At 39.1% G+C, this 57671-nt stretch carries 54 protein-coding genes (1 of these 54 running past the window's edge); 7 read left to right on the top strand and 47 right to left on the bottom strand.

Annotated features, from left to right (window positions below; all coding sequences use genetic code 11):
- Positions 1-206: 206 nt before the first annotated feature.
- The 5 genes from glyA to LI951_RS07185 all read right to left on the bottom strand — a co-directional run bounded on the left by glyA (position 207) and on the right by LI951_RS07185 (position 5150).
- Complete coding sequence (gene glyA / locus LI951_RS07165) at positions 207-1445, bottom strand: serine hydroxymethyltransferase (RefSeq protein ID WP_229441721.1); 1239 nt, start codon at positions 1443-1445, stop codon at positions 207-209.
- Between the two features lie 72 nt (positions 1446-1517).
- Positions 1518-2540 (bottom strand): L-threonylcarbamoyladenylate synthase, encoded by a 1023-nt coding sequence (locus tag LI951_RS07170; protein WP_229441722.1) that lies wholly within the window; start codon positions 2538-2540, stop codon positions 1518-1520.
- A gap of 17 nt (positions 2541-2557) precedes the next feature.
- The gene (prmC, locus tag LI951_RS07175) at positions 2558-3391 is read right to left on the bottom strand and encodes a peptide chain release factor N(5)-glutamine methyltransferase (protein ID WP_229441723.1); all 834 of its coding nucleotides are present in this window, start codon (positions 3389-3391) and stop codon (positions 2558-2560) included.
- Positions 3384-4457 (bottom strand): peptide chain release factor 1, encoded by a 1074-nt coding sequence (prfA, locus tag LI951_RS07180; RefSeq protein ID WP_202064613.1) that lies wholly within the window; start codon positions 4455-4457, stop codon positions 3384-3386. The genes prmC and prfA overlap by 8 nt, the downstream gene beginning before the upstream one ends.
- A gap of 111 nt (positions 4458-4568) precedes the next feature.
- Positions 4569-5150, bottom strand: a complete 582-nt coding sequence (locus tag LI951_RS07185; protein ID WP_202064614.1) for a thymidine kinase — start codon at positions 5148-5150, stop codon at positions 4569-4571.
- A 320-nt stretch (positions 5151-5470) separates the two neighbouring features.
- Here LI951_RS07185 and LI951_RS07190 point away from each other — a divergent pair, with 320 nt between their 5' ends.
- From LI951_RS07190 to LI951_RS07200, 3 genes are all read left to right on the top strand, one after another.
- Positions 5471-6871: a TrkH family potassium uptake protein gene (locus tag LI951_RS07190; protein ID WP_229441724.1), complete on the top strand. Its 1401-nt coding sequence runs from the start codon at positions 5471-5473 to the stop codon at positions 6869-6871.
- 258 nt (positions 6872-7129) lie between these two features.
- A complete protein-coding gene (locus tag LI951_RS07195; RefSeq protein WP_229441725.1) occupies positions 7130-8482 on the top strand; it encodes a Mur ligase family protein in 1353 nt (450 codons plus the stop codon).
- Complete coding sequence (locus tag LI951_RS07200; RefSeq protein ID WP_202064646.1) at positions 8475-9140, top strand: type 1 glutamine amidotransferase; 666 nt, start codon at positions 8475-8477, stop codon at positions 9138-9140. The genes LI951_RS07195 and LI951_RS07200 overlap by 8 nt, the downstream gene beginning before the upstream one ends.
- A gap of 276 nt (positions 9141-9416) precedes the next feature.
- Here the strand turns inward: LI951_RS07200 and LI951_RS07205 are convergent, their stop codons facing one another.
- The 8 genes from LI951_RS07205 to gnd form a co-directional block, all read right to left on the bottom strand.
- On the bottom strand, positions 9417-9710 hold the full coding sequence (locus tag LI951_RS07205; RefSeq protein ID WP_229441726.1) for a hypothetical protein: 294 nt from the start codon (positions 9708-9710) through the stop codon (positions 9417-9419).
- Positions 9711-9946: 236 nt separating this feature from the next.
- Entirely contained in the window at positions 9947-10915 is a 969-nt protein-coding gene (gene manA / locus LI951_RS07210) for a mannose-6-phosphate isomerase, class I (protein ID WP_229441727.1), read from the bottom strand.
- 62 nt (positions 10916-10977) lie between these two features.
- Positions 10978-11991: a serine hydrolase domain-containing protein gene (locus LI951_RS07215; protein WP_229441728.1), complete on the bottom strand. Its 1014-nt coding sequence runs from the start codon at positions 11989-11991 to the stop codon at positions 10978-10980.
- Between the two features lie 24 nt (positions 11992-12015).
- Positions 12016-12825 carry a VOC family protein gene (locus LI951_RS07220; protein ID WP_202064655.1) on the bottom strand — a complete coding sequence of 270 codons (810 nt, stop codon included), beginning with the start codon at positions 12823-12825 and terminating at the stop codon, positions 12016-12018.
- Between the two features lie 1289 nt (positions 12826-14114).
- On the bottom strand, positions 14115-14708 hold the full coding sequence (locus LI951_RS07225) for a guanylate kinase (RefSeq protein ID WP_229441729.1): 594 nt from the start codon (positions 14706-14708) through the stop codon (positions 14115-14117).
- 286 nt (positions 14709-14994) lie between these two features.
- Positions 14995-15225 (bottom strand): hypothetical protein, encoded by a 231-nt coding sequence (locus tag LI951_RS07230; protein ID WP_229441730.1) that lies wholly within the window; start codon positions 15223-15225, stop codon positions 14995-14997.
- Between the two features lie 28 nt (positions 15226-15253).
- Positions 15254-15628 (bottom strand): hypothetical protein, encoded by a 375-nt coding sequence (locus tag LI951_RS07235; protein WP_229441731.1) that lies wholly within the window; start codon positions 15626-15628, stop codon positions 15254-15256.
- Positions 15629-16120: 492 nt separating this feature from the next.
- Entirely contained in the window at positions 16121-17020 is a 900-nt protein-coding gene (gnd, locus tag LI951_RS07240) for a phosphogluconate dehydrogenase (NAD(+)-dependent, decarboxylating) (protein ID WP_229441732.1), read from the bottom strand.
- Between the two features lie 189 nt (positions 17021-17209).
- Here gnd and LI951_RS07245 point away from each other — a divergent pair, with 189 nt between their 5' ends.
- Both LI951_RS07245 and LI951_RS07250 read left to right on the top strand, forming a co-directional pair.
- The gene (locus tag LI951_RS07245) at positions 17210-18019 is read left to right on the top strand and encodes a MurR/RpiR family transcriptional regulator (protein WP_229441806.1); all 810 of its coding nucleotides are present in this window, start codon (positions 17210-17212) and stop codon (positions 18017-18019) included.
- A 234-nt stretch (positions 18020-18253) separates the two neighbouring features.
- On the top strand, positions 18254-18874 hold the full coding sequence (locus LI951_RS07250) for an FMN-dependent NADH-azoreductase (protein ID WP_229441733.1): 621 nt from the start codon (positions 18254-18256) through the stop codon (positions 18872-18874).
- A 507-nt stretch (positions 18875-19381) separates the two neighbouring features.
- Here LI951_RS07250 and relB read toward each other — a convergent pair.
- The 23 genes from relB to LI951_RS07365 all read right to left on the bottom strand — a co-directional run bounded on the left by relB (position 19382) and on the right by LI951_RS07365 (position 41148).
- The gene (relB, locus tag LI951_RS07255) at positions 19382-19594 is read right to left on the bottom strand and encodes a type II toxin-antitoxin system RelB family antitoxin (RefSeq protein WP_324254781.1); all 213 of its coding nucleotides are present in this window, start codon (positions 19592-19594) and stop codon (positions 19382-19384) included.
- A 345-nt stretch (positions 19595-19939) separates the two neighbouring features.
- Positions 19940-21121 (bottom strand): AI-2E family transporter, encoded by a 1182-nt coding sequence (locus LI951_RS07260; RefSeq protein WP_229441735.1) that lies wholly within the window; start codon positions 21119-21121, stop codon positions 19940-19942.
- Between the two features lie 13 nt (positions 21122-21134).
- Entirely contained in the window at positions 21135-21488 is a 354-nt protein-coding gene (locus LI951_RS07265; RefSeq protein ID WP_202064676.1) for a PTS glucitol/sorbitol transporter subunit IIA, read from the bottom strand.
- Positions 21489-22048: 560 nt separating this feature from the next.
- Positions 22049-22225 (bottom strand): DNA-directed RNA polymerase subunit beta, encoded by a 177-nt coding sequence (locus LI951_RS07270; RefSeq protein ID WP_229441736.1) that lies wholly within the window; start codon positions 22223-22225, stop codon positions 22049-22051.
- A gap of 17 nt (positions 22226-22242) precedes the next feature.
- Positions 22243-23541 (bottom strand): UDP-N-acetylglucosamine 1-carboxyvinyltransferase, encoded by a 1299-nt coding sequence (gene murA, locus LI951_RS07275; RefSeq protein WP_202064682.1) that lies wholly within the window; start codon positions 23539-23541, stop codon positions 22243-22245.
- A gap of 102 nt (positions 23542-23643) precedes the next feature.
- On the bottom strand, positions 23644-23880 hold the full coding sequence (locus LI951_RS07280) for a DUF1146 family protein (protein ID WP_202064683.1): 237 nt from the start codon (positions 23878-23880) through the stop codon (positions 23644-23646).
- Between the two features lie 214 nt (positions 23881-24094).
- The gene (locus tag LI951_RS07285) at positions 24095-24517 is read right to left on the bottom strand and encodes a F0F1 ATP synthase subunit epsilon (RefSeq protein ID WP_229441737.1); all 423 of its coding nucleotides are present in this window, start codon (positions 24515-24517) and stop codon (positions 24095-24097) included.
- A gap of 12 nt (positions 24518-24529) precedes the next feature.
- Complete coding sequence (gene atpD, locus LI951_RS07290) at positions 24530-25936, bottom strand: F0F1 ATP synthase subunit beta (protein ID WP_202064686.1); 1407 nt, start codon at positions 25934-25936, stop codon at positions 24530-24532.
- Between the two features lie 45 nt (positions 25937-25981).
- Complete coding sequence (locus LI951_RS07295; RefSeq protein WP_202064687.1) at positions 25982-26896, bottom strand: F0F1 ATP synthase subunit gamma; 915 nt, start codon at positions 26894-26896, stop codon at positions 25982-25984.
- Between the two features lie 14 nt (positions 26897-26910).
- Positions 26911-28470: a F0F1 ATP synthase subunit alpha gene (gene atpA / locus LI951_RS07300; protein WP_229441738.1), complete on the bottom strand. Its 1560-nt coding sequence runs from the start codon at positions 28468-28470 to the stop codon at positions 26911-26913.
- A gap of 31 nt (positions 28471-28501) precedes the next feature.
- A complete protein-coding gene (gene atpH / locus LI951_RS07305) occupies positions 28502-29044 on the bottom strand; it encodes an ATP synthase F1 subunit delta (protein ID WP_229441739.1) in 543 nt (180 codons plus the stop codon).
- A complete protein-coding gene (gene atpF / locus LI951_RS07310) occupies positions 29031-29558 on the bottom strand; it encodes a F0F1 ATP synthase subunit B (RefSeq protein WP_202064690.1) in 528 nt (175 codons plus the stop codon). Before atpF ends, atpH begins: the two co-directional genes overlap by 14 nt.
- Before the next feature lie 535 nt (positions 29559-30093).
- Positions 30094-30315, bottom strand: a complete 222-nt coding sequence (atpE, locus tag LI951_RS07315; RefSeq protein ID WP_202064692.1) for a F0F1 ATP synthase subunit C — start codon at positions 30313-30315, stop codon at positions 30094-30096.
- A gap of 53 nt (positions 30316-30368) precedes the next feature.
- Positions 30369-31088 (bottom strand): F0F1 ATP synthase subunit A, encoded by a 720-nt coding sequence (gene atpB / locus LI951_RS07320; protein WP_229441740.1) that lies wholly within the window; start codon positions 31086-31088, stop codon positions 30369-30371.
- A 442-nt stretch (positions 31089-31530) separates the two neighbouring features.
- Positions 31531-31995, bottom strand: a complete 465-nt coding sequence (gene smpB, locus LI951_RS07325; RefSeq protein WP_202064699.1) for an SsrA-binding protein SmpB — start codon at positions 31993-31995, stop codon at positions 31531-31533.
- Between the two features lie 17 nt (positions 31996-32012).
- On the bottom strand, positions 32013-34397 hold the full coding sequence (rnr, locus tag LI951_RS07330; protein WP_229441741.1) for a ribonuclease R: 2385 nt from the start codon (positions 34395-34397) through the stop codon (positions 32013-32015).
- Positions 34394-35143, bottom strand: a complete 750-nt coding sequence (locus LI951_RS07335) for an alpha/beta hydrolase (RefSeq protein ID WP_202065044.1) — start codon at positions 35141-35143, stop codon at positions 34394-34396. Before LI951_RS07335 ends, rnr begins: the two co-directional genes overlap by 4 nt.
- 366 nt (positions 35144-35509) lie before the next feature.
- On the bottom strand, positions 35510-35746 hold the full coding sequence (gene secG / locus LI951_RS07340) for a preprotein translocase subunit SecG (protein ID WP_202064718.1): 237 nt from the start codon (positions 35744-35746) through the stop codon (positions 35510-35512).
- An 848-nt stretch (positions 35747-36594) separates the two neighbouring features.
- A complete protein-coding gene (locus LI951_RS07345) occupies positions 36595-36870 on the bottom strand; it encodes a GNAT family N-acetyltransferase (RefSeq protein ID WP_202064720.1) in 276 nt (91 codons plus the stop codon).
- A gap of 2 nt (positions 36871-36872) precedes the next feature.
- The gene (locus LI951_RS07350) at positions 36873-37145 is read right to left on the bottom strand and encodes a (4Fe-4S)-binding protein (RefSeq protein ID WP_202064722.1); all 273 of its coding nucleotides are present in this window, start codon (positions 37143-37145) and stop codon (positions 36873-36875) included.
- A 355-nt stretch (positions 37146-37500) separates the two neighbouring features.
- Positions 37501-38328, bottom strand: a complete 828-nt coding sequence (nadE, locus tag LI951_RS07355) for an ammonia-dependent NAD(+) synthetase (RefSeq protein ID WP_202064731.1) — start codon at positions 38326-38328, stop codon at positions 37501-37503.
- A 608-nt stretch (positions 38329-38936) separates the two neighbouring features.
- Positions 38937-40409: a nicotinate phosphoribosyltransferase gene (locus LI951_RS07360; protein ID WP_229441742.1), complete on the bottom strand. Its 1473-nt coding sequence runs from the start codon at positions 40407-40409 to the stop codon at positions 38937-38939.
- Positions 40410-40737: 328 nt separating this feature from the next.
- Positions 40738-41148, bottom strand: coding sequence for a GtrA family protein (locus LI951_RS07365; RefSeq protein WP_202064735.1), 411 nt, complete (start codon positions 41146-41148; stop codon positions 40738-40740).
- Between the two features lie 210 nt (positions 41149-41358).
- Here LI951_RS07365 and LI951_RS07370 point away from each other — a divergent pair, with 210 nt between their 5' ends.
- Positions 41359-42117, top strand: coding sequence for a MerR family transcriptional regulator (locus LI951_RS07370; RefSeq protein ID WP_229441743.1), 759 nt, complete (start codon positions 41359-41361; stop codon positions 42115-42117).
- Positions 42118-42343: 226 nt separating this feature from the next.
- Here the strand turns inward: LI951_RS07370 and LI951_RS07375 are convergent, their stop codons facing one another.
- Positions 42344-43201, bottom strand: coding sequence for a Cof-type HAD-IIB family hydrolase (locus LI951_RS07375; protein WP_229441744.1), 858 nt, complete (start codon positions 43199-43201; stop codon positions 42344-42346).
- Between the two features lie 517 nt (positions 43202-43718).
- Here LI951_RS07375 and LI951_RS07380 point away from each other — a divergent pair.
- Positions 43719-44477 (top strand): TraX family protein, encoded by a 759-nt coding sequence (locus tag LI951_RS07380; RefSeq protein WP_229441745.1) that lies wholly within the window; start codon positions 43719-43721, stop codon positions 44475-44477.
- Positions 44478-44580: 103 nt separating this feature from the next.
- On the opposite strand, the gene LI951_RS07385 is transcribed toward LI951_RS07380, so the two are convergent.
- The 10 genes from LI951_RS07385 to LI951_RS07430 form a co-directional block, all read right to left on the bottom strand.
- The gene (locus LI951_RS07385; protein ID WP_229441746.1) at positions 44581-45546 is read right to left on the bottom strand and encodes a D-2-hydroxyacid dehydrogenase; all 966 of its coding nucleotides are present in this window, start codon (positions 45544-45546) and stop codon (positions 44581-44583) included.
- Between the two features lie 5 nt (positions 45547-45551).
- Positions 45552-46865: an APC family permease gene (locus LI951_RS07390; protein ID WP_229441747.1), complete on the bottom strand. Its 1314-nt coding sequence runs from the start codon at positions 46863-46865 to the stop codon at positions 45552-45554.
- Between the two features lie 909 nt (positions 46866-47774).
- The gene (locus tag LI951_RS07395; protein WP_229441807.1) at positions 47775-49259 is read right to left on the bottom strand and encodes a response regulator transcription factor; all 1485 of its coding nucleotides are present in this window, start codon (positions 49257-49259) and stop codon (positions 47775-47777) included.
- Entirely contained in the window at positions 49259-50995 is a 1737-nt protein-coding gene (locus LI951_RS07400; RefSeq protein ID WP_229441748.1) for a sensor histidine kinase, read from the bottom strand. Before LI951_RS07400 ends, LI951_RS07395 begins: the two co-directional genes overlap by 1 nt.
- A complete protein-coding gene (locus LI951_RS07405) occupies positions 50985-51599 on the bottom strand; it encodes a YesL family protein (protein WP_229441749.1) in 615 nt (204 codons plus the stop codon). Before LI951_RS07405 ends, LI951_RS07400 begins: the two co-directional genes overlap by 11 nt.
- 152 nt (positions 51600-51751) lie before the next feature.
- The gene (locus LI951_RS07410; protein ID WP_229441750.1) at positions 51752-53212 is read right to left on the bottom strand and encodes an ABC transporter substrate-binding protein; all 1461 of its coding nucleotides are present in this window, start codon (positions 53210-53212) and stop codon (positions 51752-51754) included.
- Positions 53213-53233: 21 nt separating this feature from the next.
- On the bottom strand, positions 53234-54157 hold the full coding sequence (locus LI951_RS07415) for a carbohydrate ABC transporter permease (RefSeq protein WP_202064753.1): 924 nt from the start codon (positions 54155-54157) through the stop codon (positions 53234-53236).
- Between the two features lie 13 nt (positions 54158-54170).
- Positions 54171-55130, bottom strand: a complete 960-nt coding sequence (locus LI951_RS07420) for an ABC transporter permease (RefSeq protein WP_229441751.1) — start codon at positions 55128-55130, stop codon at positions 54171-54173.
- Between the two features lie 533 nt (positions 55131-55663).
- Positions 55664-56521, bottom strand: coding sequence for an ROK family protein (locus LI951_RS07425; protein ID WP_229441752.1), 858 nt, complete (start codon positions 56519-56521; stop codon positions 55664-55666).
- Positions 56521-57671: the final stretch of an alpha-mannosidase gene (locus LI951_RS07430; protein ID WP_229441753.1), read on the bottom strand. Its footprint extends 1531 nt past the window's final position; the window shows 1151 of its 2682 coding nt (coding positions 1532-2682); its start codon lies beyond the right edge, outside the window — the gene reads right to left on this strand; it ends in the stop codon at positions 56521-56523. The genes LI951_RS07425 and LI951_RS07430 overlap by 1 nt, the downstream gene beginning before the upstream one ends.

Below are 57671 nucleotides of genomic sequence, written 5' to 3' on the forward strand. Positions count from 1 at the left end.
ATAAGTGATCGACCTACAAGCCCTTCTGTCCTCTTTAGTATGACAGGAAATAGCGTGTAGGTCGATCATTTTTTCTTTTCATTCTGTTTGGTGTGGGCGATAGCCCTCATGAGTGTTTGTCCCGACCTCTATCAAAACCTATCTGAAAACTATTGAAGAAACGAGTTTTCAAGAATTTTGGCAGAGATCCAGGAAAAATCCACAGCTTATTTGTACAACGGATGTTTTTTTGTCAATTCTTTTACAGCTTCTTTAACTTCTGTCATCATTTCTTCGTTTTCACGATTTTTCAGTGCCTTAACAATCAGTTTTGCCACTTCAACTGAATCTTCTTCTCTGAAGCCGCGGGTTGTAATTGCCGGGGTTCCAACACGAATACCGCTTGTTTTAAATGGACTCAGCTGTTCAAATGGAATGGCATTTTTATTCACTGTAATATTCACGCTATCTAAGATTGTTTCAGCTTCTTTTCCATTGATACCAAAACCAGTAACATCTATCAGCAGAAGATGGTTGTCTGTTGCTCCACTTACCAAGCGTGCTTCCGGAGCCTGATTAAAGACCTTTGTCATTGCTTTGGCGTTTTCTATCACTTGTTCGCTGTAATCTTTAAAATCAAGATCCAATGCTTCTTTAAACGCTACTGCCTTGCCCGCAATAACATGTTCCAATGGACCACCCTGAATTCCGGGGAAAATATTGCTATTAATTTTTTTAGCCAGCTCTTCGTCATTCGTTAAAATCAACCCGCCACGTGGACCGCGTAAGGTTTTATGTGTTGTTGATGTCGTAATATCTGCATAAGGAACTGGGTTTGGATGTAAACCAGCCGCAACCAGTCCGGCAATATGAGCCATATCAACCATTAATTTTGCGCCCACTTCATCGGCAATTTCACGGAATTTTTCAAAGTCCAGTGTTCGCGAATATGCACTTGCACCGGCTACAATCAGCTTAGGCTGATGCTCGCGTGCCAGAATACGAACGACATTGTAATCAATTACTTCCGTTACAGGGTCGACACCATAACTAACAAAATTGTATGTCTTACCGCTGAAATTCACTGGTGATCCATGTGTTAAGTGTCCACCCGCAGACAAATCCATTCCCATCACTGTATCACCAGGCTCAATTAATGAAAGATACGCTGCTGTATTTGCCTGCGAACCAGAATGAGGCTGAACATTGGCGAATCCTGCACCGAATAATTCCTTGGCACGTTCAATAGCCAGACTCTCGATCACATCAACAAATTCACACCCGCCATAGTAGCGTTTCCCAGGATAGCCCTCCGCATATTTGTTTGTCAGAATACTTCCCTGGGCAGCCATGACCCCTTCTGAGACTACATTTTCCGATGCAATCAATTCCAGATTGTTTTCTTGGCGCTCTTTTTCTTTTCCAATCGCTTCCCAAACTTCAGGATCAAATGTTTCATAACTCATTTAGACAACACCTCATTATAATTTCTTGTTTCGATTGTATCATACTTAAATCCAGTCTACTCAAAAAAGCGATCAGATTTTCAAAAAATTTTGCCCCGCAGCTTTTTTTAGCCGGTTCATATAGGCTTCACCTAAACCATTTTCTGGAAATGACGGTGCAAAAATGATATCCACCTGTGTAACATCCAGCTTACGCAACCCTGAAAACAGCTGCTTCGTTGCTTGTTCCACTGTATTCTCACCAAAAGAGAAGATTTTTGTTACCTGATTCCCTAGTCGCTCAGCCGTCTTCCGATCTGTAAATATTCCGGCTTTTTTATTCTGAGCGTTCGCCCACTCCACTGCTTTCAGCCAGTCTGTCTCTGTATTTTCAACAATCCAGACTGGGGTATCCGGAGAATAATGTTTGTATTTCATTCCCGGTGCCTTAGGTGCTTCTTTCTCCGCCAGTAAATGTCCATCCACTCTTACCGTCCCAATCACTTGCTCCAGCTCCTCTTTTGTCACCGCTCCCGGACGTAAAATCATTGGACCATTAATTGAATCCGACAAATCAAGGACTGTTGACTCCACACCAATTTGAGTAGGACCGCCATCGACAACACCCTCGATTTTTCCTCGAAGATCATGAAACACATGATCCGCTGTTGTCGGACTGGGTTTTCCAGAGGTATTGGCACTTGGACCGACTAATGGAATTCCTGCTTCTTCAATCAGCTGCAGTGTCAATGGATGGTCCGGCATTCTAAATGCAACAGTGGTCAGCCCGCCAGTTACAACAGAAGAGAAGCTTCCTTCCTTCATTGGTAAAATCAGTGTCAACGGTCCAGGCCAAAAATGATCAATCAATGTTTCTGCCATCCCCGGCAAATTTTCAACATATTGTTCCATCATTTTTTTTCCGTTTACATGAACAATTAGAGGATTGTCGCTCGGACGCCCTTTTACCTGATAAACCTGTTTCACAGCGGATTCAGAGAGCGCACTGGCACCCAACCCGTACACCGTCTCTGTCGGAAAAGAAACAAGTGCGCCTTTTTTCAGGAAGTCCGCTGCCTTTTTTATATCCTCAATAGTAAATCGTTGCGTTTCCACTGCCTCTCCTCCTCTGTTTAATCTGCAATAACCATTCGATCTTTCCCTGAAAGGTCCTTTTTTATTCTAATACGTTTTTCCGGGAAAGCTGTCTGAATCATTTTTTTGACGGCTTCTCCTTGTTGAAAACCAATCTCAAAATAAATTTTTCCGTTTGAAACCAGGCAGCTTTTCGCTTCCTCAATCAACTGCCTGTAGACAGCCAAACCGTTCTCTTCAGCCAGCAAAGCCAAATGGGGCTCATATTTCCGTACACTTTCGTCCATCAATGCCCACTCCTCTGTACTGATGTACGGCGGATTGGAAATCAGAATGTCAACACTATGCCCATTTACCGGAGCCAGCCCGTTGCCCAAAAAGAATTCAACTGCTGCTCCCAATCTTTCACTGTTTTTTTCTGCAACTTTTAGCGCTTCTTCTGACAAGTCAACTGCTTTTACCTGCCAGGCAGGACGGGCTAATTTCAGACTGACTGCAATAGCTCCTGTTCCAGTCCCTACATCAACTACCGTTAATTCTTTGTTGCCATTTTCCTCAAGACAGTATTCCACCAGCTCTTCAGTTTCCGGTCTTGGGATTAATGTATGCTCTGTAACACTAAACCGATGTCCGTAAAACCCACTGTATCCGAGTAAATACTGCGGGGGATAATCTGTCAGAAGCTGCGCCAGATCTGCCTCTAGCCTCTGTTCCTCCTCAGCTGAAATCGCATCTCTCATATGCAGCAGCCAGTCTGTTTTGGACCAGCCTTTTCTTTCCAGAAAAAGATACTGGATGGCATAGCCTTCTTTGCCGACTTCTTCTAAAAAAGAAGAAGCCCGTTTCAGGACTTCAAAATAACTTCTACCCATTCTGCATCTCTTCCAGCTTCGATGTCTGATCATACATTACCAAGGCATCAATGATTTCATCCAGCTTGCCGGCAAGAATTTGATCCAGTTTCTGAATGGTTAACCCAATACGATGATCTGTCACACGATTCTGCGGGAAATTGTAGGTACGGATTCGTTCAGAACGATCTCCGGTGCCCACTGCTGATTTACGGTTGGCATCATATTCGCTTTGTGCTTCCTGCTGAATAATATCATACACTCTGGCACGCAGAACCTTCATTGCTTTATCCCGGTTTTTAAGCTGCGAACGTTCATCCTGCATCGCAACAACCACTCCGGTAGGAATATGTGTCAGACGAACGGCAGAAGCAGTTTTATTGACGTGCTGTCCGCCCGCTCCGCTGGCATGATAAATATCTGTACGAATATCTTTTTCTGCGATATCAATTTCTACTTCTTCTGCTTCCGGCATGACAACAACCGTCGCTGTAGACGTATGGATACGCCCCTGTGACTCTGTTGACGGCACCCGCTGTACGCGGTGTGCGCCGCTTTCATATTTCAGCTTGGAGAATACATTGTCTCCGCTAATCATCATGATCACTTCTTTATAACCGCCGATTCCTGTAATATTGGCTTCAAGCACTTCCACTTTCCAGCCCTGAGATTCAGCATATTTCTGATACATGTTAAATAGGTCGCCTGCAAACAGTGCAGCTTCATCTCCGCCGGCAGCTCCCCGGATTTCCATGATAATATTTTTATCATCGTTAGGATCTTTTGGCAAAAGCAAAATTTTAATTTTTTCTTCCAGTTCTTCTTTTTCCTTTTTTAAATCTGACAATTCTTCTTTGGCCATTTCAGCCATTTCAGCGTCCAGATTTTCACCCAGCAATTCTTCGGTATCTCTAATACCGTCAACCACAGTTTTATAGCGGCGATAAGTCTCTACTGTTCCCCTTGTATTTGCTTCTTCCTTTGAAAGCTCCATAAATCGTTTCGTGTCAGTGATGACTTCCGGATCACTTAACAGCTCGCCCAGCTCTTCATAGCGATCTTCTATACTTTGCAACTGATCGTACATGTAGTTAAACTCCTTCTTTGCTTTTATTAATTACTCCACGAGGCAGTCTTTTCTGCTCTCTTGTACTATTACTTTTTATGTTCCTGCCTTATCTGTTTATCTACAGCTTCACTAAGATTCTTTTCTTTCCATTGGATGAAAGTAATGATGTCTGCACACAGGATAATACGCTTCATTGCCACCAATCTGCACTTGATCACCTTCATAGACCGGCTGACCGTCGATATAGTGAAGATTCATGATGGCCTTTTTGTGGCAGAACCAGCAAATGGTTTTCAGCTCTTCAATTTTATCTGCATAAAGCAGCAGATATTTTGATCCTTCAAACAGCTCATTACGAAAATCGTTCTTTAATCCGAACGCCATTACAGGGATATTCAGCTCATCAACGACTCTGGCAAATTCGATGACATGATGCTTGCTCAAAAACTGAGATTCATCAACCAATACACAATAAGGTCGATCCTTCAAACCATTAACCAATTCAAACACATCTGTCCCTTCAAAAATCGGCAGTGCTTCTCTTTTTAAGCCAATTCTGCTGGACACATTGCCGACACCATCTCGGGTATCCAGACCACTTGTCATAATCACTACAGGCTTGTCCTGTTCCTCATAGTTATGTGCTACTTTTAAAATCTCAATTGTTTTGCCGCTGTTCATCGCGCCATATTTAAAAAAAAGTTGTGCCATCGCTCACAGTCACCTTTCATTTCATTCCTTTCGTATTTTACTATATTTTCCGCAAAATTGCAGTATATTTGAAAAAATGCCTGTGATTTTGAGCGCATTGAAAAAAAGCAGTAAGTGATGACCTGTGCCAAAAAGAGAGTTCACACACTGAAAAATGATCCCTGAGCTGCTAAAATCGTCGACCTCCTTAATCCATTTATTCGATTAATGCTTCTTCCTCAAAAATTCTTTCTGATTATTGATTTGAGTTTTCGGCTTTTCCTGTTCCGTATTCTGTATTTTCTGCTATACTTTACTTATTGAAATTCAGGAGGCATTTTATGACCTACAGTCGTTTTCTTTGGCGTGCTCAGAGAAAAATTCGCCATTATATTATGGATCACTTTTCATCTATTCAAATTATTGTTTCATATTATATTCTCATGACAGTGATTTCACTGTTCTTATTCTATCTGCCGGTCTTCAGAGTCCCGGGATCAAAAGTTCCTTTCATGGACATGCTCTTTATGGCGATCAGTACGGTTAGTGTAACCGGATTGACTACTTTTGATATTCATACAGTGTTTAACGATAGAGGAATTATTTTGCTGGAAGTTCTTTTTCAGGTTGGAGGCTTGGGTATCATGATGATCTCCACTGCCTTTTTTATCCTATCAAAGCGTCGGATTACGTTGAAGCAAAGACAGCTGATTATGACTGATATGAATCAGCCTAAGCTGAGCGGAATTGTTCGTCTGATTCGAATCACCTTCTCCATTATCTTGTGGTTCCAACTGCTGTTCGGTGCATTCTTTTCCATTTATTTTCATGCTGCCGGCTATTATGACAATTGGCGGGATGCGATTTTTTACGGTTTCTATCAGTCGATTTCTGCTGTCACGAATTCGGGCTTTGACGTTACAGGCGATTCCATTATCCCTTTTGCAAACGACTATCTCTTTTTGATTGTAATCATGTTTTTAATCTTCATAGGAGGGATTGGTTTCCCAGTCTTGATGGAGATTCGTGAATGGTTTTTCTTTAAAAAGAAAAAAAGAGGTCTGCCGTTTCGCTTCTCTCTTTTCAGCAAGCTGGCACTGCTTTCATTTGTCTTTTTATTTATCGGCGGAACAGCTATCATCTATCTGCTGGAAAGGAATCACTTGTTTACAGATATGACAGAAGTAAATCGCTGGATCACTTCCATGTTCTATTCAATAACTACCAGAAATGCCGGACTGCAGATTAATCATCTGGGTGATTTTCAGGTTACTACACTGATTATCTTTTCCATGCTGATGTTTATCGGCTGCAGCCCCAGCTCCGTGGGCGGCGGGGTCCGGACAACAACCGTCATGATTCTTGGCTTGTACCTGTATGCATTTATTAAAAGTGAAGACAATGTCAATGTTTTTGGTCGCAGAATTGATGACGATGATGTTAAAAAATCAGTCGTAGTTTTCATGCTCTCTTTACTGATGTGCTTCTTCTCCGTCATTCTTTTATCAGCCACGGAGGAGCATTCGCTGATTGCGATTATTGTAGAAGTTGCTTCTGCATTTGGGACAACAGGGCTATCGCTGGGTATTACAGATAATTTAAGCGGTATTGGCAAAATCATGATTTCATTGCTGATGTTTATCGGACGGATTGGCATGTTGTATACACTGATGCTGTTTATTCCAAAAGAAACTCGTGATTTGGGTTATGAATATCCTACCGAGAAAATTATTATTGGTTAACAGCTTTGTTAAAACCACAGGAAGACCGGATTGGACTGACAGCCCGGTCTTTTTAATTTTTCGCAGCTTTAAACAGACTGCACGCATCATAAGCTGTAGAGCTCAGGCGAAATCTTCTTCCTTTCCAAGTATTCCTTCCATTTGTTTAAGAACACCGAAAAATCAGAGAAAATAAATTAAACTTTCTTTTTAATTATGGTATGATAGGTTGAGTTTACAGAGATCAAACTTATTATTTACATAGATGGAGGAAACCATATGAGTGTTAGAAGTCAACTTGCTATTGCAGCTGGAAAAACCTCACAATGGGTTTTGCAGACCTTTTTCAAAGGGGGCAGCAGCTACCCCGGGCAGCTTGCGTTAAAAATAGATCCGAATATTTTGGATACTCTGGCAAAGGATTATGAGATTGTCGTAGTAACTGGAACAAACGGAAAAACTCTGACAACTGCTTTAACTGTCAATATTCTGAGACAGGAATTTGATCATGTGCTGACCAATCCAACCGGCGCCAATATGGTTCAGGGAATTGTTTCGACCTTTCTATCGGCTAAACAAAAAAAGAACCAGAAGAAATTTGCTGTTCTGGAAATTGATGAGGCCAGCCTAAGTAAAGTGACGGAATATATTAAACCAAAGCTGTTTCTTTTTACCAATATCTTCAGGGATCAAATGGACCGATACGGAGAAATCTATACAACCTATCGTATGATTGTCGAAGGAGCAGCAGCTTCTCCTGAAGCTCCGATTCTCTGCAATGGCGATTCACCTATCTTTAATTCTGTTGATACAGTAAATCCCCGGAAATATTACGGCTTCAATCACTTGCCTGATCTGGAACAGCTGGCTCACTACAATACAGATGGTATTCTTTGTCCAAAATGTCATCATATCCTGCATTACAAAATGATTACGTACGCAAATCTTGGAAAGTACTACTGCCCAAACTGTGATTTTCGCAGACCTGAATTAGACGTTCAGCTTACTGAAATGGTTCACATGGATAATGTTTCGGCTGAATTTATCATTGATGGAAATACTTATGATATTTCAGTCGGCGGCATGTATAACGTGTACAATGCGCTGGCTGCGACAGCAGTTGCAGAGCATTACGGCGTAGCCGGAGACAAAATCAAAGCCGGGTTAAGCTATGATGAAAAAGTATTCGGTCGTCAGGAAGTGATTCAAATCGGCGACAAACGTTGTACACTAGTGCTTGTTAAGAACCCTGTAGGACTGAATCAGGTTGTTGATATGATTAATCTGGCTCCTTATCCGTTTTCTTTGGTCTCTCTGCTTAATGCAAATTATGCAGACGGTATTGACGTCAGCTGGATTTGGGACGGGAATCATGAAGCATTCGCTGAAATGGATATCCCCGCTGTTATTGCTGGAGGCGATCGTCATAAGGATATGGCCCTGCGTTTAAAAGTGGCTGGAATCCCTGAAGATAAGCTGAACGAAATTAAAAATCTTGACGAAGTAATACAGGCAATCAAAACCCTGCCGACTGAAAATGTTTATATACTAGCCACTTATACGGCTGTTCTGCAGTTGAGAAAAGCTTTAACTGCTCAAGGCTATATTCAAGGAGGGATGAACGGTGTCTAAAGAACTGCACGTCTGTCACCTTTATGGAAATTTGTTAAATACCTATGGGGACAACGGAAATATGCTGATGCTGAAATATCTGGCTGAAAAAGACGGAATTGCGTTTCATTCCGAGATAGTCAGCATTTATGAACCCTTTGATCCTGATAAATATGACTTAGTCTTTTTCGGAGGCGGGCAAGACTTTGAACAGGTGATTGTCTCCCATGATATCCAATCGAAAAAAGACGATCTGACTGCCTACATCGAGAATGATGGCGTGATGCTGGCTATCTGCGGCGGATTTCAGCTGTTGGGTCATTACTATATCGGTGCAGATGGTGAAAAAATCAAAGGCATCAGCGCACTGGATCATTACACGCTGAGTCAAGAAAACAGCCGTTACATCGGCGATATTGTCATCCATAACGAAGAGTTTGACGAAACTTATTATGGATTTGAAAACCACAATGGACGAACGTTTCTTGGAGAAGGAGAAAAACCTTTAGGGAAGGTCATCGAAGGAAAAGGAAACAATGCGGAGGACGGCACTGAAGGTGTCCATTACAAAAATGTATTTGGTTCTTATTTTCATGGGCCTATTCTTTCCCGCAATGAAAATCTGGGTAAACGTTTGATTTATACAGCGCTTGAACGGAAATACGGAGAAAACAGCTGACAGCTGGGAACAAATAATAAAAAAATAAACTGTAGACCACATGATCGAAAAGAACAGGTGTCTGCAGTTTTTTATTCGAAACAGCTTTTCATTAATCAGACGCCCATTGAAGTTCTAAAAATAATTATGCTATTTCAGTTCTAAAGTTTCAGATTTTTATCAGATCAACCTTATCTCAAAAGTATGCTCTTTTAAGATAATCAGTGGGATTGATTTTTTAGAATAAAAAAATTGCTACGTTCAATTACCACAAATTTTTCATCATTTACTTCTGTTTCATTCTCCCATAGAAAAACTTATAAATACATTAACTAAGGGTAAAAATACAACTCTTCCAGTATAATAAAGACAAGTATAGTCCAAAACCTTTTTATACGATAACAGCTCTATTGTATGTGCTCCTCTTTGAAAAATAATCCACCCTTTGGAAGTATTAAGTCTCACCTGAAACTGACTTAAATCTGTCCCACTATCATTAAACAGATATAATAAAAATTTAATAAAGAGCATTGGAGCAAGCAGTACTGCCCAAAAGATTGTACTTTTATTAAAATAGGTCTTTCGTGTCATAAAAACAACCCCCTCTTTTTCAATTCGAATACTTATATCATATTCAAAATTTCCAGTTTTATATGACTATTCTTCCCTCTATCTCTTTTTATCCCATTACACTAATGTTTCTCATCCTCCTTTCAAAATCAAGGAACCAGACAGGTATTTACTCATTTATTCTGAAATAAAAAAACTTGCAGACAAGAACCATTCGGCTTTGTCTGCAGGCTAATACTGGGTAAAATAGTCCCTTTTTACGCTCCAGGTTCTGAAGCTATAATCAGCAAGTCCCCTTCAATTCGCCATTTTTCCACATCATCAGGAAGAATGAAGCTTGTACCCTTTTTCAGTTCGTAGGACTCATTTTGGGTGGGCAGTTCTTTTTCAATAATCAGCGTACCGATACCCTCGATCACTGTAGCCAACGTATAAGGAGCCTCCTTTTTCAACTGCAGACTCCCTTTTACCAGCCATTCATACACATTGAAAAATTCTGTTTTAAGATACGTAGTCACGCTTGACTGTCCCTGATTATGCTGTTGAATCTTCAGTGCAGGCTCTTTAGCCGGAACTGTTGTCACATCAATAGACTGCTCAAGATGCAGTTCTCTCGGCAGACCTTTGTCGTCTTTCCGATCATAGTCATATACACGATAGGTTGTATCACTACTTTGCTGCGTTTCAAGAATCATAATTCCTTTACCGATGGCATGAATAGTGCCGCTTGGAACATAGAAAAAATCACCTTTTTTTACAGGAACCTTTTTCAGCAGAGTATCCCATTTCCCATCATGAATCATTTCAGCCAGCTCTTCCCTTGTCTTTGCGTGATGACCATAAATAATTGAAGCTCCCGGTTCTGCATCAATAATATACCAGCATTCAGTCTTTCCAAGTTCTCCCTCGTGCTTCAAGCCATACGCATCATCAGGATGAACCTGTACAGATAGATCATCTTCTGCATCTAAAATTTTCACCAGCAGCGGGAATACATCTCCAGAGACATCGCCGAATAATTCTCGATGATCGGACCAAAGCTCATCCAGCTTCTTGCCGGCAAATTTTCCATTTACTACAGTACTTACACCATGAGGATGTGCGCTGATTGCCCAGTCCTCTCCTATTTTTTCGTTAGGTAAATCGAAACCAAAAGCTGTATGCAGTCGATTGCCCCCCCAGATTTTCTCTTGAAAAACAGGTTCTAAAAATAACGGTTGATTCATAGTATTTGACTCCTCCTGCTGTTTTTTCTGAATTTAAACTTGCCACACTTACCTACATAATTTTAGCTGTCTTTCTCTTCCAAGTAAAGCTGTAACAGCTGATCTCTTTTTGCAATATACTCTTCCCGTCTATCTGAGGGATGAACCCTGTTGGATAAAAAAATAAATGCTTCTTTTTTTAAGATATCCATCAGTATAAATGTACCAGTATAGCCGGTGTGAAAAAGATAAGGCGTCTGCTCCCGGCTCCATTTCAAATCCCAGCCCAGCGAACGTTTGTGATTCTCAACAAAGGAATGATCTTGAAGTAATTCCAAGATGGTTTCTTCCTTTAACATTCTTTTTCCATTATAAACTCCCCGATTCAAGTACATGCTGACAAATTTTTCCAGATCTTCCAGATTGGTAAAAAGACCAGCATTCCCGCTATGCTCAGCTAATACAAAAGCTTTGGGGTCATGCACCTGTCCTCGAATCAGTCCTCTAACAGGATGATCCTCTGTCGGCACTGTTTTGAACGGATCATCAGGCAAGAAGCAGCTGTTCATCATTTGAAGCGGAAGCAAGACACGCTCCTTAAATATCTCGATAACTGGCTTCCCCAGCAGTTCTTCCAGCATAAATCCCAGTAATATCGTTCCAGCATCTGTATATTTTGATTCTTTGCCCAATTTTTCACCAGATTGAATCCTAATGTATGCCTCTATCAATTCCTTTTGAGAAAGCTGATCCCGATTTGGTATAAATGTGTTGATATCGCTGGTATGTGTCAATAAATGCCGAATAGTCAGTCTGCCATCCTGAAAAAACGGATAGTATTTTTTCAGAGTTTCATCAATACAGAGCTTCTTTTCCTCAACAAGCTGTAATACGACCGTAGTTGTACAAATTACTTTGGTGAGTGAAGCCACATCAAAAAGCAGAGCTGCAGTCAGTTTTTCTCTTACAGGAAAAATCTGTGCAGCTCCAATTGTCGTTTCTTCAATACTTTCTCCCCGAATAAATGCAAATGAAGCTCCGGGAAAAACCCCTTCATCCAAATAATGACTAATTAATTTCTTCGTCCGCTCATACATCGCACTCAATCCTTAATACGCAGATTATTTTACTGTAAACCACCATTCAATACCATTTGTATCAAAGATTGAAAGAATGGTATGTTTGTTATCTACAAAAAAGACCTTCTCTTCTTTTTCCAGATGCTTCTTTAACTTTTCAATTTCTTCTGAACTTTTCACATTGATCGAAATGAAACTCCATCCTAAATCAGTCACACTCCCATTCACTTCCTGCTCACACAGGAAAAGAACCAAATTTCCATTACTTAAACCAAATTGATTTTCTCCAAGAGCCTCTAATCCTAAAATCTTTTCATAAAAAATTTTACTTTCTTCTTTATTCCACGTATTCACACAGAATTGAATAACTTTGCATGTTTCCGTCAATTTATTGGAATAGTCAATTGGCAGAACCTCTAAGTCATCCTCATCGACAGCTTTTTTTATTGGGACAACACTCTCCGGCTCTACCTCTGCTGTGACAAGCAGATTTTCTCTAATAAACAGTTCTACTTTGTTTTCTTCAGGATCTGTAAAAACAATACCTTTCTCTTTCTTTTCAAACGGATAGTCATGATCTGTAAAGCGTTTTACAGCTTTTTTCAGCTCTTCTTCGGATGGCAGCCCCACAGAAAAATGAACATTAGGATGCTTTACTTTTATTTCGGTTTCTTCCAGGACCAGCTGTTGATTTTTTAGCTTAGCCGTTCCGAAATAAGACAGTCCATTTTCTTCACTTTTTAAAACAAATCCAACAATATTCTTATAAAAGTTGACCATTTCATGGTTGTCGCTGATCTTAAATGCAATCGTCTTCAAAGATGCGTTAGCTGTTAACTGAAAATTTCCCACAAATTTTCCTCCATTTCGCAATAACGTTTCCTCTATATTGTATCATTTGTTTCAAATTGAGCAACTGATATAGTAAATACTGAAGCATTAATAACATAACAAAACGAATCTGTTTATCACTTTTAAAAATCTTTATTTTTATTGTATGAAAAAAGATATTTAAAATTGATAAAAAAAATAAATAACAGCTATTATATCAATATTTCTTAAAACCTTCTTTGAAATTGCCAGTCCTGCTTTGTCAGTTTCACTTGTGTAGGAACATCCGGTGAAATGATATGCGTAGCCTCGATAAGTATTCCTTGAAGAGGTTAGCTCATCTAGAGGCACTAGGCATACAAAAAGAACTTGCTCCTACGCTTCTTTGAATGCTCGTCGCATGTCTTATGGCTTTTTTTACACAACTTACTCCTACGCTTCTTTGAATGCTCGTCGCATGTCTTATGGCTTTTTTTTACGCAACTTGCTCCTACACTTCTTTGAATGCTCGTCGCATGTCTTATGGCTTTTTTTTACGCAACTTGCTCCTACACTTCTTTGAATGCTCGTCGCATGTCTTATGGCTTTTTTTACACAACTTGCTCCTACGCTTCTTTGAATGCTCGTCGCATGTCTTATGGCTTTTTACACAACTTGCTCCTACGCTTCTTTGAATGCTCGTCGCATGTCTTATGGCTTTTTTTACACAACTTGCTCCTACGCTTCTTTGAATGCTCGTCGCATGTCTTATGGCTTTTTTTTACGCAACTTGCTCCTACGCTTCTTTGAATGCTCGTCGCATGTCTTATAGCTTTTTTTACACAACTTGCTCCTACGCTTCTTTGAATGCTCGTCGCATGTCTTATGGCTTTTTTTACACAACTTGCTCCTACGCTTCTTTGAATGCTCGTCGCATGTCTTATGGCTTTTTACACAACTTGCTCCTACACTTCTCTTCAAATGCTCGTCGCATGTCTTATGGCTTTTTTTTACGCAACTTGCTCCTACACTTCTCTTCAAATGCTCGTCGCATACCGGATGGTCATGCTCCTATCTTCTGTCGAATGTTCATCGATGTTGGGACAAAAGCGGTCAGCTCCGAGAATTAAGAAGGAATATCCGAAAATTGTCAAGGAACACTATTCATAGAATGACTGGCTGTGAATTGATACTTACCTGGAGCTACTCATATTTTCAGGATCGTTCAGCTTAATTCCAAAGGAGTTGCTCCTGCGGTTACTCGTCGCAAAAAGAATTTTTGCTTTTGTACCGCCGTTTATTCGGAGGTAGATACGAAGAGAGTATGGAACTTATTTCTGTCCCACACTCTCTTCTATTACTGACTGGATGATTTTCTTCATTTCAGCAACTACTTTATTGATACCTTGATTCCCGTCAATCTCATGAAAATTCGGATAGCTTTCCAGCACTTCTTTTATCTTCATATCTTTTTCATAAATTGCTGCTCTGTTTTTAATTGTTTGAGCATCCTCATTCCTCTTTTTCAAGCGTTTCATAATATTCTCTTTTGAAACATTCAGAAAAATCGGAATCACCTTATCTCCAAACCTCTGCTCAGCTGTCTGGAACCCTTTTAATGTCAAAACATTATAGGCAAATTGCTCTTTTGTTTTCTCAATTATTTCTGCTTCACCAATTCCATAAAGATTTCCCGCATATGTATCATGTTCAACCAGCTGATCATCTCCAATCAGCCATTCAAATTGGTCTTTGCTCACGAAATAATAGTCAACGCCTTCCTGCTCCATTCTTCTTTTTTGTCTGGTCGTGAAAGAAACCAGCTTACTGCCTTTTGGAAATGCCAGCTCCGTGATTTTTGTCTTCCCTGATCCGCTGGGACCCATAATGACAAATAATGGATTATTCAGTGCTGTTATCTTCATTTGGATCACCCTATCCGTTTATTTCCATTATTATACCTTGACAAATACATGATTCCCACTATTTACTATGTAATAAAAAAGCAATAGTCAGTTTTCTCAGAGGATTATACTTCTTCTAAATACAAAGAAAGAACGAGAGTGGAACAGAAAAAGAGTTCCGCGCTCTCTTTGTATCTATCCCTGAATAAACAGTGGTACAAAAACAACTTCCTTCAGAATTAAGCCGAACAAGCCTGAAAATATGAGAACCTCCAGGTCCTTCACTGAGTAAGTAACAGGACTTCATCTACTCTGCCAAAGCAGTCCTAGTGAAGCCTGTCAATGTCGGCAGACCTTTCAGCGGATAAACAGCTGATTTAGCCACCTCCACAGCATGCTTCAAGTTGTCCTCTTTACCAATCAGTTCAAATATTTGCTCATCCTTCTGTTCAACTTTTTCCAGAAAGGCCTCACTAAGCTGATTCACAGTATCATGATATACTTTTTTTGAGAAAATAGACGAAAAAATTTCTGTCACTAAAAACAGAACCGGTTTCCCTTTTGTTTTAAGCGCTTTCTTTAACCAGCGGATTCAGTTCTTTACTCGCATTCGCACAGGTAATCTTTAATTGGTCAGTAATTTCCTGCGCAGTGATACTGAAAAGATTCTCCTTATGCATTTCATACTGATGGAATGGCAACAATTTTTTGACAGTTTCTATAAATAATTGAGGCACATCCGTTTGTTCTGTTACGGTTGCCATTGACAATGAGCCTTCTGGGGTATGTGTTTTTGTCTTGTCGCCTGAGCCTAGAAACGGCACAGACGATTCCCTCCGGATAACATCCCCCAACTCATTGTCAATGGTTCGCTTCGCCAACAAACCACCGTAGATCGTGTTTTTTAACGCTCTATTTTCCACAGAAAAATTGTCAAACAAAGTGTAGCCTATTCACTGATCTCTCGTTAACTGCAAAAGGAGATAGAGTACCCAATCTTTTCGCAGCATTCTCAGGTTACCGCCTCACTCTATATTTGAGGTCATTATGCCACGTAAAAACTTATTGATGTTATCTTTTTAAGGACACTGAAGTCCAAGTGAACTATTGCAGATGAAAAGAATGTAAATTCCGACTCAAAGTGTGTTCCTACAATTACTCATCACATGTCTGAGAGTCGCATATTTCCAAACAGGCACGTTTATATCGGTAGAGACGAGGATTTTCTACTGAAATAGAAACTTTTATCAGGATGGTATACGAAGCTCAAATGAGGATAAATTTTTCAGAATTTATTCCATATACAAAGAGATAGCTACTCGCAGAGGTATGGAGGAGCTTTAGAATACCATTTATTTGATTTTAGAAAACAGGATATACTAATGTCTCCCCCAACATTATTATATATATTTTTCCCTGGAAAGGATCAATGATTATTTTTCAACAACAGCATGTCCGCCGAAGCCGTTTCTCAGAGCTGAAACAACTTTTCCGGAAAAGCTGTCTTCTTCTTGAGAACGATTGCGCATCATGAGACTCAATGCAATAACCGGTACAGGTACTTCCATATCCAACGCTGTTTCCACCGTCCATTTAGCTTCTCCAGATGCTGAAACAATTCCCCGGTAATTTTCCAACCCAGGGCTTTCCTCAAACGCATTTTGAGCCAACTCCATCAACCAACTTCGAATGACTGATCCATGATTCCAGACTTTTGCTACTTTAGCCAAGTCAAAATCGTAGTCGCTGGCTTCCACTAGCTGGAAGCCTTCTCCTATTGCCTGCATCATGCCATACTCAATCCCATTATGAATCATCTTAAGAAAATGCCCGCTTCCAGACTTGCCAGCATATAGAAATCCATCTTCAACTGTTACATCTTTGAAAACCTGTTCCATTGCATAAACAGCTTCGACAGCGCCTCCAACCATCAGACAGGCATCGTTTCGTGCACCAGAAATTCCTCCTGAAGTTCCGCAATCCAGATAATAGACCCCTTCTTCAGCAAATTTTTCAGCCCGTCTAATTGAATCCTTATAATTGGAATTTCCGCCTTCAATCACAATATCATATCGACCCAATTGTGGAAGCAATTCATTCAGCACTGCTTCTGTTGGTTCGCCTGAAGGCAGCATCAGCCAAATGATTTTTCGTTCCTGCTCAAAAGATCCTATCAGAGCTTCACTTTTTTCGTAAACAGTGATATTATTCTTCTCCGCCTCTTTTACAACAGCTTCAGAAAGATCCACTCCCCGAACATCGTACCCATGATCCTTTAAATTAAATGCCAGATTCATGCCCATCTTACCTAATCCAATAATTCCTATCTTCATTCTCTGCATCCTCCTGTTCTATTAACTCTATTATACAAAAAAATATTTTTTTGTAAACTATAAAAACAAAAATATTTTTTCTTTTGATTTTTTCTTTCTCAAAGTATAAGCTATTACTATATAGATAAAGAAGGAAACGGAGGCGATTTTTTGGAGAATATCCCGATTCGTTTAAGTATAAAAACCCTTATGCCTAATTTAAGCCAAAAAGAGCAGACAATTGCTCAATACATTTTAGATCACCCAGAAAAAGTCAGTCACAGCAGTATCAGCGACCTGTCTAAGGAACTAAATATTGCAGATTCCACTTTTTTCCAGTTCACAAAAAAGTTGGGCTTTTCCGGCTTCAAAAATTTTAAGCTTGCTTTATTAATGCAGGAAAGTGATTCAACCATTCTCTCAATTCATGAAACGATTGAACAGAATGATAATGAGCTGACAATAAGTCAAAAAGTTTTCGATTCAAATATTCAGGCGTTAAAAGATACTCGTCAGCTGCTGGTAGAAACAGACTTAGTTAAGGCAGCGGATTTATTCACCCAAGCTCATAAAGTTTCTTTTTTTGGAATCGGCGGTTCAAATGTTGTAGCACAGGATGCCTTTCATAAATTTCTAAGATCTCCTATCTCTGTCAGCCAATACTCTGATTACCATATCCAATTGATGGAAGCTTCTTTGCTGAATAAAACAGACTGCGCATTTATCATTTCACATTCCGGACAGACAAAAGAAACAATCAAGCTGGCAGAGGTCGTAAAAAAAACAGGAGCTGCATTAATTGTTCTGACCAGTCGTCCAAATTCTAAACTGGCAGAAATGGCCGATCTGACCTTCCTTTCCATTGCAGAGGAAATCGAATTTCGTTCTGAGGCTCTTTCTTCGAGAATCTCTCAATTAAGTATTATTGACTGTCTCTTCGTTATTTGTATGTTTAGAGAAAAAGAAGCATCTCAAAAATCTATTCAACGTGTACGCAATACAATTTCTCCAACTAAATAACTGATGAAAAAGTCTTGGCTTCTATTTTTTTCAATCTCAGAAAAAAACAGAAATTTTATCAGGCAAATAAATTGATTCTCTTACTTTTTATTAGTAAAATGATACTGTTATGTTTTTCACTACTATTTTAAAACGAAAACCAGGTTCTGCAGAAGTAATGACTCATTAGATTTCTTTTTAGAAATAGCTATTCCATCCTGTCTGTTGTCGAGCCTAAAGAAGAGGAGAAACTACATGTCAAAATTATTAGTTGTTAAAGCCCATCCGCTAACAAAAGAGGAATCACGTTCAGTACGTGCGTTGGACTCATTCTTAGAAAGTTATAAATCAGCAAATACAAATGATGAAATTGAAGTGCTTGATGTTTACAATGATTTCATTCCCGAAATTGATGAAGAACTATTGTCTGGCTGGAATGCATTGCGTGCCGGTGCAGAATTCACAAGTCTGAATGAATCTCAACAACAAAAAATTGCCCGTTTTAATGCTCTTACAGAGCAATTTATTGATTCAGATAAGGTTGTAATTGCCAATGCTTTATGGAATTTGAACGTACCGACTCGTTTGAAAGCATGGATTGATACAATCAATGTTGCCGGAAAAACATTCAAATATACTGAAGAAGGACCTAAAGGCTTAGCTGCCGGAAAAGATGTTTTGCATATTCAGTCAAATGGGGGAGTTTACGAAGGCAATGACTTCTCTTCTCAATATGTAAAAGGGATTTTAAACTTTATTGGAATTGAAAATGTACAGCAGTTATTTATTGAAGGCATTGATTATGCACCTGAGCGTGAGGAGGAATTGATGAACCAAGCACTGACAAAAGCAGCTGATTTTGGTAAAAACTTCTAAAAATTACAGTAACGGGACTGTGACATAAGATTGAGAAGAGAAATCATTGCCAGTGAGCTGATTCATGTTATAATTTGTATGCATGATTTTGATCCTTTCGGGGATTGAATGATTTAGAGTTTGGGACGGAAATAAAGTTCCAAACTCTCTTTATATCTACACCCGAATAAACGGCGGTACAAAAGCAAAAATTCTTTTTGCAACGAGTAACCGCAGGAGCAACTCCTTCGGAATTAAGCCGAACTATCCTGAAAATATGAGGAGCTCCAGGGAGGTATCCATTCACAGCTAGTCATTTTATGACTAGTGTTCCTTGACAATTTTCGGATATTCCTTCTTAATTCTCGGAGCTGATCGTTTTTGTCCCGACCTCTTTTACTTTACCCAAAAAACTCCAGAAAGGAGCGGTTTCCCGTCATTTCTGGAGTTTTTTTCATAGACTTATGTCACAACCTCATTTATTTTACAAAAAAACATCAATGCAGAAACTAAAGGATATTCAGCCCATTAGTGTTCAAGCATAGCAGTATGTGAAGTATTTCCATCTTTTTCATTATGCTGTGCCATTAATTTTTTATAAGTGTAGAAATCAATCTGATTTTCAGCAGATGCCAAAACTTTCTCTTTAACAAACTCAGAAATTGTCTTGTTATTGAACTTAGCAACCTTTTTCAGGAAATCTTTTTCTTCCTCTGTCACTCTAAATGTAATAGTAGCTATTTCACTTCCCCCCTCTTCTTTAAAACAATTGGTTTACGAAAAATAGTTTAGCACACTTCTACTTGTTCATACAAGAAGTCATTCTCTTCTAAAGCATCCTCTCTAATGAGCAAAAAAATATTCATCTATACAATATTTATCATTGTAAGCAGAGTTCTACCTTTATTAAACAGCCCAATTGCTGTTAAAGATAGACAGACTGAAAATAAGCAGTGTTTTACAAAAAAACACCAATGGAGCAAACTTTTCCAGCTCATTCATTGGTGTTTTTAGATTGTGTAATATTATTTTTTTATTAATTGAAACGTTCAGCATTCGGCTATTTAACTAAGAATCATTTTTTAATCAGGTTTCAATATCATTTTCTTTTTCATCATAATATAAGCTTGAAACTTCTTTATACCATTCAAAAATATTTTTAATCAATACTTTTGCTGCAGCATAGACAGGAATACCTAAAATTACTCCTGTAATACCAAACAGTTTTCCTGAAGTCAGAAGAACCAGCAAGATCGTCACTGGATGAACATCCAGCCGACTTCCCAAAACAAGCGGCGACACAACTCGTCCTTCAATTGTCTGCTCCAATACAAAGACAATTAATACTTTGATCAGTAATACAGGTCCTCCAACAATCCCCAAGAAGACTGCAGGAACCATCGCAAGAAACGATCCCAGATAAGGAATCAGGTTCAAAAAACCAGCTATAATTCCCAAAGTGATCGAATATTCCAGTCCTATTATTGAAAACCCAATAATAAACATCATCGCTACAGCAAATGCCACTGTCAACTGTCCACGGATATAAGAAGAAACCTGACTATGCATTTCTGACAGAACACTTAACGTTGGCTTGCGCATTTTGTTTGGCAGGAACTTTATATAGAACGGTGCAAGCTGTTTACCGTCTTTCAGCAGATAAAATAAAATAAACGGCATAGTGAATACTGCTACCACAACAGAAGCTACAGCCCCAAAAAAGTTTCCAAGTCCCTGAACAGTTGAGGATGAAACATTCTTAATGATATCACCAATTGAATTAGTCAGCCTATCTCCCATATCTTCCAGCGGCTGCCTCAATTGACCAAAAAGCGGATCACTTAAAATCTCCTGCATTTTGCTGTCAATCGTATCAATATATTTGGGAAAATTATTGGTAAAGCTGACGACCTGACTTTGTATTTCAGGAACAATTACAATAACACCCCAGACGATGAGTGCCATAACAACAACAAACAATCCAAAAATGCTCCAGACTCGAGGAATTTGCTTTTTTTCCAAATAATCTACAATTGGATTAAGTAAATAATATAAAATTGTTGCCATGATAATAGGCAGTCCGACAACACCGACAAACTGCCACAAAGGTGTAAATAGATGAGACACCTTCGTAAACAATAATAGGATCAGCAGGATCAGCAGGACAATCAGCAAGGCAGTTACAACCTGACTGTTTAAAAACCAACGCCAAAACCATGAAAAACGGCTTCCTGTCTTTTCCTTTTTTATTTGCGGGTCTTTCGACATTCAATCACCTTCCTCAACAAATATATTCTATAACAGAACCTACATGTATTTTTGGAAATTCAGTTGGTGACAGATAAAGACCGTTGACCACAGCATCTTCTTCCGGAATTTCATCAAAAACCAGTGTTACATGGGCAATACTATTTAGATTTGCATTGGCAAACGGCCCAACCTGTTTTACCGTATAAACAGCTTTATCAATTTTTAACTGGTCCCCATCCTTAATGGTTAGTTCTTTAGTGCCCTCAAATTTTTGAATAACAGAATGTTCACGTAAACTTTCTGTTGCGCCTTCACCAAAAAGAATAATCATTCGTTCTTTTTCATCAAGTGCCTGTGCTCCTACCTCGGTAACAATTGCTTTCATCAATATCTCGCTCCTTTTCATTAGTAATGAAAACCAAGAAATCACTCCCAGTTTCTTTCATTTGGTCTGATTCAGATACAATAAGCAATTAACAACTATTGCCCAGTTTTGTTAAAAAATAAATAACAAATTACTCTGTTTATATCTAAATCTCTCTGCCATTCACTCACAGATGATCTTAATTTAAAACCCAGCATAGAATAAACAGCAGTATTTTCGTGTTTATTACCATTTACAATTATATCATAGAAAAAATTTTTCCTCTGAGAATTTCTCTTTCAAATAAAAAAGCTCTAAAATATTATAGAAAAGTTAAACACCATTGATTAACTATGAACCACAGACAGGTATTAATAAGTACATAAACAATTCGCAGCCGCTGAAACTTTCATATACTATTCAGTTTAAATCAAAAAAGAATTTTCATAAAACTTTATCTATTCTTTATTTATATACTATTTCATTAGGCTGTTATAGAAAAAGCTGGAATGACGATCGCCATTCCAGCTTTGCTATTTAATAACAAACTATTTACTGTATACTTCAATTCGTAAGAAGCCCTACTTAAAAAAGTCCAGAATATGAGTCCATACTTCCTTATTAAAAACATCTTTCGGATCTCCACCACCAACAATCCCATAGCCGATCATTGTGCCGGTGATAAAAAGAATAAGAACCAATGAAATAACAACTAAAATTTTCAACAAGGTCACTACAATATAGCGCATTGAACTCATAACTAACTACCCCTATCTTAACGAACTGCTGCTGTTTCCTTTGTTTCGACAGTATCTTCATTTATACGTTCTACTTTTGCACCCAGTTTTTGAAGCTTTTTATGGAATTCATAGTAGCCGCGATCCAAATATTTAAGATGAGAAACACGTGTGATTCCATTTGCACGCAGACCAAGCAGAATTAATGCTGCAGCGGCTCTTAAATCTGTCGCATTCACAGAAGCCCCCTGAAGCTCGTTACCACCGTTAATTACAGCAATATTCCCATCAATCTGAACATCTGCATTCATATTCATCATTTCCTCTAAATGCTGGAAACGATTTTCAAATACAGTTTCAGTAACAATGCTGGAGCCTTTTGCTAAAACCTGCATTGCAGTTACCTGTGCCTGCATATCTGTCGGAAATCCCGGATGAGGTAATGTCTTGATATCTGTTGGTTTAATTTCTTTTGGACCAATGACACGAATACCTTTATCTTCTTCCTTAATAACAGCACCCATTTCTGTTAATTTAGAAATTAACGGGCGATTATGTTCAATAATTGCTTCTTCAATTAAAACATCACCTTCTGTCATTGCAGCGGCAACCATAAACGTACCAGCCTCAATACGATCCTGAACAACCGAATGTTCAACAGCGTGCAGTTTCTGCACTCCTTCAATACGCATCATTTCTGTACCGGCACCATAAACCTGTGCACCCATTTTATTCAATACATTAGCCAAATCAACAATTTCAGGCTCTCTGGCAACATTCTCAATAATCGTTGTCCCTTTTGCCAAAACTGCAGCCATCATAATATTTTGTGTTGCTCCCACACTTGGGAAATCAAGATAGATTCTACTGCCCTTTAATTCTTTTGCAACAGCTTCAATATAACCGTTCTTTTGAATAATTTCAGCTCCCAAAGCTTGAAATCCTTTCAAATGCAAATCAATTGGTCGTTTACCAATTGCACAACCGCCTGGCATCGCAACTTTTGCATGACCATTACGAGCCAGTAATGGTCCCATAACAACAATTGAAGCTCTCATTTGGCTTACATACTCATAATTTGCTTCAATTCCCAACGGTTTTGTTGCATCAATAATTACTTCATTCTCTTTTTCGTTAAAGTCTATATCTACATTTAAGTGTTTGATTACCTGATTCATTGTGAACACATCTGAAAGGATTGGTACATTCTTTAAAACAGTAGTCCCTTCTTCTGCTAAAAGTGTTGCTGCCAGAATCGGCAACACCGCATTTTTTGCTCCTTCAATCTTTACAGTTCCTTTTAATTGGTTACCGCCATGAACAATGATCTGTTCCATTTCGTTCCCTCCAAAAATAAGAATAGGTCTTTCCTACTCAAAATCTTTTCTATTATACCACTCTTTAATGTAAATTTGTACAATTACTTCATAAATAACTGTTTATGAAAAGAAAGATATAAAGATATTACGACATAATGCAATAAATTCCAAAAAGAATGCACTTGACGTATATCCCAGAACAATAGAAAATAGAATAATCAAAACCCTAATTTGTGCAACATGGAGAGATTTAAAAAACTGATCAATTCTAACAGCCTGAAATGCCCAAAAACTCAGATATATAAATAATACATGAGAAGCAATTCGAATAATCGCATCAATCCCATAAAACTGCATAATGATTCTCCTTCTATCAGTAGTTCTCTTTCTTTTATTTGTAAAAGACAATACACGAATAGTTTATCACAAAAAAAGGAAAAATTATAAAAAAAATACCTTTTATTCATATGTATTTAATAATCTATGGCAAAAAATTGGAAATATACATCCTATTATGAAAAAAACAGCCACAAATAAGCCGCTCTCTTTGTGACTGCCTTCTTCTTTATTTTTACGTATGTTTGGCTACATTGATCCGGTTAATGGCCCTGTGCAGTGCCACATTCGCCCGTTTAAATTCATCAATATTATCATTTTGCCTAGCTTCCTGAATCATCTTCTCAGCACGCTGTTTTGCACGCTCTGCTCTGGAAACATCGATATCGCGTTCTCTTTCAGCACTGTCAGCAATGATTGAGACAATATTGTCACGAACTTCCAGAATACCGCCGTTTACTGCAATCCAATCTACATGTGTATCTGCATCTGTTCTTTTAATCCGAACCTCGTCAATTGCCAAAGGAACGATGATCGGCGCATGTTTGGGAAGAATCCCAATTTCGCCGTCTGTCGTCCTTGCAACGACAATGCGGGCATGATGGTCATAAACCAGACCATCTGGAGTCATTACATTAACAGTTAACACATTATCCATCATGTACGCCTCCTAGTAGTTCAATGACTTCGCTTTTTCTATAACATCTTCAATTTGCCCTACACTTCTAAACGCTTCTTCAGGCAGGTCATCATATTTTCCTTCAAGAATTTCTTTAAAGCCTCTAACGGTTTCAGCAACTGGCACATAAGAACCAGGCTGACCTGTAAACTGTTCTGCAACATTAAAGTTTTGAGATAAGAAGAACTGAATTCTACGAGCTCTCCCTACAAGAATTTTTTCATCATCGGACAATTCGTCCATCCCCAGAATAGCAATAATGTCCTGCAGCTCTCGATATCGTTGAAGTACATGTTGAACCTCAGTTGCCACATGGTAGTGCTCCTCGCCAACAATTTCAGGTGTCAATGCACTGGAAGAAGAAGCAAGCGGATCAACCGCCGGATAAATTCCCTGCTCAGTCAGACGTCGTTCCAGATTAGTTGTTGCGTCCAGATGGGCAAAGGCAGTAGCCGGAGCAGGATCAGTATAATCATCAGCCGGTACATAAATTGCCTGAATAGAAGTAATTGATCCTTTTTTCGTTGAAGTAATCCGTTCCTGCAGCTGGCCCATTTCAGTTGCCAGAGTAGGCTGATAGCCCACTGCAGAAGGCATCCGTCCAAGCAGAGCTGAAACTTCTGAACCCGCCTGTGTAAAGCGGAAAATATTGTCGATAAACAACAGAACATCCTGTCCTTCTTCATCACGGAAATGTTCTGCAATCGTTAAACCGGTCAAAGCAACACGCATACGAGCGCCTGGCGGTTCATTCATTTGTCCAAATACCATGGCAGTTTTTTCGATAACCCCTGAATCTTTCATTTCATAGTAGAGATCGTTCCCCTCACGTGTCCGTTCTCCTACACCGGTAAATACAGAGATTCCGCCATGTTCCTGTGCAATATTATGAATAAGCTCCTGAATCAGTACCGTTTTCCCGACACCTGCACCCCCAAAAAGTCCGACTTTTCCCCCTTTTAAGTAAGGAGCAAGCAAGTCAATGACCTTAATTCCGGTTTCAAGAATTTCACTGCTGGTGCTTAACTCATCAAAAGTCGGTGCTTTTTTATGGATACCGCTTCTTTTGGCATCTTCCGGAAATGGTTCCTCCAGATCAATGGTGTTGCCGAGTACATTAAATACCCGTCCAAGCGTTTCCTTACCAACAGGAACAGAAATTGGTTTGCCTGTATCAATAACTTCCATTCCTCTTTGCAGTCCATCCGTTGATTCCATGGAGATTGAACGAATAACACCATCTCCAAGCTCCAACGCAACTTCCAGTACTACTTTTTGTTTATCTTTGCCGTTTTTATATACAACTAATGCATTATTTATGTCAGGCAGCGGCTGATCCAAAGAAAACTCAACATCAACAACCGGGCCAATGACTTCAATAATTTTTCCTGAACTCATGTTTCTTCCTCCAGTCTTCCTAAGTCTTATCTTTCAGACCATTGTTTATTCCAGTGCAGCGGCTCCCGCTACGATTTCTGTAATTTCCTGAGTAATAGCTCCTTGTCGGGCACGATTATAGGAAATCGTCAGATCATTAATAATTGTTTTCGCATTATCCGTTGCTGTCTTCATCGCTGTCATTCCAGCGGCATGCTCTGCAGTCTTGGCATCAATGATCGCCCCGTAAATCAGACTCTCTGCATATTGAGGCAGCAAATGATCTAAAATTGCTTCTTCTGAAGGTTCCAAAATGTATTCCTGTTCATAGGCTGCATCCTCATCGGGATCCAAGTCAGAAATCGGGAGCATTTTTTCAACACGGAACTGACTGGTCAGAGAGTTAATATGATGATTGTAACAAACATACAGTTCATCAAATACTTCACTGCTGTACATTGAAGTCGCTGTAGAAACGATTTTCCTGACTTCATCAAAAGAGGGCTGATCTGTCAGACCTCTCAGTTCATAGGCAATATCATATCCCCTTGTCTTAAAAAAATCTGCGCCGACTCCGCCAATCGTAATCAAAACATATTCATTTTGATGGTCATGATCATTCTGAAGCATGCTCATTGTCTGTTTAAGAATTGAACTGTTGTATCCGCCAACTAGTCCTTTATCCGAAGTAATCACAATATACCCGGTTTTCTTGACTAGTCTGGTAGCCAGCATAGCATGATAGCCATTCAAATCCGAATCAGCCGAATCATCATTTAATTCTTCCAGATCACTGAGCTGGGAAGCCACAAGATGAGTAACAATCGAACGAATCTTGGCAGCATATTCCTGAAAGTTTTTTGAAGCAGCCTCTGATTTGGTCAGCTTAGCTGCTGAAACCATCTGCATAGCCTTAGTGATTTGACTGGTTTTTTTTGTTGAAGCGATACGTTGTTTGATTTCATTCAATGAAGCGCCCATTTCCACTCACCTCTCTATGCGTTGGTCATTTTCTCTTTTAATTCTTCAACTGCTGATTTTCCTGTATTATTTGAAGAATTGAAAACGTCCTTGAATTCTAAGATTGCTGCTTTCAGCTCTTCCTCATCCGGAAGGTCTTTTGTAGCTCGAATTATTTCAAATAGTTGTGGATATTTTCCATCAATATAATTGAACAGCTCTTCTTCAAAACTCAAGATTTTGTCTACGCTGATACTATCCAGCATTCCCCGAGTCAATGCAAACAAAATAACTACCTGCTTTTCAACTGACAAAGGAGCATGAAGCTTCTGTTTCAAAATCTCAACCGTTCTGCGGCCGCGATTTAGTTTTGCCTGTGTAGCTGAATCTAAATCTGAGCCAAATTGAGTGAAGGCTTCCAGCTCACGATAGCTTGCCAAGTCCAGACGAAGTGTGCCCGCAACCTTTTTCATAGCTTTAATCTGAGCAGAGCCGCCGACACGTGAAACAGATAACCCTGCATCCACAGAAGGTCGAATTCCGGAATAGAACAAATCACTTTCCAGGAAAATCTGACCATCTGTAATTGAAATGACGTTTGTTGGGATATACGCTGAAATATCTCCAGCCTGAGTTTCTACAAACGGCAATGCAGTCATCGAACCGCCACCAAGTTCATCACTCAGTTTCGCTGCCCGTTCAAGCAGACGAGAATGAAGATAGAATACATCTCCCGGATAGGCTTCACGACCTGGAGGTCTGCGCAGCAGTAAAGATAATTCACGATAAGCAACTGCCTGCTTTGACAAATCATCATAAATGATCAAAACATGCTTGCCGTTATACATAAATTCTTCACCCATGGCTGCTCCTGCATAAGGCGCAATATAAAGCATCGGCGCAGGCTGAGAAGCACTTGCTGTTATTACAATTGTGTATTCCAGCGCACCAAATTTACGCAGTGTTTCCACTTGTGAGCGAACTGTTGATTCCTTTTGTCCAATTGCAACATAAATACAAATAACATCCTGACCTTTTTGATTAATAATCGTATCAATTGCAATAGATGTTTTTCCTGTTTTTCTATCGCCGATAATCAGTTCACGCTGACCTCTACCAATAGGAACCAGTGCATCAATAGCTTTCAGACCGGTTTGCATTGGTTCATTTACTGACTTCCTCTGCATCACTCCCGGTGCCGCAGCTTCGACTGGTCGGAATTTGTTTGTTTTGATTTCTCCCAAACCGTCAACGGGCTGTCCCAGCGGATTGACAACGCGCCCAATCAGAGCTTCTCCAACCGGAACTTCCATAATCTTGCCGGTCCGTTTGATCTTATCGCCTTCACGAATCGATTCAAACTCACCCAAAATGATAATTCCGACATCATTTGATTCTAAATTTTGCGCCATTCCGTAGGCTCCATTTGAAAATTCCAAAAGCTCACCGCTCATTGCATTTTCCAAACCATGAGCGCGGGCAATTCCATCCCCTACATAAGTTACTGTTCCCACTTCTTCAACTGCTAATGCCTGTTGATAATGTTCTATTTGTTCTTTTATTAAAGCACTGATTTCTTCTGCTTTGATGGACATTTGCGTCACCTCTTTATTCTCTGTTAAAAGTCTATCTCAACAATTGCTCTTCTATTTGTTGCAGCTGTCTTCTAAGACTGCCGTCAATCACTTTGTAATTGGCTCCAATAATTGCACCGCCTAAAATTTTAGGTTCGATTAAATTAATTAAATTTGCTTCTTCATATCCCAGCAGATTTGCTGCTTTCGCTTCAATCTGACGATGCTGTTCTCTGTTCAAAGGTACTGCGGTAATTACTGTCCCCAAAATCAGACTTTTATGATCATCATATCTTCGTTCATATTCATCAATCATCAGCAGCATGTCATTCATGCGGCTGTAACTGTGAACAACTTGAAGAAAGCTTTCCGCAGTCCCGGAAAATCCCTTCAGAAGCTGTTCCATAATCTCATTTTTTTCTGTAGGCTCTAGCCGAGCATCACTAAGGATATCTCCAATTCCCGGAACAAGATGATAGACTTCTCTCAATTTTAATAATTGTTGATAAACATCATCGGCCTCCTGCTTTTCCAACGCCAGTTCGAACAGTGCTTTGCCGTAACGCTTACCTACCATGTATTTATCGAGTTTCATCAAGTTGACCTAAATTATCAATATAAGAATTGATTAATGCTTCATGAGCATCTGGTGTCAATTCTTTTGTTAATAGTTTTTCTGCAATCTGGATAGATAAAGATGCGACTTCCTCTTTAATTGCTGCAATTGCCTGATCATGCTCCTGTTCAATGTCATTTTTTGCTTTTTCTTTTAAGCGTGACACTTCTTCAGTTGTTTCTGCCAAAGTTTTTCTGTAGTTTTGATCGCCGCTTTCTTTGGCATTCTTAATGATCTCAGCAGCTTCTGTTTTAGAAGCCAGCAGTTCTTCCTGGCGTTGTTGTTCCATTTTAGCAGCCGAAATTCGAGACTGCTCTGCAGAATCCAAATTATTTGCAATTTTATCTTCACGTTGTTTTAATATATCGGTAATTGCGCCCCATGCAAATTTTTTAATCAGCAGCATTAAAATTAGAAATGCTCCGGTAACGACAATAATGGTACCCAATGTTGTACTGGGCGCTGCTTCACCTAAAATAAACTGTGTAAGCATGAAGTTTCGCCATCCTTTCTTTGCATTCTTAAAGGTATTCTATCAGAATTTTACAGTGAGCTTCCATTCATTCCTTCACCAAAAATTTAGTTGGTTTGTGAATATTCTCCTGTAAAAATTATCCTACAGAGTTCATGACGAAATATATCATGACTCTTAATAATTTATAAACGGTGTTCCAGTCTTTATATGCCTCTGCGATCAGCTATCTCCTATTTAAGCTTGAATGTCTGCACAATCAGCAGATCATCGTTTCGCATACCCTCTTCACTAGATGTTTCTGCACTAGCAGAAAATCCCTGTATCTACGACTCTCACATTGTTCGCTTCTCAATACAAATGCGCCTGCTTGAAAAAGCATTGGCATGTCTTGTATGATCCTCAAATACACGACGAACATTCGAAAAAGCGTAGAAGCAAGTCCTTGCATGACCCCCTCAGACAAACAAAAAGTTGTCATACACTCTCTTTTGTATAAATAGAAGAAAGCAGTGACGGTAGGTTTTACCAACAGCGTCCTGCCTTCTATAGTAAATTATCTCAGCACCAACAATAATGCAATAACTACACCCAGAATAGGAACTGCTTCGATCAAGGCTACCCCGATAAACATTGTTGTTCTTAACTGACCGGCCATTTCAGGCTGACGTGTCATTGATTCAAGAGTCTTGGAAATCACTTTCCCATTCCCGTATGCTGCTCCTACTGCTGCTCCAAATACTGCGATCGCTGCTGCGATATAATTTAATCCGTCCATTTTCTATTCCTCCTGAAATGTTGATAGTTAACTACCGTTTTTACTTTTAACTACTACTCTTCTTCAATTTCAACTTTGTGAGCCATGTAAACCATTGATAAAGTCACAAAAATGAAAGCTTGAATCCCGCCAATAAACAATGAGAAGGCCAACCAGATCATTTCCAGCGGTATTGCCAGCGGAATGACCCAAAACCCTACTCCAGAAACCAAACCTGCAATCAATCCCAACAACACTTCACCTGCATAAATATTTCCATACAGACGCAAAGCAAGTGTCAGCAGATTCGTAAACTCCTCCATAAACTTGATCGGCAGTAGAAAACCGACTGGCTTCAAAAAGCTATTCTTGAAATACCCTGCTACTCCAAATCGATTAATACTGAATACATGCGTCAATATAATCATAATCAGCGCCAGTGTAAGCGTAACAATCGGATCGGCTGTCGGACTCTTCCAGTAGGAAGTTTCACCAACCGTAATTTTCGTAACCAAGCCAATGGTATTTGCAACGAGAACAAATAGAAAAAGAGTGAAGGATAATAAGTGAAAATTTGTTACTTCTTTACCAGGCATGTTGTCTGTAATAATTCCGCGAACAAAATCAATTATCCATTCAATCACATTCTGTTTTCCTTTTGGCTTCAGCTGCAAATTTCTTGTGCAGAGATAGACTATGGCAAAAACGATCACACAAGTCAATAAAACCATGATACAAATTGTCTTATCAAACCATATGGGACCAATATTGAAGAGGGGTGTTTTCTCTTCCATTTTTTTCACCTCTTTTCCGCTCAACTACATGATAATTTTTAAAGTTGTTTTCAACCACAACGTATAATACCACCAACGATCGCGAATTACAAAGTATTTTCATGAAAATCCGACACTCTATTTAAAGTGACAAAATATTCTTTTCATTTCTTCTTCATTCCACCATTATCCGAGGCATAAAAACGAACGCAGCCAACTCTTAAATAAAAACGATGGCAGACCATCAGTTTCTTCTACACTCTAACAAATTTTTCAAGGAAGATAAAGAAAAGAAGCGAAATATGCGAAAAAGAATATATAACAAATTAAATATGATTTAAGACGATTTTTTCTTTTAGAAATACATGAAAAGTTTTTGAAAAATTAATCTTTCCGCCCAGCTTCTCATAATCAAAATAAACAGGCGGAGAAACGGTATTCTCCGGCACTACCTCGTTAATAGTTATCTTAAGCTGTTTTTTAGTGTTCGGCTGATTTGCCGATCTGCTTCTTTACGTTTCAAATCTTCACGTTTATCGTATTGCTTCTTCCCTTTTGCAAGACCAATTAAGACTTTGGCAAAGCCATTTTTAATGTAAACTTTCAAAGGGACCAGCGTAACTCCAGTATTTTTTGTTTCACCGATCAGCTTACTGATTTGCTTTTTATGCAGCAGCAGCTTTCTTGTCCTTAAAGGATCATGATTAAAAATATTTCCCTGCTCATACGGGCTGATATGAACATTGTAAAGATAGGCTTCACCGTTTCTGATTCGGGCAAAACCATCCTTTAAATTAATTCGTCCATTACGAATAGATTTAATTTCCGTTCCCTGCAATACAACCCCTGCTTCCACTGTGTCAATGATGGTATAGTCATGTCTTGCTTTTCTATTTTGAGCAACTAATTTTCCTTCTCCTTTAGGCATCACAAACTCCTCCGTTGTTATTTTTTCTTTTTGTTCTTCATTTTATTTTTGCCTATTTGTTTATAAAACGGCTTTTTCCCATTTTTCTTTCCTTTAGAAGCTTTCTTACCAGAAGATGCCTGCTTTCCCTGTTTATAATCAGGATTTTTCGTTTTTCCTCTTCCCTTGCCGTGGTCTGTTCTCCTGCGGCTTCTTCTATTTTCTGATCTTGACTTGTTTATTTCCAGACGCTCTAATTCTTCTGCTTCGATTAATTCAAAATCAATTTCCCTTGTTTCCGGCTCCGATTTTTCAACCCTGATTCGAACCTTCTGACCGATTTTTAATGTTAATCCTGTCCGTTCACCCACAAGAGCCAGATGTTTTTCAACAAAATGGAAATAATCCTGCTTCAGCGAATTGACATGTACAAGTCCTTCTATAGTATTTGGCAGCTCAACAAAAATACCAAATTTTGTCACTGAGCTGATAATTCCCTCATACTCTTCACCAATCTTGTCTGCCATAAATTCAGCTTTCTTCATGCTTTCCACTTCACGTTCAGCTTCCACTGCCCGACGTTCCATTTTTGAACTGTGATCGGCAATATCCGGCAGGTGTGCAGCCCATTTTTCCTGCATTTTTTCTGATTTATCTGTTCCATAGCTGCGAATCAGACGATGAACGATTAAATCCGGATAACGACGAATCGGAGAAGTAAAATGTGTATAATATTCCGCTGCCAGACCATAGTGTCCATAGTTGTCCTCTGAATAGCGAGCCTGCTGCATACTGCGCAGCAGCATAGTGTTGATGACAGGCTCTTCCGGCTTACCTTCGATTTGAGTCAGCACACGCTGTAAATCTTTAGGTGTGATATCTGCCTTTGTTCCTTTGACCAGAATACCCAGCATCGCAGCAAAATCAAAGAAACGCTGCATTTTTTCCTCTTTGGGCTGTTCATGGATTCGATAGATAAATGGCAGATTTAATTTAGAGTAGTGCCGCGCCACTGTTTCATTGGCTGCAAGCATAAATGATTCTATCAGACGCTCGCCCAAACCACGTTGCCGAAGCAGAATATCTTGGGGATGTCCCTCTTCATTAACCAGAACCTTTGCTTCATTGTCTTCAAATGAAATCGCACCTCGCTGTTCTCTCATTTTTTCCAAAATAGCATGAAGCTCGGCCATTTCCCGAAACATCGGTACCAGCTGCTGGTATCTTTCTATCGTTTCAGCATTCTGTTCTTCCAAAATTTCATTTACAGCAGTATAAGTCATTCGTTCAGTGGTCTGAATCACACTTTGAAAGATCTCATGCTTGATGAGAGTCCCCTCAGGTGAAATCTCCATCTCACAGCTCATTGTCAGACGGGGAACTTTAGGATTCAACGAACAAATACCGTTAGACAGCCGTTGCGGCAGCATTGGAACCACTCGATCGGTTAGATAAACACTAGTTCCCCGGTCATAGGCTTCTCTGTCCATTTCATTTCCTTCTGTCACGTAATAGGAAACATCTGCAATATGAACGCCCAAAAAGTAATTCCCGTTTTCCAGTTTCTTCACAGTAACTGCATCATCCAAGTCCTTTGCATCTTCGCCGTCAATCGTGACAATCATCGAGTTGCGCAAATCTCTGCGGTCTTTTATATCCTCTTCTGAAATAGTATCCGGTACTTTATCAGCTGCTGCAAGGACTTCATCCGAAAAGGAAGTTGGAATCCCATGAGCGACAATAATGGACAAAATATCCATTCCCGGATCATTCTTATGACCAATGACTTTTTTTACGATTCCCTCTAAACTCGCAGCATACCCTTTTTCAGGATAGTGTGTCACTTCTATAATCACCACGCTGCCATCCACTGGTTTAATTCCCTCAGCTGCTGCATAGACCGTCAGGCGGCTCAGCTTTTTATCTTTAGGTATAATGTAGCCGTATAAATCAGTCTCAGCAGACTCTTCTTCATCATAAGCGGAAAATTCTCCAACGATTTGTGTGATGGCCCTTTTTTGAATCGAAAGAACAGCTCCTTCTGCTACTCTTTCAGAAAAAGGATCTGCCGGCTGTAAAATATCAACTATAACGGTATCTCCATCCATAGCATAATTAGTATGTTCCTTTGAAATATATACATCCGGCTCCTCCTCGTCAATTGTAACAAAGCCGAATCCACGTTCATTGGCCCGAAAAATACCTTCAACGGAAATTCCTTTTTCCGGCAATTTAATTTTGCCCTTTTTTGTAAACTCGATTAGGTTTTCACGCTCCAAAGCAGCAGCAGTTTGTACAAGCAGCTTAAAATCTGAGCCTTTTTGCAGATTCAAGCCTTCTGCCAGCTCCTCCATTGAAAAGCTCTTCTTTTTTTGTCCTTCCATATAAGAAAGGATTGTTTCCTTAATTGTTTGTTTTGTCATTTGTTCTCCTTATCCCAAGGCAGTGTCTCCAAAAAATTGGCAACATCCTGCTCTAATTCTTTATGACCGGGACCCACAGTCAGAACATGTCCGCTGTTCGGATACCAGTTGAATGTAAGTTTCGTAGTTGTCAGTGCTTCAATTGTTTTAAATACACCTTTTGCATCAATCATTTCGTCCTGCCCGGCCTGAGCTGCGAAAACTGGGACAGAGATTTTCCCCAAATTCTCCGCAGTTGCTGAAGCATATTGTTCAATTTGCTCCAGCTGCTGAACAGCCCGCTGCTTGATGCTTATCATTCTTTTTTCTATTTCCTCCGCCTCTGCTCCGGAAATCTTTAAAACATTTTCTGCATAAACAGCAAAATTTTCTGGCACATGGGTCTTTACCGGGAAAATAGGTGAACAGAAGAAGCCACCGCCAACGATTTCATCAAATGTTTGAGTCAGCAGGTTCACTGCAAAAACACCGCCCATTGATAATCCCAGCACTGCTATTTGCTCATACCCATGTTCTTTTAGAAACGCAACAGCCTGCAGCGTATCGTTTTCCCAGTCGTTCACCGTCTTATTTAAAATATCTTCTGGAGCCATCGTAGCATGTCCCGAAAATATGGGAGTATAAACTGTATAATTCTCTTTTTCCAAATACCGGCAAAGCATACGAACATCATTGCTGCTTCCGGAATAAGCATGAAGTAAGAGAATTGCTTTTGGACCCTGTTCCACAAACAGGGGTTTAGGCATAACTAGTTTTCTTTTCACATATATTCACCTCAGTTTTATTCTATCACATTATTACAGGAAAACCTTACAGAAGAAGTCTTGTCGAGAGAGGCATTACGCATACTGTTCCCCGTCTTCAACTCTTCTGGCTGCTTACTAAAATTCAGTTTGTTCAAAAACAGTCACAAAATATTTTTAGAGAATTATTTCATTCCCGCTGCAGAAGACTTAGGCAAAAAAAAAGTCTGAAACACTACTCTTAAGCGAGCATGTCCAGACCAAAAAATTTAACACCATTGTCTGCATAAACTATTTTCAAGCTTAAAACATCTAAATATGCTACCAGCTGAAAATATGTATGCATTCGTTCATTTCTTAAAGTGCAGCTTATTTAGATGACAAGATTGATAAAACAAATAACAAAATCATCCAGGTTGCACCAATTACAGTAGTTGCACGCTGCATTACAGCTTCAAATCCGCGGGCTTTCTGTTTTCCAAACAATTTATCTGCTCCGCCGGTGAATGCACTTGCTGCACTGTTTTGTTTACTCGGCTGCATTAAAATTGAAATTACCATAACTACTGAAAGAATAATTACAACAGTTAAAATAAAATTATACATCTATTCATACTCCCTTATTCTACAAAATTACACATTTAACATCTTAGCACAAATTTCACTTAAATACTAGCGATAATTTTTTACTGCACAACAAACTGCTTACTTTCAACCATTTTATAAATTCCCATAACTAAGGAAAGATCCTGCTTTGGTTTCCAGTAAAAAGTACTGTTGTAAATCAACCACAAAAGAACGCTTTCATACCACAATAAATACGAAACTATAGGTCTGTGCCATTAGTATGTTCAAAACCCTTAAAAACGATTAAACGGTGCTCCAGTCTTTGTATGATTCAAGCATTCGCAAGAAGCGTAGGAGCAAGTTCTTACATGCCCCTCAGACATGCTCCGAGGATCGGAACGAAGTCCTTTATTTCTAACATGGCTCTGCCATATAGAAATTGTTGAGATCGAAACGAAGTGTAGTGTAGTGAGACTCGTAGATACAAGGCTTTCCCACTATTGCAGGAACAGCAGGCAGAATAGCATGCAAAGCTCTGATGGAGAAAAATTTGGCAAAATTTATTCCATATACAAAGAGATAGCTGTATATGTAACGACAATTCGATGAATTTACAAGATTCATTCATTAACAAGAGTGAACGATCGCAGGCAGCATCTCGAAAATAAGCCGAATACTCTCAAAAATATAGAAAGCTTCAGGTAAGTACACAGTCAAAGCGTAATGTTTTGTTTTCTCGTGCAAGCACTCGTCACAGTTTAGATCTTATAAGTGCAAAAAGTAATCGCAGGAACACTTGCATGATCTTAACTGCAACGAAGTAACCGCAAGAGCAATTACTGTATGCAACGAGTAATCACAGGAACATGGAGAAGCTTTGTCACAACCTATTTTCTTAATACGTCTCCATATTCTGGCTTCATATCAAATTCTTTTTTTGCAAACGGGCATAAAGGAATAATCTTTTTTTCTTCACGACGTGCTTTCTCGACCCCTTTTGCCACCAGCTGTTCAGCTAAATGCTGACCTCTGTATTCCGGATCTACAAAGGTATGATCAATAATTATCATTTTTTCGCCTGCGACAGACCAGGTCATCTCACCAATTTCTTTCTTTTCATCATTATAAAGTGCAAAACGGTCTTGTTCTTCTCTGATTTCCAAGATTACTGCTCCTCTCTTCTAATATATTTAAGCGCTCCGCTTGGACAACTGTCAACCACACGAATATTCTCTTCCAAACTGCCATTGTCAGCAATGATCCATGGTCGTCTTCCTACTTCAAACACTTCTGGGTTTCCACGAACACAATTACCGATATGTGCACAGATATCTTTATTGTAGTAAATATCCAGCTCAGCTCCAATATATTTTCTATATCCCTGCGCTGTAAGTATTTCTTCGGTAACCGGCACACCATTTATTCTACTTCCATCCATTCAAATGACCTCCCTGTTTTCGACAGTCGATTCCTGCTGTCAATCTATATTTCGATTTTAACAACTAATGATTTATAGCACAAATATTTATTCTTTTGAGACAATCAGACTTCCCTTATTTTCTTTTTTAAACGATTTAATTTTTGAGATGATAGGATTTAGGACATATCTGAAGACCCCAATGATGAATATGTTCCAAAAATAGATATGAGCTGATTTCGCTAATTAACGACTGAAAAATAAATCTAAACGAGTCAAAAAACGACTGGAATTTTATGACTTTCCCAAAAGTTAGATCAACTATCCAACTCCGGAGTCCAGTTCATTTTCCAGTCGTTTATCACAGTATTGTTCTTTATTTCCAGAAATCATCAAATATTGAGATTGGCAAATGGCGCTTGTGCTGCGTTTTTTTATACCAGCCTTCTATCGTCCCAGCTGCCTGCTCCTTAATTTCTTTTCCTTCCAGATAATCATCAATATCATCATAGCTGACACCCAATGCCGCTTCATCAGCAACCAGCGGTTTATCATCTTCCAAATCAGCTGTAGGAACTTTTAAATACAATGATGAATCAGCTCCCAAAGCTTTTAAAAGTTCTTTTCCCTGACGTTTGTTTAAACGAAACAACGGTAAGATATCCGCTCCTCCGTCACCGAATTTTGTAAAAAATCCAGTAATATTTTCTGCCGCATGATCCGTGCCGATAACCGCCCCGGACTTTTCTCCTGCCACAGCGTACTGAACAATCATTCGTTGACGTGCTTTCATATTCCCCTTATTAAAATCACTGATTACCGTTCCGCCCTCTTCCAAGGATTGAACACAGGCATCAACCGCCGGACGGATATTCACCCGTAAAGAAACGTCTGGCTGAATAAAGCCGAGCGCTTTTTGGGCATCTGCTTCATCCACCTGTTCTCCATAGGGCAGCCGAATGGCGATAAACTTGTACCCATTATCTCCTGTTTCTTTTCTCATTTCTTCGATCGTCAGTTGAGCTAGTCGTCCTGCTAAAGTGGAGTCCTGCCCTCCGCTGATCCCTAATACCAGAGATTTCAAAAAAGGATGCTTGTAAAGATAGGCTTTCATGAAATCAATGCTTTTCCGAATTTCGTCCTGCGGATTAATCGATGGCTTCGTTCCCAATTCTTCAATAATCGCTTTTTGTAATGGCTTCATAAAAAATCCTCCTGTGATCAGTTCTAGCTAAAACCTATGATAAACTCAAATTTTCCAGACACGCCCTAAGACCTGTTTAAAAATTTCAGTGGCGAATGTTTCCGGAAAAATAGATATGGGCTAGTTTCATTTAAAAAAAGAAATGCTACCCAATTCTCCACATTGTCATACACATACCTTCTCACTAGTTTATTTATCTTAATGAGAGTGCCCATTTCACTAGATGTTTCTACACAAGTGGAAAATCCTTGTATCTACGAGTCTCATCCTATTCGATTTTTGATACAAACCTATCTATTTGGAAACGCACCGGCATGTCTCATATATCCATCAGACATATGACAAACATTCAAAGAAGCGTAGGAGCAAGTTCTTGCATGACCCTCAGACATGCGACGAGCATTCGTAGAAGCGTAGGAGAAAATTCTCTTTTAATTCAGTGAATCGATTTTATGACCACAAAATCAAGTTCATTCTCAGTTCGCATACCATTCTACTAAAAGTTCCTGCATAAATAGGACTGACAACTCATCATCATTGTGTTTTTTCCTTGATCTCCGCTAAAAGCCCTGAAAAAGCTGTTTTCCTCAATGGTTTCCAGTCACACTCTAATTATTTTCGCTCAATGCATTGACATCTTTTCTCACTTTTTCCAGCAGATGCATTTTATGATTCCAGCACTCTGTTGACAAGTCCACTGGATATTTCTGCGGATTCAAATCCCGCTTGTATTCTTCCCATAGAGAATCCAGGTTTTCTTTGCAGTACTGCTTAATCTCTTCCAGAGACGGTAGTTCATACACTCGTTTTCCTTCAACAAAGATCTCTCTCAAAACCGGTCTTGCATCAAAGTTTCGAACCGTTTTATTGATGAAGGTATGAACCGGATGAAACATAAAAATCTCTTCTTCTTCACGCGGATCTTCTTCCCATAAGGTTACGTAGTCTCCTTCAGATTTATTATCTGACTTGCGGGTAATTCGCCAAACTTGTTTTTTCCCGGGAGTTGTTACTTTTTCTGCATTGCTTGATAATTTGATTGTATCCTGCATCACGCCCTGCTCATCCTCAATGGAAACAAGCTTGAAAACAGCCCCCAAAGCCGGCTGGTTATAAGCCGTAATTAATTTTGTCCCTACTCCCCAGACATCAATCTTTGCTTTTTGCATTTTCAGACTGAGAATTGTATTTTCATCTAAATCATTGGATGCATATATTTTTGCTCCAGTATATCCGGCTTCATCTAATTGTTCTCTGACTCTTTTAGAAATATAGGCCATGTCGCCGCTGTCAATTCGAACACCAAGAAAATTGATCTTTTCTCCCATTTCATTGGCAACACGAATAGCATTTGGCACTCCTGATTTCAACGTATCATACGTATCAACCAGAAATACACAATCTTTATGCGTTTTAGCATATGCCAAAAATGCTTCATAATCATTTCCGTAAGACTGCACCAGTGAATGCGCATGCGTCCCGCTGACTGGAATACCAAAGACTTTTCCAGCACGGATATTACTTGTTGCATCAGCGCCTCCTATATAAGCCGCACGTGTTCCCCACACCGCAGCATCCAATTCCTGCGCCCGTCGAGTCCCAAATTCCATCAAAGGATCGTCGCCAATGACTGATTTGATTTTAGCTGCCTTGGTTGCAATCAGTGTTTGGAAATTCACCATATTCAAAAGAGCTGTCTCTACCAGCTGGCACTGGGCAAGCGGACCTTCAATCTGAATCAGAGGTTCATTATTGAAAACAAGATCTCCTTCCAAAGCAGAACGTACAGTACAAGAGAATTTGAATTCTTTAAGATAAGCTAGAAATTCTTCCGGATAATTCTCAACCTCTCTTAGGTAGGCGATATCTGTTTCTGAAAATGTCAGATTTTCAAGATAATCAACTAATCTTTCCAACCCGGCAAAAATTGCGTACCCATGATTGAACGGCATCTCTCTAAAATAACATTCAAATACTGCATTCAGATCTGCCCGTCCCAGTTCCCAGTATGTCTGCATCATATTAATCTGATACAGATCTGTGTGTAGAGTCAAACTGTCGTCCTGATAAACTTTTTCCATTTCGAAACCTCGATCCTTTATTTGGTAGTTCAAAAGTTACTAACTAAAATTATCCAATCCCCTGCTGTTACTGGGGTTCCGATACTTTTCGGCTCTCCCCCCTCTAAGCATCAGTAGTGACTGTTATCTTAGGGGGCGAAGCAAACACCTTACAATGAGCAGCATTGAGCTAAAACCGCTGCTCTGACGCACTTTCTTCCTGTGCTTTTTAACGTCAGAACGCTCAATGATGGCGGCTCGTTGTCAAGTGCTCCGGTTATTTAGCTATTTTTTCATAGATTTTTTTGAACTCCCCTTTATTTTTAGCAGCCGGAATGGTTTAAACCACTTACTGTGCTTCGTTCCTAAAGATTAAAAACTTGCTGAAAAAATAATTAAGTACAACTACAATCACCTGAGTAACCAGCTTTGCAAAAAAATTCGGAGCATGAATTACCTCAATTAGAAGCAGCATAACACCCATATCAATTACAAATGATAAGATACGATACCAGTAAAAAAGAAACATCTCTTTCCAAAACAATTGTCTGCTTCCAACTAAACTTTGGAAAACAAAATATTTATTCGTAAAGAATGCAAATAGTACAGATAAAAACCAACTGATCACATTACTCAATTTATAATCAAGTAATAATAGATCTGTACAAATGAAATATACAACCAAATTAATTACTGTAGTTGCTACGCCAAAAAACAAATATGCAACAACTTCCTTATATTTCTGAAACAATCCCTTCATATTTTCATCGATCCTTTCATTTATTTATTCTATCAAAAAAGGAGCAGAAAACCCAATATTTTTGAACAGTTTACTGCTAAATCCTTTTGCAGCAGTATGTTTCCTGCTTTCCAACTCATTTTCTATTTATTTTATCTATTTTTTTATATAATAAGCTTGACTATGACGTTACGTAAACGTTTATGATAAGAAATGTCAGGAGGAAAACAAATGGAATATACAATTAATAAACTGGCCCTGCTTTCCGGTGTCAGTACTCGTACGCTTCGTTATTATGATGAAATTGATTTATTAAAACCTGCGCGGGTAAATTCATCAGGCTATCGTATATACGGGAAAAAAGAGGTCGATCGGCTCCAGCAAATTCTTTTTTATCGTTCACTGGACATGAAACTGGAGGCAATAAAAAATAGTTTAGACAAACCTGACTTTGACTTTGAAACAGCATTGGAGAAGCACTATCAGGAACTTCTCAAAAAAAGAGACCAGATTGACTTGCTCCTTCTGACTGTGGAAAAGACATTACACTACCATAAGGGGGATATACAAATGAAAGATACAGAAAAATTCAATGCATTTAAGCAACAAAAATTAGTGGAAAATGAAGAAAAATACGGAGAAGAAATCCGTGAGAAATATGGCAAGGAGACAGTTGAAGCCTCCAACAAAAAGTGGGAGAATATGAGTGAAGAAGCTTTTCAGGCAATGAACGCTTTGGAAGACCAGCTGTTTGATGCTCTGGCAGAATTGTCTGAGACAAAAGATCTCGACTCTGAAACAGCGGAAACAGTTTACACACTTCATAAAAAATGGCTGAGCTACTCTTGGGCAAACTATTCAGCAGAAGCTCACTGTGGTTTGGCTGATACGTACCTGGCAGACGAACGATTTGCCGAATACTACAACAAGCGCGGAGGCGCAGAAACAACAGAATTACTCTCTCAGGCAATTAAAAAATACGCAAAATAGAAAGTTTAGGACAGAATCAAAGTTCCAAACTCTCTTCATATCTAAACCCGAATAAACGGCGGTACAAACTCCACATCATTAGGCGACTATTTTGTCTCTGCTGCACCTAGTCGCTATGACTGGACACTGAAAAAGATCAGGAAACAGAAAAAAAGTCTGTGATAAAAAACCGGTATCCAGCGAAACAGATTGTTTCGCCGAATACCGGTTTTATTAATCTGGTTTTCTAGTTGCTGGTAATCAAATGATCAAAGATAAACTTTCCAACACCGCCATTCGCACAATGATCCGTAATTATCCTGGCCTTTGCTTTAACTGCTTCTGATGCATTTTCCACCGCAACAGGAACGTCAACAGCATCAAGCATGGTCAGATCATTTTCACCATCTCCAATACCATAACTTCGCCCCCCAGAAAATTCCGTCATAAAGTGACGAACTGCATGACCTTTGCTGCTAAGCGGATTAACCACTTCCAAACATTGATAATAAGAAGAAAATACATGGGTTGTCTCGCTATTTAACATGTTTCTCAAGTATTCCAGTTCTTCATCGTCTGCTTCCATTATCTCGATTTTCAGAATTTTTAATTCGGAGTTTTCACTTAAGTATTGAACCGGATCATCCACATGCTGACATTCTTCTGCAAAAAATTTTTCCTTAAAGTCCATAATCCTCGTGCCTGTTTCACCCATCGGCTTAAGCCGCTTTCTCAAAGCTGAGTAATGCGCTCTATAAAGTCGATCAGATTTCATAATTATTCCATTATCCGTATGAATAAAATAGAAAATATTCCGTTCTTCAACTACCGAAACGATTTCCCTGCATATACCTAAAGAAAGCCAGGATCTGTAGACAGGCTCTTCTCCCATTAAGCGATATCCCGCACCATTACTGAAAATAACATCACAGTCATTTGTTAGCTGAGAAAGCAGCTCATGAAGCTGATCATAGCCTCTTCCACTAATAAAAACAAAATGATCTCCCTGATTTTGCAGCGCATCTATTCCATCAAAATTTATTTTAGGTATCTCTCCGCCAATATCCTGAAAGGTACCATCAATATCACAAAAAACTACATTCATTTTCTTTCCTCTCTTTCAATTTTTCAAGTATAGCATGTTTACTAATATTTTTTCTTAATCTTAAAAAATTAACTATGGTAAAATATTTGGTATACTGTTTTATAGATGTAACAGGCAGCTTTTCAAAAGAAGCATTGCTGTTAAACAGATACACAGAGGTTGCTGAATTTCTAAGAATGCAGTTTTATAACGGAATAAAGTCAGTCTCCCCATGAATAACTTTACAATAAAGCAGCTCGAAACAATCTATGAAAGCTCTGTGCTAAATAACCGGTGCACTTGACAGCGAACCGCCAACATTGAGTACTCTGACACTCAAAAATACAGAAAAAATGCATCAGAATAGCAATTTTAGTTCAATGGCGCTCACTGTAAAGTGTTCGCTTCATCACCTTAGACAACAGCTTTGGCACGAGCGGGAAACGTAACAACAAGCGGAACCCGCACTATTGTTAATTTTTCAGAGCATTTTTTAGACTATATTTTGAAATACGTATAATAAACAAGGAGTTATTTTATGAATAAAAAAGGTTATTTTTCCGGCAGTACACTGAAATGGATTGCCATTATCACTATGTTTATGGATCATTCAGCTAAACTGCTTTACTTACCTCAGTCAATTATTGAGCAGCTGCCGCCTGCTATGGAAACCTTTTACACAGCTCTAATTAAGATCTTTGATATTTTTCTTATTTTAGGAAGATTATCCTTTCCGTTTTTTTGTTTTTTGCTGGTGGAAGGCTTTGTGCATACCTCCAATGTAAAAAAATATTTTAGCCGTTTACTGATTTTCGCGCTTATATCAGAGGTGCCCTACGATCTGGCATTCAGAAATTCATTTTTTACACTGGAAAAACAAAATGTATTCTTTACTCTGCTGATTGGTCTGGTCGTTCTTATGGGACTGGAGAAAGTCAAGGAACGTACACCACTGAACATCATCCTTTCCCTTGGCATTGTTTTTGCCGGTATTTTTACAGCTGAGTTTCTTCAAACCGATTATGGCGGTTGGATTGGTGTTTTACTGATTTCTGTGCTGTACTATCTGAGAGAATATCCATTAGTAAAATGTCTTGCCGGCGGCTTGGTCATTCTTCAAAACAGTATCAGCGGATTATTTTCATTTATCTTTATTTATTTTTATAACGGACAAAGAGGGCGACAATGGAAATATCTGTTTTACTGGTTTTATCCGGCTCATTTGCTGGTGCTGATTGGTATTCAGCAATATATCCTTCTGCCTTATATTCGAATGATTTTTTCTACAATCCCTTAAAAAAAGCATGTCTGCTTTTCAAATCCGTAACGGTTTAAAAAGTAGACATGCTTATTTTTTAGAAATGATTTCCGGACAGATTCCCTCAAATAATTATCGACAGCTAAAGATTCACTACATTTTTTGATTGTCCGTCTAAAAATTGACATAAATTATCAACAGCAATCTCCATCAGACGCTGCCTTGTTTCTACCGGAGCCCAGGCAATATGGGGAGTCAAATAACAATTAGGTGCTTTCAATAAAGGATTATCCTCCTCGATTGGCTCAACGGATACTACATCAGCCCCTAATGCTGCAAGCTTTCCAGTATTCAACGCCAAGGCAACTGCCTGTTCATCCAAGAGACCGCCCCGTGAGGTATTAAGTAAAACTGCGCCCTCTTTCATTTTTTGAACAGCTTCGTGATTGATCATTTTTTCTGTTTCAGGAAACAGCGGCAAATGAAGACTCACAATATCTGCTTTGTCATAAAGCTCATCTAACGAAACCTGTTCAGCCCAACTATCCTGCGACTGCTTCGGTCGATAATTATAATAAATAACTGTCATCTTAAATGCATGGGCAATTTCCGCTACTCTTTGAGCGATTTTCCCGTAACCGACCAATCCAATGGTTTTCCCTGAAAGCTCAGTCAAAGGCAGCTTCCAATAGCAAAAATCTTCACTTCTCTGCCATTCGCCGGAATGTACCGATACATTATGAAGTCCAACCTGACTGAAAATCTCCAACAACAAAGCAAATGTAAACTGCGCTACTGCATCTGTACTGTAATCAGGGATATTCGTCACTGGAATCCCTTTCTGACGGGCTGCTTCAACATCGATCACATTATAGCCGGTTGCCAGTGCACCGATATATTGAACGCTAGGGCAAGCAGCCAATATCTCTTTCGTAATCGGCGTCTTGTTTGTTAAGACTGCCTGGGCAGAACCAATTCGTTCAATGATCTCAGTATGGTCGGTGTAAGAGGTTCGATCGTACCTCCTTACATCTCCCAACTTCTCCAGGCCCTGCCAGCTCAAGTCTCCCGGGTTCAGCGTATAACCATCTAAAATTACAATTTCCATTTCACTCAGCCTTTCTTTTGCTGATAATAAAACACCGGAATGCCCACACAGGTCATTCCTATCCCAACAAGTGCCAGCATAGGAGTAGTAACGGCTGTCATAACCAAGATAAAGCCGCCTCCAACCATGGCAATCAACGGTACAATCGGGTACAAAGGAACTTTATAGGGACGTTTCAGTTCAGGCTCTGTTTTTCGTAAACGAAGTACCCCCCAGAATAACAGAAGACTGAAAAACCACATGACAAATACCAGCATATCAGTCAGTAAATCAAAATTTCCTAAAGTAATCATAACACAGGCGATTCCCAATTGAACATAGGCAGCGATAAAAGGAGCATTTGTTCGTTTTGACAGTTTCCCAAATGCTGTACTAAATGGCAGCTGATTTTCCAGTGCCATTGCATAAGGGACACGCAAGCCTGTCATTGTATAGCCATTTAAAGCACCATAAACTGAAATTAAAATACCAATAGTCACAAGCTTGCCGCCAAATTCTCCAAAGATAACCATTGCAGTTTCCGAAGCACTGTTCAAATTCCCTGCAATTGAAGAGATCGGCAGTGTTTTTAAAAAGACCAAATTGATTAAAACATAGACAATTGTTACGAAGCTTAAACCTAAAATAATTGCTTTGGGTAAATCTTTTTCCGGATGTTTCATTTCTCCTGCAATATTTCCGACACCCAGCCAGCCGTCATAAGCAAAAAGAGTGGCTAAAAGTGCACCACTAACTCCCACCGCCCAAGAATTTCCCTGCCCAGAAGACATTGTGAAGAGCGAAACATCAACTTTCCCAGGCGTAAAAAGACCGACAATAATAATTAAGGCAATAGGGATCAATTTAACTGAAAGAGTAAGCGACTGCACTCCTGCTGCAGTTTTTGTCCCCAATAAATTAATTCCTGTAACGCTGACTGCCGTACAAAAAGCCAACGGCAGCAAATTGCCTGCTGACAGATGAAACAGGTTAACCAGCTGCGTAGCAAAAATAATACTCAACGCAGCAATATTGGCAGGAAAATAAATGATACTCTGTGCCCATCCTAATAAAAAAGAAGGAAGCTTACCATAAATCCTTTCAATATAGCGAATAGGTCCGCCAGTTTCAGGGATTGCTGTAGCAAGCTCTGCCACTGTCAACCCACCACAAATAGTTAAAAATCCAGCCAACAGCCAGACAACTAACGTCAAACCAGTTGCCTGTGTTTTCTCTACCACTGCAGCAGCTTTAAAAAAGACTCCTGCTCCGATTACCGTACCCATAACCGTTGATAACGCCCCAAAAAAAGAAATTTCCCGTTTTAATTCATTTTTCACTTAGTCACTTCCTCCATTTAACAATAATGAAAGTATACTGGAAGAGACCTCAGGTTGCCACTGAAAAATGACTATTTTCAGGAAATAATCTAAATTAAAATAAAATACGCAGAATTTCTCTACTAATTAAATATCTAGAGTTAGAATAGTCTTTTTCTCTTGTAACTATCTTTCTCCAAGTTCTTGGTAACGGGATGCATCGGAAAACATCCGATAAATAATTCGTACCATCAAATATACGGTCGCTACGACCACTTTTTGTGTCCGGTATTCCTTCTTATCTGAAAGAAAAATACCTGTATTCGATTGGGTTTCCCATGAAAAAATGTACAAAAGGAGCTATTCTACTTAAAATAGAAGCGATTTATTCTTATACGCAGGTTCTGTGACTTAATGATTGGTGCATATCTTTTTGTGCGATGAGTAACCGCAGGAGCAAGCTTTTTATGCGACGAGTAATCGCAGGAGCAAGCTTTTTATGCGACGAGTAATCGCAGGAGCAAGCTTTTTATGCGACGAGTAATCGCAGGAGCAAGCTTTTTATGCGACGAGTAATCGCAGGAGCAAATAAGTAGCACGATCTAGTTTTGTCCCTCAAGGTTAACTTGGAGAAGAACCTCAATAAGCGATCGACCTACAAGCTCTTCTGTCCTCTTTAATATGACAGGAAATAGCATGTAGATCGATCGTTTTTTATTTTCATTCTGTTTGGTGTAGGCGATAGCCCTCATGAGTGTTTGTCACAACCTCAGGCAGCATCTCATAAATAAGTCAATTACGAGAGCTCTTTGCATCATCTTTTTTGACTGGGATTAACTCTGTCGTTCAGATAACCCCTGCTTTTTCTTTCCAATTTACTTTCAATTACTGTTTGATTTTAGCGTATCCTTTTTATTAATCAAAATAAACTTATAAAGAATCATACTCTTCTCTGTACTTATCCCGAAATTCTTTGGGTGTAAGTCCATTCAGTTTTTTGAACAATTTTGAAAAATAATTCGTATTATTGTAGCCGATGGATTCAGAAATTTCATTAATCGTCTGCTGCGTGTGGAGCAACAAGTGTTGAGCTCTTTTAATACGAACCAAATTCAAATACTGGTTAAAGCTCAGCTCCGTTTCCTTTTTAAACAGCTGACCTAAATAAACTACACTTAGATGGAGGGTCTCTGCAGCAGATTTCAATGAGAGCTCCTTTGTATACAACTCATTAATGATCTCAATCGCGTGTTGAACTGTTTCTGAGTAGCGTTTACGACTTTTTTGATCTCTTGTTTTAATTAAAATCGTATCAAAAAGCTGGCGCAGATCCATTATCGTATTACCTGCTCTAATTTCAGCAATTACCTGTTCGTAGTCATCGGATGAGAGAGCCGGCGATTGTCGATAAATATCTGTAAACAGCAGAAAAGAAATGTACTTTACCTGCTCCGGATCTGCTTGAGCCGACAACAGCTGCTCAAAAATCTTATCCAGCTCCTGGTGTATCGTTTTACGATCTCCAATCGTCAATGCTTCATTAAATGAAAGAAAAGGCAGCTCTGCTTCTTTATTTAATGTATCCGCTTTTAAAACTTTTTTATGTGGAAGAAGGTCAGGATAAAATGCCTGCAGAGATTGAATCTGTTTAATTTTTTCAAAGCTTTTATACAGGTTTTCCCAAGCTTCGATTGTTTCACTGATAATCATCTGCCAATTTGCTCCAGTAAATTGCTGTTCAATCATTCGAACACTCAACAGCAGCTTTTGACGACTTCCATTGTAGATTACAATTAGCTGATCCTCGTTAAATCTGCCATAAATGGTCATTGGCTGCCCAATATCCATAAAGTAGTCAGCCACTGCTTTGAGTACATCTGCCGGACCATTAAACAAGAGTATTGTATAAGGCGGTTCAACAGTACTTGGGAACTGCCTAAGCAATCCTTGAAATTCCCCCTCATTTAATTCATCATTCAGCCAAAGAATTAACCCTGTTTCCCGGTACAGCTCCTTTTGTTCCTTCTGCAGTTGTCGGTTCTCCAATTCTGAACGAATCTCAAGAACACTCTTCTTCAACTCTTCTTTATTTACAGGTTTCACCAGATAATTCTTTACCCCAAGCTGCATCCCTTTTTTAACAAAATCAAATTCCTCATATCCGGATAAAATAATTGTAAAAAAATCCTTTGTTTTTAGCTGTGTTTGTTTGACAAGTTCAATGCCGCTCATATCCGGCATGTTGATATCTGTAATCAGCAGATCAATTTCGTGATCTTTTAAATAATTCAATGCTTCATCAGAGCTTTTAGCGGTCTTAACTACTTCAAATCCAAGTTCCGACCAATTGAGAATCATCTTTAGCCCTTCAAGAATCATATATTCATCATCCACAAACATCAGCTTATACTTCATCACGTTTCCAATACCTCCCTATCTAACACAATACTTATTTTAACCCCTTCCCAAGGTACGGAATCAATCTGTATCTGATACTTTTCACCATAGAAACCTCTCAATCGCTCATGAACATTCTTCAACCCAATAGAATTTTGAAGATCTACTTCCTGATCTGTCATTCTTTCTAAAATCATGCTCAATTCTTCATTGTCAATTCCTTTTCCATTATCAGCTATCTGTATATAAATTTTCCCCTTCATAGAAAATGCTTTAATACTGATTGCATTATCATTTCTGCTGTAATCGATGCCATGGACAAAATAATTTTCAACAAGCGGCTGAATAACAAACTTAGGAATTTTCAAAGTCTTAAGATTTTCTTCGATCGTCACAACATAAGCAATTTTATCTGGATAACGCATCTGATACAAATAAACATATTTTTCACAGAAGTCCAATTCATTCTGCAATGTTGTCGTTTTTTCTTGTGTCGTGTTGTTCCGCAGCAAGGCTGAAAACGCATAAACAACATCAGCCAGCTCCTCTTGTTGGCGACTAAGAGCATACATCCGAATATATTCCAGCGTATTATACAGAAAATGAGGATTAATTTGAGACTGTAACGCACGCATATGTGCATCCCGCTGTTTAATTTCCAATGTGTAGATATCTTCAATGTAGTCATTAATACTCACAGTCATCTGATTGATTGCTTCCGCAATTTCTTTAAGTTCCTGTTGGACTTCTGTTGTGTCAATTTGTTCTTTAAAATTCCCCTGACTGACTTTTTTCGTAGCTTCCACAATATTTCGTACTTGAGAGGAATAACGTTTAAATGTGCGGTTTAACACTAAAAGCAATAAGGCAATAATCAGAATACCAAAAAAGAAAATCATTCCAGCAAAAGCGAAAATCTCCTTCCATATTCTTTGTTTGCTTAAAAGTATTAAAATCGTCCGGTCCTCCCTGCTGCTGACTGCCTTCACATAGTAATTCTTTTTCAAAAAATTCAGCGGTACTCTCCTGCCCTGCTGCATCTGCTCGTCGAGTGCAGTCAGCTGCTGTTCATTCATTTGTGTATTATTCTCGTATAGACGCTGCCCGCTGCTTGAATAGATGAAGCTGCTGATTCCTCTCTGTCGATTCTCCTCACTCTGACTGCCCAGAACCATCGAATCATCGAATGCAATAAACAGCTGACCAACAACCTGAGTCAGATTGCCGGGATTATAAATGGATCGAATCAGATACAGACTTTCATCCATAATTATTTGATTCCCCTGAAATTCTGTTCCCTGAGGCCGTTCCCTGTCAGCTTTTAGATAATATTCACTTTCTTCAAGCCGAATGGCAAGCTCGCTGATTTCCCCATAAGTATTAAATATTCTGGAAAGGGTATTGGGAATATAAATATTTTCTCCTGTTGTCCGATAGATTTCATTTGTATAGTCAAAATATTCAGCTGGGGTTAAATTCAAATAGTTTCTCACTGATTCAAACTGCCGATCTGAATTCGTAAATTCACCAAGTACTTCTGTCATCAACCGACTTTTTTCCTGCGTATAGCTATCCAGCTGCAGTCCCGTATTCTCAACTGACTGCCAGCTGCTGTGGAATTGTTCAATTCCAGTATACAAGCTGAGTGTCAGCATAATAAAGATAGAAACAAGAATCAGCAAAATACTATAGAGCTGCATCAACTGATTAATCAGGAAATCCTTTTTAAAAAAAGCAGCAATTTTAGTTTTCATAAGTTAACTTTCCATCAATCCATTCACGATTTTTTTTACTGGCAAATGACAGCCATAGAATAATAAGACTAAAACTCCCAAATAATATAAGTCCTTTCATACTCAATGTAAACAGAATAATCCCTGTAAGCCCGACAATAATTTTTAAAAAGACAGTGAAATTTAAAAAAATACTGATAAAAGACAGCTTGAAAAGATTGATAAAACTCAGCTCATAGGTTGACTCATTCATTAATACATATAGATAACCTACAGTCAGCAAAAGAACTGCAAACAGCAAAATAAAGTCAATTATCATCCAAATCAGTCCTTGCAGGCTGCTGGAGAGATAAAGGTTATAAAAAATAACTATCTGTATACTGAAAAACAAGTAAAAATATAGATTACCTTTGATAAAATTCACTTTCCAGCGCTCAAATGCAAGTTTCCAGGTTGTCTCCCTATAGCCCAGTTCATTTATCTGAACCAAATCACTGATTGTTTGAAAAGCAGGACCAATACCTAAAAAAAGCCCGCCAAGAAGTGTAAATGTAATAAAAATAAAATTAAGTTTCACAATAGCCCAAATCATTGAAAAGCCTTTTTCCAGTCCTGAACTGACCATGTAATTCCGCCCTTTCCTCGTTTCCCTTTGTTATTATAACGATACTGAAGCAAGGAACATTGCTCCTGTTTATGTAAGTGAACACAGGATAAATCACTCATACCTCATAGATTTATCCTGCGTTCGATATTCATTTAAAAAAATAGATGGAGCTATTTATTTGTTTTACGAAATTCATCAAATTGCTGCTGCATTTCTTCACAAACTTTGTCCCAGCCAGCTGTTTTCAAGTCCTCTAAAAGCTTTGGTATATTCACTTCCGGATCAATTGTACCAGTCGCCAAGCTGGATTTGTAGCGATTCATTACATTGGCAATATTTGTAATTTCTGTTTTCACAGCATCTGTCTTGAAATTGAAGCCCAGAATTGGTGAAGATTCTGAAGCAGCTATATTTTCATCGCGCTCTTTGATCATTTCATCTGTAATAGTATCCTGTGTATAAAGAATCAGGTTATTTCCAGTGTTCCAGGCTGCCATATGGTTATTGGGCTGATAGCCGTCCAGCAGTTTGATTTTGTTGTCTTCTCCTTCAATTTTCTCCCAAGCTTCTCCCTCAACTCCGTAAACCAGTCCATTTAAAAGTTCTGGATCGCTATTTAACAGCCCAAGAAATTCCATTGCTTTTTCTTTATTTTTAGAGACATTGGAAATGACAAAATTCGCCATTTGAGCCTGTGCTGTTGATTTTAGCGGAATTGTAATTGGTCGTGAAACCAACTCCTGTCCTGCTGCATTCGTTAATATTGTATCACCGTAATCCATCGGTCCTTGTGTTTCCTCACGCATAAACCATGTATTTCCTTCCAAAGGAAAGCCGGTTGTATTAGTCGCCGCATCTGCAGGGATCAACCCATCTGTGTACCATTGATGCATCAATTTAAAGTTTTCCATCTGTTCCTTATCTGCGTACTGATTAACAATTTTCGTTGTATCGCCATCAAGTTTTACTGCAAATGGATATTCTTTTCCAATAATATAATCGAAGTTTCCAGATAGTTCAAATGTTTGACCAATTGCAAAGGCAGGAATTCCCGGTTCATTTTTATGGAAGATTTTCAATACTTCCTCAGCATCTGCATACGAATGAACGGAGCTGATATCAATGTCGTATTTATCCAAATATTGTTTGTTAAATGTCAGCATTTGCTGTGCATAGATGTTCCCGTTAACTGGAAAAGCATACAATTTTCCATCTATTGAATTTCCTTTAATATAGGCTTCATCCAATTGTTCATAAGCTTCTTTTGCATATTCAGGCGCCAATTCTGTTAAATCAGTATACGCACCTTTTTGAGCGTTAGCTACATAATCAGAGGCAAAAGAAAGATCATAATTTTCACCTGAAGCGATAATTGTACTCATTTTCTGATTCCAATCTCCCCAGCTGATATATTGCAAATCAATCTTCGCACTAATTTTCTCCTCGATACGCTTATTTGCAATCTCCATCAGCTGATCATAGTTATCGGGTTTATCCCCCACCTGATACATCAGCAAAGTTGTCACACCATCTGCTTCTCCTGAAGCGTTATCATTTGAACCACAAGCTGCCAGCCCTACTGTTAAAGCTGTTGCTCCTGCAATTACAGCTGCTTTTTTCCACTTATTCATTTCTATTCCTCCTATATATTTTTATTCCTTCACACCGCCGATTGTTAAGCCGCCGACAAAATATCGCTGAAAGAACGGATAGGTAACTGCAATCGGTAATGTTGAAACAACAACAATGGCCATCCTGGCCGATTCACTTGGCAGAGCTGCCAGCCCTCCCTGAACCTGAGCAGCCATTCCTGTGCTTTTTGCCAGATAATCAAGATTATTTTGAATGCGCATTAACAACGCCTGTAAAGGAATCAGAGAATCCTTTTGAACATACAGCAAAGCATTAAACCAGTCATTCCAATAGCCCAAGGCAGCAAACAAACTAATCGTTGCAATACCAGGTACAGCTAGCGGCAAAACAATAGAAACAAAAATTTTTATTTCACTTGCGCCATCAATCCTTGCCGATTCAATAATACTGTCTGGTACTGTTTTTTTAAAGAAGGTCCTCATTACAAGAATATTAAAAGGACCTAAAGCCAGCGGCAGAATCAGTGCCCATATCGTATCCTTCAATTGCAGAAGATTTGTCATAACCAAATAATTCGCTACCATTCCCGGTGAAAACAACATCGTAATTAATGCAACCAATGTGAAAAAACGTCGAAATGGAAAATTTGACCTTGAAATGGCATAGGCATACAACGAAGTCATTGTTGCATTAACGAATGTTCCAAAAACTGTTACGAAAACGGTTACACCGAAAGCCTGAAAGATCTTACTGCTCATCTGCCCACTGAACAGGTAAGTATAGGCTGCTGTAGAAAATTCTCCTGGCCAGAAGCGGTATCCATTTTCTGCCAATGAAGTTTCACTTGTCAACGAAATAACAATAACAAAGAAAAACGGCAGAATACAGGAAATTGCAAAAAGCGCAATGACTATGCTGAAAATCAAGTTGACCGTTGAATTAAAGGAACGAACTTCAACTTGTTGTACTTTTTTCTTCTTCATATTAAAGTCCCCCTTAAAATAAGGCTGAATCCGGTTCAAGTTTTCGAACAACAAAATTCGCTGCCAGCAACAGACAGGCACCTACCACAGATTGATATAAACCAGCAGCAGCAGTCATCCCAAGGTCCCCTGTAGCAGTCAGTCCGTTAAAGATGTACGTATCCAAAACAGCAGTCACCTGATACAAAGCACCGGAGTTTTTCGGTACTTGAAAGAACAGACCAAAATCTGCTCGAAAGATTCCTCCAATATTCATAATCAGCAGAACAGACATCATTGGAATTAGTTGAGGAATCGTCACATTTTTAATTTGCTGCCATTTGCTGGCACCGTCCACCATTGCTGCTTCATAATAGGTCGGATCAATTCCCATGACAGAAGCGTAGTAAATAATACTGTTATAGCCAAGACTTTTCCAGACATTCAGTACGACGAAAATCAGCGGCCACCACTTTGGATCAGCATACCAGTTAATTCCTTCTCCACCTGCATTTGTAATCCATTGATTTAAAATTCCTTTATCAGGACTCAAAAATGCATAGACAAAGTATGAAATGACAACCCAAGAGAGAAAGTACGGCAATAAAGACATAGTATGATAGACTTTCACTGCTTTCTTATTTCGGAGTTCACTCATAATAATCGCAAATGCAATCGCAAAAAACAGATTGAATGCCAAAAACACAATATTGTAAAGCAGTGTATTCCTTGTAATCAGCCAGGCATCACTGGATGCAAATAAGAATTTGAAATTTTCAAATCCAACCCACGGACTATTTCTCAAACTTGCAAGAAAACCATCCGGCGAAATATGGAAATCTTTAAATGCTACAATATTTGCGAGCACTGGTATGTAGAAAAAGAATATAAACCAGATGAAACCCGGCAAAGCCATTAAAATAAGTGCTTTAAATTGCCAGATTTGCTGCCAGATGCTCTTTTTTCTTTTATTCATTTCTTTCGCTCCTTTCATTAATAAGGATAACGCTTTCAACAAAAGAACTTAAGAAACAAACTATAGGTCTTTCGAAACAAATTAAAGATGTTGTTCAAACTTATCTGCCGAACTATTTAGTAGTATAAGTCATCTAGTAAGAGAGTACGTGAAGCTCTGATGGGATAAATTGTTAGAATTTATTCCATATACAAAGAGACAACTGAATGTAAAACAACTGAGAATAGGACAGAAATAAAGCTCTGAACTCTCCTCGTATCCCCCAATAAACGGCGGGACAAAAGGAGCTCCTTCGGAATTAAGCCAAAGTGTATTCATTCACAGCTATTCATTCTATGAATAGTGTTCCTTAACAATTTTCGGATACTCCTTCTTAATTCTCGGAGCTGATCGCTTTTGTCACAACCTCAACTAAATACAGAGGCATACAAAGTCTGGACCATCGTTTATTCAGTTTTAGGGAATAAGACTTACTAATGTCACACTCCCAGCCATCTTCTAAAAATACAAGTAAAAAAGCTTTATATATATTTCTGCTGCCTGCCTATTTTCTAAACTGCTTCCTTTGCCAGAAGCAGACAGCCGATAATCCCACTCTCGTTAGCAAGCTGCCAGCGAACAATATATTCATTTACTTCAGGAGTATCCATATATCCTGCCATCTGTTCAATGAACTGTCTACGTATCTTGTGAAGCAAATGCCCTTGATTCATGACGCCTCCGCCTAAAATGATTTTCTCTGGCGCCAGTGTTAACGTGTAATTCATCAATGCCTGTGCAATATAGTAGGCCTGAAGTTCCCATGCCGGATGTGCTTCCGGCAGATTTTCGCCTTTCATCCCTGTTCTGGTTTCAAGAGAAGGGCCTGCCGCCAATCCCTCCAAACAATCCCGATGGTACGGACAAGTGCCTTCATAACGGTCTGAGTCAGCACGCCGGATTCTGATATGCCCCATTTCCGGATGTCCAAGCCCTTGAAAGATCGTTTCGTCAATCACAACACCGGCTCCAATACCTGTTCCTACAGTCAGATAGATACAGCTCTTTTTACCTTTGGCTGCTCCTCTTTTCATTTCCCCGTAAGCAGCAGCATTCACATCTGTTGTCCAGGCAAAAGGAATGGAATAGCGACTCTTTAAATTCCCTAAAAGATCAAAGGCTGTCCAACCTTTTTTTGGAGTTGCCAGAATATAACCATAATTATCTTTATCCGGATTAATACCGATTGGACCAAATGAGCCTACTCCCATAGAGCACAATGAATACTGATCAAAAAAGGCATAAATCCGTTCCAACGTTTCTTCCGGAAGGGTCGTAGGAATCTCCAAGCGGTCAATAATCGTCAATGCTTCATCTCCAACGGCACAAACCATTTTAGTTCCTCCGGCTTCAATTGCTCCATAATACATTAGTCAGCCTCCCCAAAGCCAATCGTACGAATTTCACAGGGCTTCAATTGATTAGAATATTTCTGTTTCTGGTCTTCTTCCAGCAGATTCAACAGAAAAAGCTGTTCTTTATCTTTTTTGATTGTCAAATCAGCATGTTTATCAGATAGATTATACCCTCGAAGAACTAGCCGATTCTTTTCTTTACTGCGTTTTAAAGCTGTTACTGCAAACGTATCTCCTTCAACTATCAGATATTGATTGCAGCCAGGCAAGCTTCCTATTTGTCTGGGAAGCTGTTTTGTACTGAAAGGAATCTGCAGACTGTGAGCATGTCGATAGGTCTGGTAACGCTGATCAGGTCTTCCATGAAATTCAATTGCATAAGTAAATGTATGCTGCCCTATACACTGTGCTTCCGGAGTTGGAAACCAGCCCCAGTCGCCCAGCTCTCCTGTACATCGAAGCAGTGTCAGCGCAATAGTATCTTCAATAATTTCATATTCATTCAAACCGATATTGGATACGGTTACACCAAAATATGAATCGTGAAGGTTTACAAATGCATGCTGATGCTGAGGGTTCGCAGGGTTTTCCCAATGGCTGGATACCTTGTTGGGTCGTACAACTGCTTCATAAATACTGTCAGCTTCATGTGTTTCAGCTTTTATACCTGTCGGAAAAAGAACACGCAGACGATGATCTTTCGCTTGATTGTCAATCGTTGTTTCGAATCCTACATGCTTATTTACACGATCAATTGTAATCAGCGTCTCAATAGTAAATGGCACCATCTCCTTTGAACGTTGTGCCTTTCGGTATCGAAAATCAACAACAGCTTTCTGTTCCTCTTCCAATAATTCATCTGCTGATTTGGGAATTCTCAATGTTTGAGTCAGACAAATTTTTCCGCAGATATCAGAATTTTCCATTATTTTAATGTTATGAGTAAAATTTGTTGAAAGAATTGCCTGATCTCCTTCAGGCTGCTTAAAAATATACTCATTGGCAATATCTCCCACATCTTCAAAGACCAGCAGGTTTTCCACTGTTTTTCCTGTTCCTCTATCAGTGATTGCTATACTGCCGTCTGCAGCAACTTCAACCTTTACCTGTTCGTTTTCCAATATCCTGCCATTTGCATGAACCAGTTTTACTTTTTCATTTTCTT

Origin of the sequence: Enterococcus sp. BWT-B8 (assembly GCF_020567625.1) — a bacterium.
In the GTDB taxonomy this organism is placed as follows: domain Bacteria; phylum Bacillota; class Bacilli; order Lactobacillales; family Enterococcaceae; genus Enterococcus_L.

Bases quoted from the DNA above. Each gene is read 5' to 3' on its own strand.
- atpD (WP_202064686.1), bottom strand. From the start codon at position 25,936: ATGAGTTCAGGAAAAATTATTGAAGTCATTGGCCCGGTTGTTGATGTT.
- atpH (WP_229441739.1), bottom strand. From the start codon at position 29,044: ATGAAACTCGATAAATACATGGTAGGTAAGCGTTACGGCAAAGCACTG.
- LI951_RS07205 (WP_229441726.1), bottom strand. From the start codon at position 9,710: ATGACACGAAAGACCTATTTTAATAAAAGTACAATCTTTTGGGCAGTA.
- LI951_RS07405 (WP_229441749.1), bottom strand. From the start codon at position 51,599: ATGGTCAGTTCAGGACTGGAAAAAGGCTTTTCAATGATTTGGGCTATT.
- LI951_RS07380 (WP_229441745.1), top strand. From the start codon at position 43,719: ATGAATAAAAAAGGTTATTTTTCCGGCAGTACACTGAAATGGATTGCC.
- LI951_RS07425 (WP_229441752.1), bottom strand. From the start codon at position 56,521: ATGTATTATGGAGCAATTGAAGCCGGAGGAACTAAAATGGTTTGTGCC.
- LI951_RS07260 (WP_229441735.1), bottom strand. From the start codon at position 21,121: ATGTCGAAAGACCCGCAAATAAAAAAGGAAAAGACAGGAAGCCGTTTT.
- LI951_RS07410 (WP_229441750.1), bottom strand. From the start codon at position 53,212: ATGAATAAGTGGAAAAAAGCAGCTGTAATTGCAGGAGCAACAGCTTTA.
- LI951_RS07250 (WP_229441733.1), top strand. From the start codon at position 18,254: ATGTCAAAATTATTAGTTGTTAAAGCCCATCCGCTAACAAAAGAGGAA.
- LI951_RS07420 (WP_229441751.1), bottom strand. From the start codon at position 55,130: ATGAAAGGAGCGAAAGAAATGAATAAAAGAAAAAAGAGCATCTGGCAG.
- secG (WP_202064718.1), bottom strand. From the start codon at position 35,746: ATGTATAATTTTATTTTAACTGTTGTAATTATTCTTTCAGTAGTTATG.
- LI951_RS07365 (WP_202064735.1), bottom strand. From the start codon at position 41,148: ATGAAGGGATTGTTTCAGAAATATAAGGAAGTTGTTGCATATTTGTTT.
- LI951_RS07400 (WP_229441748.1), bottom strand. From the start codon at position 50,995: ATGAAAACTAAAATTGCTGCTTTTTTTAAAAAGGATTTCCTGATTAAT.
- LI951_RS07270 (WP_229441736.1), bottom strand. From the start codon at position 22,225: ATGAGTTCAATGCGCTATATTGTAGTGACCTTGTTGAAAATTTTAGTT.
- LI951_RS07360 (WP_229441742.1), bottom strand. From the start codon at position 40,409: ATGGAAAAAGTTTATCAGGACGACAGTTTGACTCTACACACAGATCTG.
- gnd (WP_229441732.1), bottom strand. From the start codon at position 17,020: ATGAAGATAGGAATTATTGGATTAGGTAAGATGGGCATGAATCTGGCA.
- atpA (WP_229441738.1), bottom strand. From the start codon at position 28,470: ATGTCCATCAAAGCAGAAGAAATCAGTGCTTTAATAAAAGAACAAATA.
- LI951_RS07395 (WP_229441807.1), bottom strand. From the start codon at position 49,259: ATGAAGTATAAGCTGATGTTTGTGGATGATGAATATATGATTCTTGAA.
- LI951_RS07195 (WP_229441725.1), top strand. From the start codon at position 7,130: ATGAGTGTTAGAAGTCAACTTGCTATTGCAGCTGGAAAAACCTCACAA.
- LI951_RS07370 (WP_229441743.1), top strand. From the start codon at position 41,359: ATGGAATATACAATTAATAAACTGGCCCTGCTTTCCGGTGTCAGTACT.
- LI951_RS07375 (WP_229441744.1), bottom strand. From the start codon at position 43,201: ATGAATGTAGTTTTTTGTGATATTGATGGTACCTTTCAGGATATTGGC.
- LI951_RS07295 (WP_202064687.1), bottom strand. From the start codon at position 26,896: ATGGGCGCTTCATTGAATGAAATCAAACAACGTATCGCTTCAACAAAA.
- prmC (WP_229441723.1), bottom strand. From the start codon at position 3,391: ATGGGTAGAAGTTATTTTGAAGTCCTGAAACGGGCTTCTTCTTTTTTA.
- LI951_RS07350 (WP_202064722.1), bottom strand. From the start codon at position 37,145: ATGGATGGAAGTAGAATAAATGGTGTGCCGGTTACCGAAGAAATACTT.
- LI951_RS07285 (WP_229441737.1), bottom strand. From the start codon at position 24,517: ATGGATAATGTGTTAACTGTTAATGTAATGACTCCAGATGGTCTGGTT.
- manA (WP_229441727.1), bottom strand. From the start codon at position 10,915: ATGAATCAACCGTTATTTTTAGAACCTGTTTTTCAAGAGAAAATCTGG.
- prfA (WP_202064613.1), bottom strand. From the start codon at position 4,457: ATGTACGATCAGTTGCAAAGTATAGAAGATCGCTATGAAGAGCTGGGC.
- nadE (WP_202064731.1), bottom strand. From the start codon at position 38,328: ATGAAGCCATTACAAAAAGCGATTATTGAAGAATTGGGAACGAAGCCA.
- LI951_RS07215 (WP_229441728.1), bottom strand. From the start codon at position 11,991: ATGTATGAGCGGACGAAGAAATTAATTAGTCATTATTTGGATGAAGGG.
- atpF (WP_202064690.1), bottom strand. From the start codon at position 29,558: ATGCTTACACAGTTTATTTTAGGTGAAGCAGCGCCCAGTACAACATTG.
- LI951_RS07415 (WP_202064753.1), bottom strand. From the start codon at position 54,157: ATGAAGAAGAAAAAAGTACAACAAGTTGAAGTTCGTTCCTTTAATTCA.
- LI951_RS07190 (WP_229441724.1), top strand. From the start codon at position 5,471: ATGACCTACAGTCGTTTTCTTTGGCGTGCTCAGAGAAAAATTCGCCAT.
- LI951_RS07245 (WP_229441806.1), top strand. From the start codon at position 17,210: ATGCCTAATTTAAGCCAAAAAGAGCAGACAATTGCTCAATACATTTTA.
- LI951_RS07225 (WP_229441729.1), bottom strand. From the start codon at position 14,708: ATGAAGATAACAGCACTGAATAATCCATTATTTGTCATTATGGGTCCC.
- LI951_RS07265 (WP_202064676.1), bottom strand. From the start codon at position 21,488: ATGAAAGCAATTGTTACCGAGGTAGGAGCACAGGCACTTGATGAAAAA.
- LI951_RS07335 (WP_202065044.1), bottom strand. From the start codon at position 35,143: ATGCCTAAACCCCTGTTTGTGGAACAGGGTCCAAAAGCAATTCTCTTA.
- LI951_RS07185 (WP_202064614.1), bottom strand. From the start codon at position 5,150: ATGGCACAACTTTTTTTTAAATATGGCGCGATGAACAGCGGCAAAACA.
- LI951_RS07385 (WP_229441746.1), bottom strand. From the start codon at position 45,546: ATGGAAATTGTAATTTTAGATGGTTATACGCTGAACCCGGGAGACTTG.
- glyA (WP_229441721.1), bottom strand. From the start codon at position 1,445: ATGAGTTATGAAACATTTGATCCTGAAGTTTGGGAAGCGATTGGAAAA.
- atpB (WP_229441740.1), bottom strand. From the start codon at position 31,088: ATGGAAGAGAAAACACCCCTCTTCAATATTGGTCCCATATGGTTTGAT.
- rnr (WP_229441741.1), bottom strand. From the start codon at position 34,397: ATGACAAAACAAACAATTAAGGAAACAATCCTTTCTTATATGGAAGGA.
- LI951_RS07280 (WP_202064683.1), bottom strand. From the start codon at position 23,880: ATGCAGTTTTATGGGATTGATGCGATTATTCGAATTGCTTCTCATGTA.
- murA (WP_202064682.1), bottom strand. From the start codon at position 23,541: ATGGAACAGATCATTGTTCATGGCGGTAACCAATTAAAAGGAACTGTA.
- atpE (WP_202064692.1), bottom strand. From the start codon at position 30,315: ATGGACGGATTAAATTATATCGCAGCAGCGATCGCAGTATTTGGAGCA.
- smpB (WP_202064699.1), bottom strand. From the start codon at position 31,995: ATGCCTAAAGGAGAAGGAAAATTAGTTGCTCAAAATAGAAAAGCAAGA.